General features: G+C 50.6%; 52 protein-coding genes and 7 pseudogenes (2 of these 59 running past the window's edge). 29 read left to right on the forward strand and 30 right to left on the reverse strand.

Annotated elements, in window-relative coordinates; all coding sequences use genetic code 11:
- The 3 genes from C0557_RS01755 to C0557_RS27260 form a co-directional block, all read left to right on the forward strand.
- On the forward strand, positions 1-242 hold the final stretch of the coding sequence (locus C0557_RS01755) for a fimbria/pilus outer membrane usher protein (RefSeq protein ID WP_208657278.1). Its footprint begins 2173 nt before the window's first position; only the last 242 of its 2415 coding nucleotides appear in the window; the start codon falls outside the window, past its left edge; the stop codon is at positions 240-242.
- A gap of 129 nt (positions 243-371) precedes the next feature.
- Positions 372-869 (forward strand): outer membrane usher CS3-2 domain protein, encoded by a 498-nt coding sequence (locus tag C0557_RS01760; protein WP_208657279.1) that lies wholly within the window; start codon positions 372-374, stop codon positions 867-869.
- Between the two features lie 26 nt (positions 870-895).
- Positions 896-1402, forward strand: a complete 507-nt coding sequence (locus C0557_RS27260; protein ID WP_217273281.1) for a hypothetical protein — start codon at positions 896-898, stop codon at positions 1400-1402.
- Positions 1403-1538: 136 nt separating this feature from the next.
- Here C0557_RS27260 and C0557_RS27570 read toward each other — a convergent pair.
- Positions 1539-2285 (reverse strand): annotated as a pseudogene (locus C0557_RS27570) (integrase core domain-containing protein).
- 98 nt (positions 2286-2383) lie between these two features.
- On the opposite strand from C0557_RS27570, the pseudogene C0557_RS01775 reads away from it, so the two are divergent.
- A pseudogene (locus C0557_RS01775) lies at positions 2384-2683 on the forward strand (integrase core domain-containing protein); the annotation flags it as partial.
- Positions 2684-2795: 112 nt separating this feature from the next.
- On the opposite strand, the gene C0557_RS01780 reads toward C0557_RS01775, so the two are convergent.
- Positions 2796-3605, reverse strand: a complete 810-nt coding sequence (locus C0557_RS01780; RefSeq protein WP_208657280.1) for a helix-turn-helix transcriptional regulator — start codon at positions 3603-3605, stop codon at positions 2796-2798.
- Positions 3606-3895: 290 nt separating this feature from the next.
- Here C0557_RS01780 and C0557_RS27550 point away from each other — a divergent pair, with 290 nt between their 5' ends.
- Both C0557_RS27550 and C0557_RS01785 read left to right on the forward strand, forming a co-directional pair.
- Positions 3896-4027 (forward strand): hypothetical protein, encoded by a 132-nt coding sequence (locus C0557_RS27550; protein ID WP_256371248.1) that lies wholly within the window; start codon positions 3896-3898, stop codon positions 4025-4027.
- Between the two features lie 61 nt (positions 4028-4088).
- Positions 4089-4830: pseudogene (locus C0557_RS01785) on the forward strand (integrase core domain-containing protein).
- A gap of 31 nt (positions 4831-4861) precedes the next feature.
- Here C0557_RS01785 and C0557_RS01790 read toward each other — a convergent pair.
- A pseudogene (locus C0557_RS01790) lies at positions 4862-5150 on the reverse strand (IS3 family transposase); the annotation flags it as partial.
- 452 nt (positions 5151-5602) lie between these two features.
- Here C0557_RS01790 and C0557_RS01795 point away from each other — a divergent pair.
- Together C0557_RS01795 and C0557_RS01800 are read left to right on the forward strand one after the other, a co-directional pair.
- The gene (locus C0557_RS01795; protein WP_208657281.1) at positions 5603-6838 is read left to right on the forward strand and encodes an MFS transporter; all 1236 of its coding nucleotides are present in this window, start codon (positions 5603-5605) and stop codon (positions 6836-6838) included.
- Positions 6839-6939: 101 nt separating this feature from the next.
- The gene (locus C0557_RS01800; protein ID WP_208657282.1) at positions 6940-8175 is read left to right on the forward strand and encodes an acetyl-CoA carboxylase biotin carboxylase subunit family protein; all 1236 of its coding nucleotides are present in this window, start codon (positions 6940-6942) and stop codon (positions 8173-8175) included.
- Between the two features lie 199 nt (positions 8176-8374).
- On the opposite strand, the gene C0557_RS01805 is transcribed toward C0557_RS01800, so the two are convergent.
- Entirely contained in the window at positions 8375-9916 is a 1542-nt protein-coding gene (locus tag C0557_RS01805) for a methyl-accepting chemotaxis protein (RefSeq protein ID WP_208657283.1), read from the reverse strand.
- Between the two features lie 688 nt (positions 9917-10604).
- Complete coding sequence (locus C0557_RS01810) at positions 10605-11150, reverse strand: SDR family oxidoreductase (RefSeq protein WP_253073772.1); 546 nt, start codon at positions 11148-11150, stop codon at positions 10605-10607.
- A gap of 40 nt (positions 11151-11190) precedes the next feature.
- On the opposite strand from C0557_RS01810, the gene C0557_RS01820 reads away from it, so the two are divergent.
- Both C0557_RS01820 and C0557_RS27330 read left to right on the forward strand, forming a co-directional pair.
- Complete coding sequence (locus C0557_RS01820) at positions 11191-11580, forward strand: AraC family transcriptional regulator (RefSeq protein WP_253073773.1); 390 nt, start codon at positions 11191-11193, stop codon at positions 11578-11580.
- Positions 11531-11722 (forward strand): helix-turn-helix domain-containing protein, encoded by a 192-nt coding sequence (locus tag C0557_RS27330; RefSeq protein WP_253073823.1) that lies wholly within the window; start codon positions 11531-11533, stop codon positions 11720-11722. The genes C0557_RS01820 and C0557_RS27330 overlap by 50 nt, the downstream gene beginning before the upstream one ends.
- Positions 11723-11834: 112 nt before the next feature.
- On the opposite strand, the gene C0557_RS01825 is transcribed toward C0557_RS27330, so the two are convergent.
- The 6 genes from C0557_RS01825 to C0557_RS01850 all read right to left on the reverse strand — a co-directional run bounded on the left by C0557_RS01825 (position 11835) and on the right by C0557_RS01850 (position 16728).
- Positions 11835-13106: an alanine racemase gene (locus tag C0557_RS01825; protein WP_208657284.1), complete on the reverse strand. Its 1272-nt coding sequence runs from the start codon at positions 13104-13106 to the stop codon at positions 11835-11837.
- Positions 13107-13117: 11 nt separating this feature from the next.
- Positions 13118-13855 (reverse strand): amino acid ABC transporter ATP-binding protein, encoded by a 738-nt coding sequence (locus C0557_RS01830; RefSeq protein WP_208657285.1) that lies wholly within the window; start codon positions 13853-13855, stop codon positions 13118-13120.
- Positions 13852-14496: an amino acid ABC transporter permease gene (locus tag C0557_RS01835; RefSeq protein ID WP_074774436.1), complete on the reverse strand. Its 645-nt coding sequence runs from the start codon at positions 14494-14496 to the stop codon at positions 13852-13854. Before C0557_RS01835 ends, C0557_RS01830 begins: the two co-directional genes overlap by 4 nt.
- A complete protein-coding gene (locus C0557_RS01840) occupies positions 14493-15245 on the reverse strand; it encodes an amino acid ABC transporter permease (protein WP_208657286.1) in 753 nt (250 codons plus the stop codon). The genes C0557_RS01835 and C0557_RS01840 overlap by 4 nt, the downstream gene beginning before the upstream one ends.
- Positions 15246-15298: 53 nt before the next feature.
- On the reverse strand, positions 15299-16135 hold the full coding sequence (locus C0557_RS01845; protein ID WP_208657287.1) for a transporter substrate-binding domain-containing protein: 837 nt from the start codon (positions 16133-16135) through the stop codon (positions 15299-15301).
- A gap of 200 nt (positions 16136-16335) precedes the next feature.
- Positions 16336-16728, reverse strand: coding sequence for a RidA family protein (locus tag C0557_RS01850; RefSeq protein ID WP_208657288.1), 393 nt, complete (start codon positions 16726-16728; stop codon positions 16336-16338).
- A 404-nt stretch (positions 16729-17132) separates the two neighbouring features.
- Between C0557_RS01850 and C0557_RS01855 the strand changes: the two genes are divergently transcribed.
- Positions 17133-17885, forward strand: a complete 753-nt coding sequence (locus C0557_RS01855) for an IclR family transcriptional regulator (protein ID WP_131413520.1) — start codon at positions 17133-17135, stop codon at positions 17883-17885.
- 4 nt (positions 17886-17889) lie between these two features.
- Here C0557_RS01855 and C0557_RS27335 read toward each other — a convergent pair.
- Positions 17890-18075: pseudogene (locus tag C0557_RS27335) on the reverse strand (class I SAM-dependent methyltransferase); the annotation flags it as partial.
- 231 nt (positions 18076-18306) lie between these two features.
- On the opposite strand from C0557_RS27335, the gene mmuP reads away from it, so the two are divergent.
- The 4 genes from mmuP (at position 18307) to C0557_RS01875 (ending at position 21913) form a co-directional block, all read left to right on the forward strand.
- Positions 18307-19707 (forward strand): S-methylmethionine permease, encoded by a 1401-nt coding sequence (gene mmuP, locus C0557_RS01860; RefSeq protein WP_208657289.1) that lies wholly within the window; start codon positions 18307-18309, stop codon positions 19705-19707.
- Entirely contained in the window at positions 19694-20626 is a 933-nt protein-coding gene (gene mmuM / locus C0557_RS01865) for a homocysteine S-methyltransferase (protein ID WP_208657290.1), read from the forward strand. The genes mmuP and mmuM overlap by 14 nt, the downstream gene beginning before the upstream one ends.
- 180 nt (positions 20627-20806) lie before the next feature.
- Positions 20807-21376: a TetR/AcrR family transcriptional regulator gene (locus C0557_RS01870; protein ID WP_074774469.1), complete on the forward strand. Its 570-nt coding sequence runs from the start codon at positions 20807-20809 to the stop codon at positions 21374-21376.
- Between the two features lie 60 nt (positions 21377-21436).
- The gene (locus tag C0557_RS01875; protein WP_208657291.1) at positions 21437-21913 is read left to right on the forward strand and encodes a nuclear transport factor 2 family protein; all 477 of its coding nucleotides are present in this window, start codon (positions 21437-21439) and stop codon (positions 21911-21913) included.
- A 95-nt stretch (positions 21914-22008) separates the two neighbouring features.
- Here C0557_RS01875 and C0557_RS01880 read toward each other — a convergent pair whose 3' ends face one another.
- Complete coding sequence (locus C0557_RS01880; RefSeq protein ID WP_208657292.1) at positions 22009-22725, reverse strand: type 1 glutamine amidotransferase; 717 nt, start codon at positions 22723-22725, stop codon at positions 22009-22011.
- 115 nt (positions 22726-22840) lie between these two features.
- On the opposite strand from C0557_RS01880, the gene C0557_RS01885 reads away from it, so the two are divergent.
- Positions 22841-23608: a helix-turn-helix domain-containing protein gene (locus tag C0557_RS01885; protein ID WP_208657293.1), complete on the forward strand. Its 768-nt coding sequence runs from the start codon at positions 22841-22843 to the stop codon at positions 23606-23608.
- 16 nt (positions 23609-23624) lie between these two features.
- Here C0557_RS01885 and C0557_RS01890 read toward each other — a convergent pair whose 3' ends face one another.
- Positions 23625-24584, reverse strand: coding sequence for an AraC family transcriptional regulator (locus tag C0557_RS01890; RefSeq protein WP_208657294.1), 960 nt, complete (start codon positions 24582-24584; stop codon positions 23625-23627).
- 94 nt (positions 24585-24678) lie between these two features.
- Between C0557_RS01890 and C0557_RS01895 the strand changes: the two genes are divergently transcribed.
- The gene (locus C0557_RS01895) at positions 24679-25449 is read left to right on the forward strand and encodes an SDR family oxidoreductase (RefSeq protein WP_208657295.1); all 771 of its coding nucleotides are present in this window, start codon (positions 24679-24681) and stop codon (positions 25447-25449) included.
- Positions 25450-25531: 82 nt separating this feature from the next.
- Here the strand turns inward: C0557_RS01895 and C0557_RS01900 are convergent, their stop codons facing one another.
- The gene (locus C0557_RS01900; RefSeq protein ID WP_208657296.1) at positions 25532-26386 is read right to left on the reverse strand and encodes an MBL fold metallo-hydrolase; all 855 of its coding nucleotides are present in this window, start codon (positions 26384-26386) and stop codon (positions 25532-25534) included.
- A 179-nt stretch (positions 26387-26565) separates the two neighbouring features.
- Between C0557_RS01900 and C0557_RS01905 the strand changes: the two genes are divergently transcribed.
- Positions 26566-27477, forward strand: coding sequence for a LysR substrate-binding domain-containing protein (locus tag C0557_RS01905; RefSeq protein WP_208657297.1), 912 nt, complete (start codon positions 26566-26568; stop codon positions 27475-27477).
- A 100-nt stretch (positions 27478-27577) separates the two neighbouring features.
- Here the strand turns inward: C0557_RS01905 and C0557_RS01910 are convergent, their stop codons facing one another.
- The 6 genes from C0557_RS01910 to C0557_RS01935 are packed head-to-tail and all read right to left on the reverse strand — an operon-like array spanning position 27578 to position 35324.
- On the reverse strand, positions 27578-28759 hold the full coding sequence (locus tag C0557_RS01910; protein WP_208657298.1) for a type III PLP-dependent enzyme: 1182 nt from the start codon (positions 28757-28759) through the stop codon (positions 27578-27580).
- A complete protein-coding gene (locus C0557_RS01915) occupies positions 28756-30513 on the reverse strand; it encodes an IucA/IucC family siderophore biosynthesis protein (protein ID WP_208657299.1) in 1758 nt (585 codons plus the stop codon). The genes C0557_RS01910 and C0557_RS01915 overlap by 4 nt, the downstream gene beginning before the upstream one ends.
- Positions 30488-31645, reverse strand: a complete 1158-nt coding sequence (locus C0557_RS01920; protein ID WP_208657300.1) for an MFS transporter — start codon at positions 31643-31645, stop codon at positions 30488-30490. The genes C0557_RS01915 and C0557_RS01920 overlap by 26 nt, the downstream gene beginning before the upstream one ends.
- Complete coding sequence (locus C0557_RS01925; RefSeq protein ID WP_208657301.1) at positions 31645-33357, reverse strand: IucA/IucC family protein; 1713 nt, start codon at positions 33355-33357, stop codon at positions 31645-31647. Before C0557_RS01925 ends, C0557_RS01920 begins: the two co-directional genes overlap by 1 nt.
- On the reverse strand, positions 33357-34523 hold the full coding sequence (locus C0557_RS01930; protein ID WP_208657302.1) for a siderophore biosynthesis protein PvsA: 1167 nt from the start codon (positions 34521-34523) through the stop codon (positions 33357-33359). The genes C0557_RS01925 and C0557_RS01930 overlap by 1 nt, the downstream gene beginning before the upstream one ends.
- A gap of 33 nt (positions 34524-34556) precedes the next feature.
- The gene (locus tag C0557_RS01935) at positions 34557-35324 is read right to left on the reverse strand and encodes an HpcH/HpaI aldolase/citrate lyase family protein (protein WP_208657303.1); all 768 of its coding nucleotides are present in this window, start codon (positions 35322-35324) and stop codon (positions 34557-34559) included.
- 271 nt (positions 35325-35595) lie between these two features.
- Here C0557_RS01935 and C0557_RS01940 point away from each other — a divergent pair, with 271 nt between their 5' ends.
- Positions 35596-36714 (forward strand): ABC transporter substrate-binding protein, encoded by a 1119-nt coding sequence (locus tag C0557_RS01940; protein WP_371813258.1) that lies wholly within the window; start codon positions 35596-35598, stop codon positions 36712-36714.
- A gap of 40 nt (positions 36715-36754) precedes the next feature.
- Here the strand turns inward: C0557_RS01940 and C0557_RS01945 are convergent, their stop codons facing one another.
- Both C0557_RS01945 and C0557_RS01950 read right to left on the reverse strand, forming a co-directional pair.
- Positions 36755-38821, reverse strand: a complete 2067-nt coding sequence (locus C0557_RS01945) for a TonB-dependent siderophore receptor (protein WP_253073774.1) — start codon at positions 38819-38821, stop codon at positions 36755-36757.
- A 417-nt stretch (positions 38822-39238) separates the two neighbouring features.
- Positions 39239-39457 (reverse strand): annotated as a pseudogene (locus C0557_RS01950) (LysR substrate-binding domain-containing protein); the annotation flags it as partial.
- Positions 39458-39759: 302 nt separating this feature from the next.
- On the opposite strand from C0557_RS01950, the gene C0557_RS01955 reads away from it, so the two are divergent.
- Positions 39760-40365 (forward strand): glutathione S-transferase family protein, encoded by a 606-nt coding sequence (locus C0557_RS01955; protein ID WP_208657305.1) that lies wholly within the window; start codon positions 39760-39762, stop codon positions 40363-40365.
- Positions 40366-40457: 92 nt separating this feature from the next.
- On the opposite strand, the gene C0557_RS01960 is transcribed toward C0557_RS01955, so the two are convergent.
- Entirely contained in the window at positions 40458-41237 is a 780-nt protein-coding gene (locus C0557_RS01960; protein ID WP_208657306.1) for an SDR family oxidoreductase, read from the reverse strand.
- Positions 41237-41563, reverse strand: a complete 327-nt coding sequence (locus tag C0557_RS01965) for a nuclear transport factor 2 family protein (RefSeq protein ID WP_208657307.1) — start codon at positions 41561-41563, stop codon at positions 41237-41239. The genes C0557_RS01960 and C0557_RS01965 overlap by 1 nt, the downstream gene beginning before the upstream one ends.
- 90 nt (positions 41564-41653) lie before the next feature.
- Between C0557_RS01965 and C0557_RS01970 the strand changes: the two genes are divergently transcribed.
- Together C0557_RS01970 and C0557_RS01975 are read left to right on the forward strand one after the other, a co-directional pair.
- On the forward strand, positions 41654-41980 hold the full coding sequence (locus C0557_RS01970; protein WP_208657308.1) for a helix-turn-helix domain-containing protein: 327 nt from the start codon (positions 41654-41656) through the stop codon (positions 41978-41980).
- Positions 41981-42127: 147 nt separating this feature from the next.
- Positions 42128-43141 carry a methyl-accepting chemotaxis protein gene (locus tag C0557_RS01975; RefSeq protein WP_253073775.1) on the forward strand — a complete coding sequence of 338 codons (1014 nt, stop codon included), beginning with the start codon at positions 42128-42130 and terminating at the stop codon, positions 43139-43141.
- A 446-nt stretch (positions 43142-43587) separates the two neighbouring features.
- Here C0557_RS01975 and C0557_RS01980 read toward each other — a convergent pair whose 3' ends face one another.
- From C0557_RS01980 to C0557_RS02000, 5 genes are all read right to left on the reverse strand, one after another.
- Complete coding sequence (locus tag C0557_RS01980) at positions 43588-44295, reverse strand: molecular chaperone (RefSeq protein ID WP_371813227.1); 708 nt, start codon at positions 44293-44295, stop codon at positions 43588-43590.
- A complete protein-coding gene (locus tag C0557_RS01985; protein WP_208657309.1) occupies positions 44292-45632 on the reverse strand; it encodes a fimbrial protein in 1341 nt (446 codons plus the stop codon). Before C0557_RS01985 ends, C0557_RS01980 begins: the two co-directional genes overlap by 4 nt.
- A gap of 14 nt (positions 45633-45646) precedes the next feature.
- On the reverse strand, positions 45647-48169 hold the full coding sequence (locus C0557_RS01990) for a fimbria/pilus outer membrane usher protein (RefSeq protein ID WP_208657310.1): 2523 nt from the start codon (positions 48167-48169) through the stop codon (positions 45647-45649).
- 46 nt (positions 48170-48215) lie between these two features.
- Entirely contained in the window at positions 48216-48929 is a 714-nt protein-coding gene (locus C0557_RS01995; protein ID WP_371813228.1) for a molecular chaperone, read from the reverse strand.
- An 83-nt stretch (positions 48930-49012) separates the two neighbouring features.
- Positions 49013-49570 (reverse strand): fimbrial protein, encoded by a 558-nt coding sequence (locus C0557_RS02000; RefSeq protein WP_074774542.1) that lies wholly within the window; start codon positions 49568-49570, stop codon positions 49013-49015.
- An 859-nt stretch (positions 49571-50429) separates the two neighbouring features.
- Between C0557_RS02000 and C0557_RS02005 the strand changes: the two are divergent.
- From C0557_RS02005 to C0557_RS02035, 7 genes and pseudogenes are all read left to right on the forward strand, one after another.
- Positions 50430-53072 (forward strand): annotated as a pseudogene (locus tag C0557_RS02005) (filamentous hemagglutinin N-terminal domain-containing protein); the annotation flags it as partial.
- Positions 53073-53166: 94 nt separating this feature from the next.
- On the forward strand, positions 53167-54786 hold the full coding sequence (locus tag C0557_RS02010; RefSeq protein ID WP_208657312.1) for a ShlB/FhaC/HecB family hemolysin secretion/activation protein: 1620 nt from the start codon (positions 53167-53169) through the stop codon (positions 54784-54786).
- A gap of 18 nt (positions 54787-54804) precedes the next feature.
- The gene (gene acpS / locus C0557_RS02015) at positions 54805-55173 is read left to right on the forward strand and encodes a holo-ACP synthase (RefSeq protein ID WP_208657313.1); all 369 of its coding nucleotides are present in this window, start codon (positions 54805-54807) and stop codon (positions 55171-55173) included.
- Between the two features lie 14 nt (positions 55174-55187).
- Positions 55188-55937, forward strand: a complete 750-nt coding sequence (locus tag C0557_RS02020; protein ID WP_208657314.1) for an SDR family NAD(P)-dependent oxidoreductase — start codon at positions 55188-55190, stop codon at positions 55935-55937.
- 3 nt (positions 55938-55940) lie between these two features.
- Entirely contained in the window at positions 55941-56489 is a 549-nt protein-coding gene (locus tag C0557_RS02025; protein ID WP_208657315.1) for a 3-hydroxyacyl-ACP dehydratase FabZ family protein, read from the forward strand.
- 19 nt (positions 56490-56508) lie between these two features.
- Positions 56509-56790, forward strand: a complete 282-nt coding sequence (locus tag C0557_RS02030) for an acyl carrier protein (RefSeq protein WP_007372925.1) — start codon at positions 56509-56511, stop codon at positions 56788-56790.
- Between the two features lie 35 nt (positions 56791-56825).
- Positions 56826-57671 carry the 5' portion of an aminomethyltransferase family protein gene (locus C0557_RS02035; protein ID WP_208657316.1) on the forward strand. 315 nt of this gene lie beyond the right edge of the window, so 846 of the gene's 1161 nt are visible here — the first part of the coding sequence; it begins with the start codon at positions 56826-56828; its stop codon lies off the right edge, out of view.

Raw genomic sequence — 57671 nt, forward strand, 5'->3', positions numbered from 1 at the left:
TAAATAAAAGTAATGGGGATGAGATTCCTTTTGGCGCTATCGTAACGATGAGAGACAACAACCAAAATACAGCCATTGTTGGTGAACGTGGTCAGGTTTATCTCGATGCTTCACAGGATCGAGGCAGTCTTGAGGTTGTGTGGGGACGCGAAGAAAATAAAAAATGCATTGTTGATTATAAAGTTGTAAGCGATAAAAATATAGCAGGGGTTTATAAGGGAGTGGCAGGTGCATGCATGTAAGTGAAAATATCAAAAAGATATCATAACCCTCATCAAGCATTATATATCATAAATAAACATTGCTTAACAATGGTAGGCAATGTTTGTTTCAAATCATCAATCAGTTAACTTATAAAAAGAGGTATTCTAATGAAAAAATCAATCATAGCATTGGCTCTTTTAACGTTGAGTGCCAATTCTTTAGCTGCACAAGGTCCGACTAAAAACATGGAGCTTACAGCCACGTTAACGTCTCAACCAGAATTATCGATTGACTTTGAGCCTGCACAGGATATTTATCAGGGGTATCTTGTTGGTAGAACAATTGGGGTTTTAAGTTTTAAAACTTCAAGTCTTAGCGATATTACCATGCTTTCAGCTCGTAATGTTGTGGATGGCGCTCTCAGCGGTGCATTTACTTTTATGGATGCTAACGCTACTTGTAAAGTACAGACGAATCTGCAGAGCGCAGATGGCAATGATGTGGTCGTGTCAGATATTACAAAGGGTGTTACTTTAACCCCGGGTAATGGCGCTGCAACGCTTCCTGAAAATTTTTCTTTTAAAATGGTATCAACAATGAGCGCCACCAGTGCATGTGCGGGTGAGTATTATGTTGATGTTAACCTGACCAGTAACGTACTTTAATTTAATCAAGATTGGAACAACACATCATGAAGAACATTACTAAAACTATTCTGGGCATTTCCATTTCCGCTATTAGTGCTGTGGCTTTAGCTGCGACCGGGCCGACTACCACTAAACGACTTTCAGTTATGGTTAAGGCTCCTGCAGCGATTGATGCGGTTTGGCAGGCCCAACCAGATTTAGCACCGAAGGATGTTGCTGCTTCTGATACACTGGTCGGTATTCTTACTCTTTCAAACACAAGTATTGAAACGGCCACTATTACTAGTGCTGATGCTGACGATGCTTCAAAAACTGGCATCGTGACGTTTGCTAATCAAACGAGTCCTGACTCTAAATTCGCTACTAAAATTTCCTCCAACAATACCGATATCACGCTTGATAAAAATATCGGTAATACAACGGTCAGAACTACTGACGGGTCGTTGCTGCCAGACAACCTGCCGCTAAACTTTGTGACAGCCGAAGGAAATACTAGTGTTGCATCAGGTAACTACGTAGCAAATATTGCAATCACTACAACTATTAAATAATTATTTAAACTTCACTAGTTAGACGAGTTACATTAAGTAAATCTTCTGCCTGGAGTTAAATTTAGGGCTGAGTTTATCGTTCTACTATACTCAGCCCTTTTCTTTTTTCGATATACTATCTCAGGAATAACCGACTTCAGTCCGGCTGCATATTCTGGCAACTGGCAGACTGCCCAGCGAATTCGGATGGCGTCATCCAGCACAGCGCAGAATGAGGACGCCTCTGGTTATAGTGTATGCGTCACCTCGATTTTGTACCGCGCATCCTCCAGCGACACAAACCCGTTCTCGTTCAGGCACTCCTGGCGCAGCCTGCCGTTGAAGGATTCCACCGTGGCATTATCTGTCGGGGTTCCCGGCCGGGAAAAGTCAATGCGCATTCCACGCTCATACACCCACTTGCCCAGCATTTTTCCTGCAAATTCAGACCCATTATCAGTTTTCAGTAACTGTGGTAAAGGGCGTCTGAGCGCAGGTTCTGTCCCAAACAGATCCCCGGGCATGGTTCGGATACAGGCCTCAGGGGCTGAGGCTGGCGGCGCTGTGCTAATTTATTTCATTGGGAGCGTTTGAGCCGAAGGGACAGGTCCTGCTCACGGTTGAGACGATAAATGCGTTTATGGTTATCCCGCCAGCCCTTCCACCTGAGCAGAATGTGAACCCACCGGTAACTGTAATACAGGCGGGTTTCCGTGATCTCACGGATACGCAGGCGCATGTGCTTCCGCTCTGAGGGCGAGATACCGCCGTATTTCTTGCGACACGTATAGAATGTGGTATCGGAAATGCTCAGCTTACGGCAGACTTCCGGCACCGGCGTACCCAGTTCGGCCTGCTTCAGGGCAAAGACAATCTGCTCTTCGGTGAATCGTGATTTTTTCATCGGTACCACCACCATTCAGGGAAGTATGGATCATGCCGGAATTCTGTTTCTGAATGGCGCAGGATTTCTGGTCAGGGTTACGGGTGCTGGATAACGGTTTACCGGTATGTATTCAGACGGACAATGGCAGAGAGTTTATCCCGAAGAGTCTGGATAAAGGGGCATATGAAAACGGGGTGACAATGGACTTCTCTCGCTTGGGAAAGCCGACAGATAATCCGTTTATTGAATCATTTAGCGGTAGCCTGCGGGATGAATGCCTGAACATTCACTGGTTCCTGTCACTGGAAGATGCGCAAGGCAAACCCGACAACTGGCGCAGGGGATATAATCATGAGAGAACGCATTCATCATTAAATGGCATGGCTCCGACTGAATTTATCCGGAGTCTGCAAAAAAGACGAAGATCTCTGATTTGGGACCAAGGCCAAAAACCCGGAGATCTCAAAGGGTGCGTGGAAATAAAATGGGTGTGCTTACACCATGAACCTATTATGAGTTATAGCTAGTCTAACTCCTAAAATATATCATATATTGTTTGGGGGTGACGCCAAAATAACTTCTGAATAATTTTATAAAGTAAGAAGTACTCGAAAAACCAGTCAGTTTTGATATTTGATGTATCTGTTTCTCATTTTCTAAAAGTAATTGCATGGCTTTATTCATTCTTAAATCTAAAAGCAAATGATTAAAGGATGTATGCTCACATTCTAATCGTTTCCTTACAGTTATCTCTGATATATTGAATTTATCAGCAATAATACTTAACCTCCATTTTTTGGATAGATCTTCAGAAACAAGTCTTCTAACTTTGTCGGTAAAAGTTGAAGCTGCTGAAATATACAATGAATATATAAGGCTGTCTTTTATCGGCATTTTAGTTATCAGATAGGCTAATTTTATTGCTTGAATTCTTTTGTCAGATGTTTTGTTTATTTTATCCAAAAGGCTTACATAATCATCGCAGGTATTGACACCAATTATTTTATCACTGGTCTTTCTATTCAAAGTATTTTCATCTAATTTATATGCATATAAAGAATGCATTATATCTTTTAGTAAATGAAGCGTTTCACTATCAATGCTAGTGCATTGGAATGGCGGTCTATTCAAATTATATTTTTTTATGGCAATACGATACCGGATTCCACGCTCAATAAAAACTAACATGCCTTGCTTGAAAAACAAAGTTTCATCAGACCGATAGATTGTCATGTCACATTTGTCTGTATAAATTATCAAATGTTTATGAGTATAAGCGTTGTTTATTTTGATAGAAGCTGTCGTTTCTGCTTGTTTTTGATATGTTAAATTTTCCATATGTTAATATTTACATCATTACTATTGTTACAAATTATATTATCGAAATTTATTTTGTGTTATTGCCATCACACAGCTAGATAATTTTTTACAAAAAAACACTCTGTAACATTAAGTTTTTAATTTAACCATCTAATAACATCATCCCTCTCAGAAAAAGAATAGCGCTATCTATTATAGATCTTACCGCCATCGGCTCAGTTGGGTTAAACAAAATTATCATCGGGCTGAAACGCAGGTCAGCGCTAATGCCCAACTGGGCGATTATCAGTCCACGCTGGAACTGGCCTATGGCGGGTGAAACCGTCATCCTGCTGTGGCGGCTGTTTGACGAAGGTTTTCAAGCCGAGCGGGATCTCCGGCAGTCAGCGCGAGTATATTCAATGGCTGCTGAAGAGCAGTACTGTAAGTATCCCGCTTAAACGAACTATTCACTTTTAGAGATCTTCCGACATACTGATTATGTCCCCTGAGGAGATCACCATGCGTAAAGCCCGATTCACCGAACACCAGATCATTGCCGTTCTGAAGTGCGTCGAAGCCGGACGTACCGTCAAGGATGTCTGCCGCGAAGCCGGTATCTCGGAAGCCAGCTATTACAACTGGAAAGCGAAGTTTGACGGGATGGAAGCCTCTGATATCAAAAAGATGAAAGACCTGGAGGATGAAAACCGGCGCCTCAAACAGATGTTTGCTGATCTCAGCCCTGAATGCCGGGCACTTAAAGACGTCATCGAAAAAAAGCTTTAAAACCAGCGAAAAAGCGTGAGCTGGTCCATTGATTTTATGCTCGATGCGCTGGTCTGCGGCAGAGGCTCTCGCAATAGAAATCGATCTGAATATCCCGGCACAGCGGGTGGTCAGGGTGCTGGACAGGATCGTGGCAAACCGGGGCTAGCCGCTGAAATTGCGGATGGACAACGGGCCGGAACTGGTCTCGCTGACGCTGGCGCAGTGGGCTGAAGAGCATGGTGTGATGCTGGAATTTATCAAACCAGGGAAACCAACGCAGAATGCCTTTATTGAGCGTTTTAACCGGACGTACCGGACAGAAATACTGGATTTTTATTTATTCAGAACGCTGAATGAAGCACGGGAAATTACAGAGCGCTGGCTGGCTGAATATAACAGCGAACGGCCCCATGAATCTCTGAATAACCTGACGCCGGAAGAGTACCGGCTGATGACTGAAACTCCGGACATCTCAAAAAGTGCGTGGAACTAAAACGGGTGTGCTTACAATATCACCTTATCGATGTTGCCTGGTAGCCACGAAACAGCGCAATGCTGTCCAGTATCCGCGATACCTGATGGCCCGAAATTCCGTACGCAGCAGTGATCGTCAGGCACTCCTTTGTGAAGTCATCCACGCAAGTCAGGTACTTAATCCGGCGATCACTGGCGAGTGCATCCATGACAAAATCCAACGATCAGGCTCGGCGCATCCGGGCGTAGAAGTGCCGCTCTGTCGCCAGCCCTGCGTTTTAAACCCGTACCGTTGAGGTGATAAAGCCGGTAAACCCGCCTGTCATGTGGCTTATGAAGACATTACTGACATCGGAGTGTGCTAATTAACGGGGGGCAGGTCAGCTGGACTTTATAAAGTCAGGTTAGACAACGCAGAATGCCTTTCCCGAACGGTTCAACCGGAAATACCGAGCAGAAATGCCGGAAATTTCAAAAGTACGTGGAACTAAAGCTGGTCTATTTATACCAAGGAATAGAATATTTGTAATTCTTCCATATAGGGAAATAGGTATGCTCAGTAAAATAGAAAGAAATTGGCTATTTTGTGATGTTTCATTTTTATCTTAAAATAACTTGTGTATTTTATATGGAAAGAGCAATAACACTTAATCAACAGAATTCAGTACTAAAAAATAGAAATGTTAAGCGTGTCAGGGAAGCAATAATGAAGTATTTAAGTGGTGATTTTACTGCAGTTTTAATAAGTTATTTTTTGTATGATATGTATATCATATTGGGTTGATTGCATAATGAGAAAAGATATTTTTACTCTCTTTCGCTTTCGTATGCTTCCTGTAGAGATTCATGTGATGTTGGTCGGATCTCTATTCGCAAGGGGGGCGTATTTTATGGTGTGGCCTTTTTTAAGCGTTCTTCTTTACCGACAGTTTCACTATTCTGCTACTGCAATTGGCACATTGCTTTCTGCCGCTACTATTTGTGGAGCGATAAGTGGGGTTTATACTGGCTGGTTATCTGATCGCTTCGGACGAAAGCGTTTAATACTATGTGGTTCCACTTTGAGTGCTCTGGCTTTCTGCGTGCTTGGCTATGCCAAAGAGCCGATTGTGTTTGGCATCGGTATCACTGGGGTCAGTATAGGTTGCGTAATATTAGAGTCCAGTTGCAAAGCACTTATTGGCGATCGTATCACTGATACCATTTCACGTGAGCTTGCATTTTATTGCCGTTATTACGCTATTAATGTCGGGGCTGCGATTGGTTCATTAATTGGTATGACGCTAGGGATCAGTGAGCATGGTGTGACATTTTTTACCACCGCTACAATTTACTTCATTTATGGTGTGATATTATGGGGGCTCTTGTCAAGAATTACGCTTGCAAATGGTCATGTTAAGAAAAATACTCTGCAGACACCTGGCTTTATGACTGTTATCAAACAAATGGTCTGCCACCGTATTTTTACGCTACTATTACTATGTAATATGCTGGCAGCGCTTATTTATGCCAGTTTTGACTCCTCGTTAATTCAGTATTTGACCAGGAGTAATATTTCTGGAATCATGTCAACGATTGCGCTACTCGTGACGGTTAACTCCCTAACTATTATTGTTGCACAGTTTCCTTTATTAAGCATATTACAACATCACTCCATTACAGTCCGCTTGATGTTTGGTATCATGCTAATGTTAATAGCTCAGCTATTATTTGCATTTTCACCGCTAACACAATTCTATCTACTGGTATTAGCCACTGTAGCTCTCAGCCTTGGTGAGTTAGTCGTTTTCCCAACGTTCAGTATAGCGGTAGATAAATTAACGCCTGAGTCATTGCGAGGAAGTTATTATGGAGCGGCAAATATATATATGCTAGGTACTGCACTTGCCCCAATATATGGAGGGCTAATACTTGATCGCTGCAATCCAGAAGTGCTGTTCCTTAGTTTGTCTGTTTTTTGTCTGATAATTATATTGCTACAAACTGTCATTAATGCAACCAATCGAACACACAATAATATGTGTTAATGAACTTTTTGTAAATAATGATGAATTGAAATTCATTGGAATTTAGTTGGATTCGCGCAATACAAACGACCATAACCGACCCAAAAAAGGAATGAATCTAAATGAGACATGTTATTGTTGTTCATTATAGTTTGAGTTTCAACGCAGACTGGGAAACATTAATTAATATTGAGGGGGAGGGATGCATTTTTCATCTTATTACAGATGTTAAGATAAAGGGGAATATCCCCGGTAGTTATCTGTCATGTTTCTCCTCCATAAATTTTTTAAAAAATTTTGATTATATTCAGTGTCACTCTGCGGTACTGGATATTATAAAAATACACAGCATTCAGGATTTACGTCTTATTGCTAAAGATGAATATAGTTTGATGATTGCAGCCAAATTGAGGGAGGAACTCGGTCTTGAGGGAATAAAACCAAATGAGATATTACCATTTGTTAACAAGTTGGTGATGAAAGAAATAATAAAAAAGGCAGGGATTACTACTCACAAACACACCCGCTTTGATAATGAATATTATAGTAACTATCAAGAAAAATATATCGATGAGATAGAAATGAATTTTTCTTATCCACTATTTACAAAACCAGTCGATTCTACGGGCAGTGTTGGCACACGAAAAATAGATAATCGAGAAGAATTTATTTTATGGTGCAAAGAACATGTAGAGTGCAGTAATTATGAAATAGATGAATATATTTCTGGCACCCTATATCACATCGATACTATTATTCAAAAAGGAAAAAGAGTTTTTAGTTTTACCGGGAAATACAATCGACCTAATGCCGAGCTTTTATATGGTTTTCCGATGGGGAGTATTATTTTAAATGAGAGTGCTTATGAATACAAAAAACTTCAGGATTTTAATGCGGCTGTACTGAAATCCTTTTCTACATTGCCTGATGGCGCTTTTCATCATGAGGTCTTTGTTCGTCATGATGGCCAGATTATTTTCCTGGAAATTGCAGCGCGAGCTGCAGGTGGGTTTACACCTAAAATGTATGAAAAAGCATCCGGGATTAATATTGAGGAGATGCATTTTATGGCACAGTTGAATAAAATACCTTCAGATATTTCAGTGTCTATCAAAGATAGTGCCGCCTGGATTTTCTTTCCTCCTGTCAAAGGAGTCATTAAAAAATGTATAAACCCAATCGATATACAAGGAAGCTATGAGTTATTCTGGAGGAACACAACTAATGATAAAATTGAAAATCCCGTAAGTTGTGGCGACCGAGTTCTGGGGATTCTGCTATGGAGTGAACATCAATATGAAGTTGAGAAAGATTTTTATCAACTTGAGAAAAATTACACACCCTTTGAACTATATTAAGTAGTTTCTTAATAGGGGTTCTGTGCCGGAACCCCCGGATATTTCCATTACGCTGGTTTCAGCCCTGCAAACGCTTTCTGCTGCGAGTCTGGCCTTCATTTTTCTGACACTTCACAACCTATACCGCCCCTGATCCCGCGCAACGCAGCAATACAAACTGTCGTTGCGCGGTTCAAGGCAAAGTTCTCGATCCCCTTTATCAAGCCGTGGTGAAGAAAGCCACGGTCTGCGTGAGCCGCCGGGTTTGTTTTTCCAGCGCATTCGCTGCAATGACCGCCTGCTGAACCAGTTGCGCGTTCTGATGGGTGACAGAATCGATTTGTACGATGGCTTCGTTGACCTGGCTAATCCCGATGCTCTGCTCATCAGTCGCGACGGAGATTTCCGACATAATGTCCGAAACACGCTGCACGGCTTCAATCATCTCGTCGATATTATTTCCGGCGATTTTTATCTGCGACGAGCCACTGTTGACGCGGCTGACGGACTCCTCAATCAACTCTTTAATCTCCTGGGCTGCCTGAGAACTGCGTAAGGATAAGTTGCGCACCTCGCTGGCCACCACGGCAAAGCCTTTCCCTTGTTCTCCGGCCCTGGCCGCCTCAACTGCCGCATTCAGCGCGAGAATATTGGTTTGAAACGCAATACTGTTTACCACGTCGATGATATTGGCAATTTTACCGGCGCTTTCAGAAATGCCGTTCATGGTGTCATTGACATTCTGCATCATCACACCCCCGCGCGAGGCAATATCCACCGCGCCGCGCGCCAGTTCACGCGCCTGTCCTGCGTTTTCAGCATTTTGTTTTACGGCCGCAGTAATCTCTTCCATGCTGGAGGAGGTTCTTTCCAGAGATACCGCCTGCTGATCGGTGTGCCCGGCGATTTCCTGATTGCCGGCGACGATATCCTGGGTATTGGTGTTGATCCTCTCAGCACCATCGCGGATCTCTTCAATAACGGAAGTCAGTTGCTCGCGCATCACCCCCATCTCATGTAACAGGCTGGCGTTATCACTGGCTTTTTTATTCACTGACTGCGATAAATCCCCGGCAGCGATTCGCGACACGACCTCAGCCGCATAACGCGGTTCTCCGCCCAGGGTTTTCAATGTGCTGCGGTTAATCAGATAAACCAGCACCGAGAGCAGAATGCTGATAGCGATAAATTGCGCGATATTCTGATAAAGAGAACTGAGAAAGACTTCCTGAATATCATCAACATAAAGACCCGTCGTAATAATCCATCCCCAGGGGGACCACGGAATGTTATAGGCAATTTTGGGCTTCGGAACGGTGTCTCCCGGCCGCGGAAAATCATAGGCGGTAAAACCATCGTGGCCATCCTTCGTCACCGTGACCATATCTCTGAAAATATAGACGCCATTCGCATCGGCAATATCCGGCCCCTTGCCAATTAACGCAGCATTAATGGGATGCATAATGACCTGCGCCTGGTTATTCAGAATAGTAAAATATCCTGTGTCGCCATAGCGTAAGTCTTTAATGATCAGGATTGCACGTTGTTGTGCTTCCTCTTTTGATATCAGTCCCTTATCAACAAGTGCCGCCTGCGTTTTCACCACGTTAAGCGCTAACTGGGAAACATACATTAATTCCTTTTTTCGTAGCGCTAGCTGGTCATCTTTAATTTTTACTGAGCCAAAGAATAATGAACCGGCAAGGCTTAGCAGTGCGACAGCAAGTGGAAGCCACAGTTTATGCGCAAAGGATAATTTCATAGCATGCTAACCTGTTGTTGTTGTATAGGGCAGGTATTGCGCAGGTCTGCGGGTATCAGACTGCGCTTAATTTCTTTATCGGAAGAGGTAAGGGGAATAATTAATCGATAATATTGATATATGTGAAATTATATATTTCACTTTTATTATAAAGAAGCTAACATTATGATGAATATAGAGTTATTCTCCGGAGAAATCATTGGTGTGTTAAATTTTAGCGAACAGATGAAGTATTCGCGTTTATCATTTTTGCCGTAAGAAAGAAATGCTCAAGGCCGCCTAACATGAATTAGCGCAAAGCGGTGTGATGGTTTTCACATTATTCCGGGCTGGCGTGGTGGCATCGCTCTCGTTTATCATCACGCCCGATATAATACCCGCATAAACTATGCCGGAAAATAAAGCGCGGTTTGGCTGAACGAAATATATCTAATAATCAAAAGTGCGCTAATTATCGCGCCCGTACTGATGCAATAAGCATAATGTTGTGAGATTTTTATTTATTCTGTAAGCAGGCGAAGAAATCCATATCCTCTTTTTCGCAGGAAAGCGATGTTCATGAAACGCCTGCCTGGCTGAACATTTCCAGGATCAATAACATACCGGTTGGCCCAGGGGTATTTAGTCATTTCAGATGAAAAGGCAGGGTTTCAAAACGATAAAAGAGAGGCGGCTTTGTCCGTTATCACTAGGGCCAACTGTTATTCTCGTAATCGAGGAAGAGATGGCTTCTGGCGTTGCGGTGTTGCTCAATCACACTGACCATACCGTTGACGCTGGTTCTCACATCGATCTCGGCATTTACTGTACCGTCCAGCGTGCCCATCGCTGTCGCCGCCCAGCCGGGATGAATGGACAGAACTGTTTGTGCTCCCTGGCTGATATCCATATAAATGCAGCGAGCGAGCATATTCAGCGCTGCTTTACTTGCGCGGTACAGCTCAAGACCTATCCCCGGTTCGGTATTGGCGGCAATACTGCCCCGATGCGACGACATAAAAACCAGGCTTCCATCAGGCTTAAGCATCGGCAGAAGGTGCTGGGCCAGACGGGCAGGGCCAAAAGCATTGGTCATCATGCTGTCCCATTTTTCAACGGAGGTTTCAGTCGCGAGTTTATTCAGGGCCTTGCCTGCATTGTTGATGAGAATATCCACACTGCCGAATTCTGCCTGCGCGAGAGCGACCGCGCTGATGACTTCCTCTTCCTGGCTGACATCGCAACGTTGTGTCACCACCTGATTACGCTGTGCCAGCGCATGGACCGCCGGTTTGATGGGCGGACAAGAATTTACCTACGATCCCGCGCACTATCTGGTTGTCTCGGCGCCTCTGCCGTTCACCAGCCAGACAACGGCCAGCCAGCAAGAACCTCTGCTGGCGATGTCTGTATCGCTTGATGTCGCCACTATTGCCGAATTACTGATTGAAATGGGAGAAGGCGACGGAAGAGGAAATGAGAAGGCGGGGATTCTGTTTTCCACCCCGCTGGGAGAAGAACTGGCCGATACGGTTTATCGCCTGCTGGTGGCGCTCTCTGATGAAGAAAAAAGCAGAATTCTGGGGTCGGGCATTCACCGGTACAACGCCAAAACAGTATCTGATTTCCATCAGGCTGCATCAGGCGCGTTTTTTAATGGTGAAGCGCAATGTTACTGCCAGTGAGGCCTCTTTTCGGGTTGGCTACGTCAGCCCGACACAATTCAGCCGAGAATTTAGCCGGTTCTTTGGATGCCCGCCGCAAAAGGAAGCTCACCGTTTACGCCATTTATTAAAAGTTAAAGCTGAATCGTACTGGCCGGAATAATCCCTTTTCGGCCTCGACGTTGTGGCATTGAAAGAACGGATGGGCGCATTTCATATAGGGTAGCCGTTCTAAAACAGCGCGATCCATCGCGCCGTTACGAACCCATGTTCACTCAGAATGCGGTTTCCAGCGAATCGGTGACGCAATAATCATCATCCACCAGGGGCAAATACCGCCATTTATCGAATGCGGTACAGGGGTGTGAAATACCGCAGCCCACCCAGTCGCCGGGTTTTAACGCATCCTCTTCCGGTAGCAACAGATATGCATGCTGATCGTTTACCTCGCTGATGCGCATGCCAGAAGCCGCTCGCGGGGCGCTGCCATCGACATTTCGCACCCACAGCGGATTCGGCAGATCTTGATCGAACGGCACATCACGGCGGCCGAAATCAATAAACGCCAGGCCAGGCTCGGGGCGCGACAACACCCGTCCCCAGATCTCCAGCGCGGCGGTGAAATGATGCGTGGCGCCGGGCTGCGCGAAAGGCGCGATACGCGCATACAGCCCGCTGTCGTGCGCCATGTAGGCGCCGGATCGAATCAGCGGCGTCATCGGCAGCGGCAGGTTCGCGGCCGTGAAACAGGCCGAGACCACGTCAAACCACGCGCCGCCGCCAGCACTGAGGATAATATGCTGGCTGGCAAACAGTTGGCGTTCGGCCAGCAGCGCTGCCGTGGCGATCAGCATCTGGCAGTAATCTTTTACCCGCTGAACGCCCGCGGCATCGCGTCCGGCACCGAGCGCGCCTTCATAACCCGCCACGCCCACCAGTTGCAGGGCCGGGCTGGCGGCAATCGCGGCGGCAATCTCCAGCGCTTCAGAGGATGAGCGGCAGCCGGTACGCCCGCCGCTGACCGACATCTCCAGCAGTACCGCAATGCGGCTGTCACCGAGATGTTGCTCCAGCAAACGAACACCCTGCAGCGAATCGACATAGCAAAGGAAGCCATGATCGGGATGCTGTTTTTGCCATTCGCCGATCCAGCGAATGCCGCCGGGATCGACCAGTTCGTTGGCGAGGAAGACGTTACGAATGCCGAACTGGCGCAACGCGCGAACCTGCGCAGGCGTCGCGGCGCTCAATCCCCAGGCACCGCCTTCCGTGACAGCGCGGCGCAGGATCGCCGGAGACATTGACGTCTTGCCGTGTGCCGCCAGCATCACGCCTTGTTCACGGCAAAAATCCGCCAGTTGACGCAGATTATTCTCCAGTGCTGATTGCTTCATCAGCATCAGCGGGGAAAACACCTCAGCGCTGCTAAAGATCGGCGTACCGTTAGCCAGCGGTTGATTGCCGGAACCGGCGACCGATTTAAAACGCGGTGCAGGCTGCTGCGCATCCAGCGCGCCGTCCGCCTGCAATGGAAAGTGAATCGACATCATGCCTCCTGTTAGTGCTCAAGCACGCGTGATAAGAATTGCTGGGTGCGCGGGTTCTGCGGATTAACGAAAATCTGCTCCGGCGAACCCTGCTCGGCTATCACGCCCTGATCCATAAACACCACGCGGTCTGCGGTTTTACGCGCAAAACCCATCTCGTGGGTGACCACCACCATGGTCATCCCTTCACGCGCCAGGCTGCGCATCACCTCCATCACTTCGCCGACCAGTTCGGGATCGAGCGCTGACGTCGCTTCATCAAAAAACATAATTTTCGGCTCCACCGCCAGCGCGCGAGCAATCGCCACACGCTGCTGCTGACCGCCGGACAACTGGGCCGGATAGTGATGCGCGCGCTCGGCCAGCCCGACACGCGCCAGAGCCGCGAGGCCGCGTTTATTGGCTTCGGCCTCGGACAGTTTCTGCGCTTTAAGCAACGCCAGCGTCACGTTACCGAGCGCGGTTTTATGGGGAAACAGATTGAACTGCTGAAACACCATGCCGACGTGGCCGCAGATTTCGCTGCTGCGTTTGCGGTCGTGCAGCGGCACTTCGTTAACCCAAATTTCCCCGCCATCGGCGGTTTCCAGCCCGCTCATGATGCGTAACACGGTACTTTTGCCTGAGCCGGATGCGCCAATCAGCACCAGCACTTCGCCGGGCGAAACATCCAGGCTGATCTCTTTCAGCACCTGGGTTGAGCCAAAGGATTTGGTAATCCGGCTCAGCGTAATGGCGGATTTGCTCATGATAACTGGCTCCTGGTTTGATGATGTTGAACCCAACGGGAAAGCGGAAAGCAGACAACGAAGTAGAGCAGGGCGACGAGGCCGTAAATTACCACCGGCTGGCCGATGCGATCGACAATCGCCTGGCCCTGGTGCATCAACTCCGACATGCCGATCATGCTGACAATCGACGTATCTTTAATCAGCGACAGATACTGGCCTACCAGCGGCGGCAGCACGATGCCGCGTGTCTGAGGCAGAATCACGCTAAGAAACGTCTGGCGCTTCGACAGGCCGAGGATCCACGACACTTCCCACTGGCCTTTAGGCACGGCTTCAATACCGGCGCGGAAGACTTCGGCGATATAAGCGCCCTGATAAATGCTCAGGCCGAGGATACCGGCTGCGAACAGATTGATTTCATAGCCAAAGTAAGCCACACCGAAGTAGATAAACATCAGCGTGATCAGGACCGGCGTGCCGCGAAACAGCTCGGTATAGAACACGGCGATCTGTTTGGCGACCGGCAAACGGCTGGTGCGTAACACTGCTGCCAGTAAACCGAGCAGCGTGCTGCCGACGATAGCGGCGATGGAGAGCAGTAAAGTGACGACCAGGCCTTTTAGCAGGATTGGCAGCGAGCCGATGATAAGTTCGCTCATAGCGCATTCTCCCGTTTCACTGGGTTAATCCATTTTCTTGCCCACCGCCAGCCGGGCTTTTTTACCGATGTCACCAGCGGCGGATGGAACATCCGGCGTCCTGCCATGTTGCCGAGCCACGAGAACAGGTTGCTCAGCACCAGATAAACCAGCGCGACAACGCTGAAGGTCTGGATGTACAGCAGGGTGCGCGCATTGATCACCGTTGCGGTGCCGGTCAGCTCCGGCAGCGCGATGGCGGAGAGCAGCGACGTGCCGAGCAGTAGCTGAATCAGGTTGTTGATAATAGCGGGCCACACTGCGCGCGCGGCCTGCGGCAGCACCACGCTGAGGAAGATTTGCCGGCGCGGAATACCGAGGATATACGCCGCTTCCAGTTGGCCCTTCGCGACCGACTGAATGCCCGCGCGGAAGGTTTCCGCCAGGTAAGCGCCCACGTTAATCCCCAGCGCCAGTACGCCTGCGGCAAAGGCGCTCATGGTGATACCCAGCGACGGCAGGCCAAAAAAGATGATGAAGATTTGCAAAAGCACCGGCGTGTTGCGGATGAACTCAACGTAGCAGTGGCTGAGCCAGCGTAGCGGCGCCAGCGGCGAGGATTTCGCCAGCGGCGAGGATTTCGCCAGCGCGGCCAGCAGGCCGAGCGCCACCGCCAGGACAAACGCCAGCAGCGTGACCTGTAGCGTTAGCCACGCGGCCTCCAGAAAAGTGTCGGCGTAGCGCCACAGGGTTAGCCATTGATAACTCATGGTGTGACTCCTTCAGGCGGCGCAGCATCAGCGGCTGCGCCGTGGGCGAACAATCAGTATTGCGGATTCAGCGGGTAGCGCGGTTTACTGCCGAACCATTTCTCATACAGCTGGGCGTTCTCGCCGGAAGCATTGATTTCAAAAAGGAATTCGTTCAGATAGTTGGTCCATACCTGGTCGCCCTGTTTCACACCGAAGGCGTTGTACTCCAGCGGCACCAGCGCTTCGTTGGTGACGGTCAGCGACGGATCGAGTTTCGCCTGATAGGCGAGGAAGTTGTTATCTTCGATCATGGCATCCGCCTGGCCCTGTTTCACCGCCAGGATTGCCGCCTGAGATGAATCGTACTCCTGAATTTTCACGTCGATGCCGAGATTGCGCACTTCATCGCCGTTGGTGGAGCCTTTCACGGTGGCAATGGTTTTTCCGGCCATATCATGCGCGGATTGAATACCGCTGTTTTTGCGCACCAGCATCGCTTCGCTCGCCACGACATAGGGGTTGGTGAAACCGATCTCTTTGGCGCGTTCCAGATTGCGGGTGAAGTTACAGAACACCACGTCAACTTTATTGGTTTGCAGGTTAGGGATGCGGTTGGCGCTGGTGGTGTTGACCATTTCCAGTTTGACGCCCATCTCTTTCGCCAGCGCTTTGGCCAGATCGACGTCATAACCATCCGGATTGCCGTCTTTATCGTAAAAACCAAACGGGGCAAAGCTCAGGCAGTCACCCACGCGCAGCGTGCCGCGTTGCAGGACGGTTTGCAGCGCAGACTGCGGCGCAGCACCCGCCTCTTTTTTCTCTTCGGTCGGCGTACAGCCCGCAACAGCCAGCATTACCAGCGCGCCCGCCAGTGCTTTGGCACTTAATTTCAGCGATGTTGCATTCATTTTTATGCTCTCTTTTAATGTTTAACGAGACGGCGTAATACCGTGTCATCCGTTATAAGTCAGACGATCACCGGCACAGCGGCAGCGCTGATTATTTCGGGATATTTTAATGAAAAAGCAAAAGCATCAATTAATAACAGGCTGTCCTGGTGTTGGCGAAGAAAGAAATAGAAACGCTCAGCCTGTTTTAACGGTTTTAATTATTTACGGTCGGCGCGGAAACATTTCATATCCACTTCCACTTTGCAGTCGACCACTAAATCCTGCACGCTACAAATACGCGCGGGTGGATTCTCACTAAATATCTCTCTGAATACTTTATTAAATGAACTGAAATAACGCGCGTCGGTTAATACCGCCGTCACGTGCACCACATCCTCCACGCGGTAACCTGCTTCCCGCATGATGGTGAGACAGTTGTCGAACGCCAGTTGCGTCTGTTCGATGATACCGCCTTCCACAACTTCGCCCGCGCGCATCGGTGTCTGGCCCGAGATATAGAGCCAGCCATCGGCCTCCACGGCCCGCGCGAACGGCAGTTTCTGCCCACCTGTACCGGTGCCGCCTTCAATGCCATAACGCTTAATCGTCATGCAACGCTGCTCCTTTTGGTTCTGAGATTACCCATTCGTACCGAGTGATAGCTGTCTGATATACCAGACTACTATCTGCAATATCGGATAGAGCAAGATTTGCACAGGTTTTTTATTTTTGCAATATATCGCGAGGAATTTAATTTCTCGTGATGTCGTCGCGATCGCAAAATAAAAAAGGAATGCCGAAATTTTCTGCCTGGAAATGTTATCGCTGTCGTGGTTTAAAAAAATAACCTGCATGCAGTGCGCTAAAATGAGGCCCCAAAATAGAACAAAGAAATATAAACTCTGGCAATGAAATTTTAATTAACGGGGATGGGTTAACGACGATGCTCGGTGTATGATGCTTTTCTTTTTTACTGTCTGGCGCGACCGCCCGACTGCATCAGGAGAATTTGCTTATGCCGGACGAGAAGCCATCGCGGGCGCGCGGTGTTGACCGTGTTATCGACATTTTTCGCCAGTTGCATATCGCTCGCCAGCCTATGGCGATGCGCGATCTGATCGACGCCACCGGCGCGCCGCGCTCCAGCGTCTATGAACTCGTCAACCTGCTGAGTGAGGCCGGGCTGGTTGAACTGGATGCCGACGGCGCCGTGTTCTTTGGCCGTGAAATGCACTATTACGGTGCGGACTATATGGCACATAACGACCTTATCCGCCGCTCGCATCAGTTAATGGTGGAGATAGTGGCCCGTCATGGCGAGACGGTGCAGCTCTGTATGCTGGAAGGGAATAAGTACACCGTCGTGCTGTCGGAAAGTAATGCTCACCCGTTCAAAATCACTTCTGATATCGGGGTGCGGGTACCGATTACCTGGACGGCCACTGGCCGTTTGCTGCTCAGTAATTGGTCGGACAGCGCCATTCTCGATCTCATCCCCGAAGAGGATTACCGTCTGGCGAACGGGCAAGTCCTCGACAAGCAGGCATTCCTCGAAGATATTCATCGTGCCGGGCAGCAGGGATATTGCCTGACCGAAGGTTTGTCAGAGAGTTTTACCTGCTGTATGGCGGCGCCGATTCGTTCCCGTAGCGGGCAGGCGGTTGCCGCTATCTGCTTTATGGTGAGTCGGGATACGCCGGAGGAGCGCCGTCAGATGCTGCTGAAAGAGTTGATCGTTTCCGGGCAAAAATTATCGGATTTCACCTGAGCCGCTATGCCATGTGACTGGCATCCTTTGAGGATGAATTCACCGAACAAACCAGTGTGGCGTGATCCCACCACGCGTTGTGATTCACGCTCGCCGCCAGCACATTTAACTGCGCTTGCTGGATCTCATGAATGAGGTCCGGAAGCGGTTTCAACGTGCGCCAGGGTTGCCCCTCTTTCAATAAATGGTGCCAAAGGAGGGGAACGGCTGCGCAACGTAGTCTGCTTTTCGCTTAAAAAAGAAAAATTACAGCCGCTGTAATTGACCTATAGCCACAGATATTGCCTGCTCTTTGCATATTTCTTGCTCATTCCCTTCTCAGACCGTGCAGACGCCCGCCTAATGCTGGCCTTTTGTTAACAATAAAGATATAAATAACCCGAACATGGACATTTAGACATCTATACGTTTAGAAGGTGATATGCACGAGCAACAAGAGAATGGGGAGCTTAAGCGCACCATGAAAACCCGCCATTTGATTATGCTTTCATTAGGCGGCGTCATTGGCACAGGGTTATTTTTTAATACCGGATACATCATCTCTACCACCGGCGCGGCGGGCACACTGCTGGCGTATTTGATTGGAGCGCTGGTCGTCTGGCTGGTTATGCAGTGCCTTGGTGAGCTTTCCGTGGCGATGCCCGTCACTGGCGCTTTTCATGTCTACGCGGCACGCTATATTGGCCCGGCAACGGGGTATACCGTGGCATGGCTGTACTGGCTTACCTGGACAGTTGCTCTGGGGTCAAGCTTTACCGCCGCCGGGTTCTGTATGCAGTACTGGTTCCCGCACGTTCCGGTCTGGATATGGAGCGCCCTGTTTTGTGTGGTGATTTTTTGTCTTAATGCGATTTCAACGCGCTTCTTTGCCGAAGGGGAGTTCTGGTTCTCGCTCATTAAAGTCGCGACTATCCTCGTCTTTATCATCCTCGGCTGCGGGGTGATTTTCGGGTTTATCCCGATGAAAGATGGTTCACCTTCGCCGGGGCTTTCTAACCTCACCAGCGAGGGCTGGTTCCCGCACGGCGGTCTGCCCATTCTGATGACTATGGTGGCGGTCAATTTTGCTTTTTCCGGTACGGAGCTTATCGGTATCGCGGCGGGCGAAACGGAAAATCCGCATCACGCTATTCCGGTCGCGATCCGCGCCACTATTGCCCGGCTAATCCTGTTTTTTATCGGCACCGTTTTTGTCCTTGCCGCGCTGATCCCGGCGAATGTGGCGGGGGTTGAGAAGAGCCCGTTTGTGCTGGTCTTCGAAAAAATAGGCATTCCGTATGCGGCGGATATTTTTAACTTCGTCATCCTGACCGCTATTCTTTCTGCGGCGAATTCCGGGCTTTATGCTTCGGGCCGCATGCTCTGGTCGCTGGCAAACGAAAAAACGTTGCCGGGCTGTTTTGCCCGCGTCAATAAGCATGGCGTGCCGTTGATCGCCCTTTCTGTCTCGATGCTCGGCGGCCTGCTGGCGCTGTTATCCAGCGTGATTGCTCCTGATACGGTGTTCGTTGCGCTTAGCGCCATTTCTGGCTTTGCCGTCGTGGCGGTATGGCTCAGCATCTGCGCGGCCCACTTTGTCTTTCGTCGCCGCCACTTACAGTCGGGCAAGCCCTCTGCGGCGTTGCAATACCGCGCACCCTGGTATCCGCTGGTTCCCGTACTTGGATTCGTGCTGTGTCTGATGGCCTGCATCGGTTTGGCGTTCGATCCGGACCAGCGCATTGCGCTCTATTGCGGTCTGCCGTTTGTCGCCCTTTGCTATGGTGCTTATTTTGTTACCCACAAAACCAAATTGAAGGAGGCGGACTATGCCGCAGATTAACTCCCTTGCCGCGCTGCTTGAACGTCATCCCTTTGTCGTGCTTGATGGCGCACTGGCCACCGAGCTTGAAGCGCGCGGGTGCAGCCTTGCCGATAATCTCTGGTCCGCCAAAGTATTAATGGAAAATCCACAACGCATTCGGGACGTGCATCTGGATTACTTCCGCGCGGGCGCGCAGATAGCGATTACCGCCAGTTACCAGGCCACGCCCGCAGGTTTTGCGGCACGCGGGCTGACGGAGGCGCAGTCAAAAGCGCTGATTGAACAGAGTATGAAGCTGGCAAAAGAGGCGAGTGACATTTATCGCGCAGAAAACCCCAACGCCGGTCCGCTGCTGGTGGCTGGTTCTGTTGGGCCATACGGCGCTTATCTGGCCGATGGCTCAGAGTATCGCGGCGACTATGTGCGTAGCCACGAAGCGTTTCAGGCATTTCATCGCCCGCGAATTGACGCGTTGCTCAATGCCGGCGCCGATCTGCTGGCCTGCGAAACGTTACCTTCCTTCGCTGAAATAAAAGCACTGGCTGATCTGCTGGCCGAATATCCGCATGCGCAGGCGTGGTTCTCATTTACCTTACGTGACGACAAGCACTTGAGCGATGGCACGCCGCTGGTTGAGGTGGTGAATGCGCTGTCTGCATGCCCCCAAATCGTCGCGCTGGGGATTAACTGTATTGCGCTGAGCAAAACAACCGCCGCACTCAAACATCTGCACAGCCTCAGTGCGCTACCGCTGGTGGTCTATCCTAACTCCGGGGAAACTTACGACGCCGTCACCAAGGCGTGGCATGCGCACGGCGATACCTGCGGATCCTTAGCGGCACATTTGCCCCAGTGGTTAGAGGCTGGCGCGAGACTGATTGGCGGATGCTGCCGGACGACGCCACAGGATATTGCCGCATTGAGTGAACGCCGCTGACGGCAGTTTCATCGCCACAACTCATCTCAGGCTTTCTTCGGCCGTGCCGCTTCGTGCCAGCCCCCTCGTTCCATTTATAAAAAGGCAGTCCGTTATACAGACGGGCTGCCTTTTTCATTTTTGACAATTCTTTTTGAGATAATAGTTGACCAGGGAGAACGATCGTTCTACCTTTATCACATGAACAAGAAAACGACCGATACCCGAGAAAAAATCCTGACTACTGCCGAGCAATTGATCTATCGGAATGGAATTCATGCCACAGGCATGGACCTTCTGGTCAAGACCTCAGGCGTAGCAAGGAAAAGTATTTATCGCTATTTCGCGACCAAAGATGACGTGGCCGCCGCCGCGTTGAATGAGCGTGACGAACGCTGGATGCAGTGGTTCAGAACGGAATCTGATAAAGGCGAAACGCCCCAGGATCGCATTCTGAATATGTTCACGGTGCTCAGAGGCTGGTTTGAGTCAGAAGGCTTTCGGGGTTGTGCATTTATCAACACCGCCGGAGAAGTGGGAGACCCGACAGACCCCGTTCGCCAGATAGCAAAACTGCATAAACAAAAATTGCTCGATTACACGCTGGAACTCACTGAGCAATTAAACATTGAGCAACCGGCCGCGCTGGCCAGACAACTGCTGATTCTGATCGAGGGTGCTATCACCATGTCCTATGTGATGGGGGATTGCAGCGCCGCCGACAGTGCCAGGGACGTTGCGAAACTCTTGCTGGAACAGGCCTCTTCTTAAGGTCTGAGTATCAAAAAAACGGTTTCTACTGATAAATCCATTTTTACAGGAGGCTTCACCATGCCTGATACACAAGTTCGCCCACCACTTCCCCCTTTCACTCGTGAGTCGGCGATTGAGAAAGTCCGGCTCGCTGAAGATGGCTGGAACAGCCGCGATGCCGAAAAAGTATCCCTGGCGTACTCACTGGATACCAAATGGCGTAACCGCGCCGAGTTCGCCAATAATCGTGAAGAAGCTAAAGCCTTCCTCGAACGTAAGTGGAAAAAAGAGCTGGAATACCGTCTTATCAAGGAGTTGTGGGCGTTCGATGGTGACCGCATCGCTGTGCGGTACGCTTATGAGTGGCGCGATGACTCCGGTAACTGGTTCCGTTCTTACGGCAACGAAAACTGGGAATTTGGTGAAGATGGGCTGATGCATCACCGCTACGCGTGTATCAATGACATGCCGATTAAAGAAAGCGAACGCAAGTTCCACTGGCCGCTGGGACGTCGTCCGGATGATCATCCGGGTCTGTCGGCGCTGGGTCTGTAAATTTGTCGGTTATCTCGTGAAAAGCCACCGACTGCTGTCTTAGCCGGGGGCTTTTTCTCAACTCAACTTAATTAAGGCTAATGAAGTAAGAGCTTTCACTGGCAGTAGCGTGATGCAAGTTTGTCGAGAAAAGTGAATAACATTCTGTTCATTTCACGGTAATCATTCGCCCGTAATTCGTCGGGTGACTGGACAAAACGAAAGTCTGCGGCCCGATGCAACTCCTTTTCGGAATGGGCAATTAATAGTTCGACCACCTCCGGTGTCAGTTCCATGTGGCACTGAAACCCGTAAACCCGTTCAGAATAAGCCACTATCTGGCGTGGGCATCCTTCGCTCCAGGCGATAATTTCCGCCTCCGGCGTCAGCCCCGGCATATCGTTATGCCAGTGACCAACGTCAAGCGTATTGCCGAAGTGAGAGAACATTTCGCTCATCGCACCCTTGTCGGTCATAAAAATGGGAAACTTACCTATCTCTTTTTCCGGACTGTGAGCAAAGGGGGCACCCAATGCTTCGCCGATCAGTTGAGCGCCCAGGCAGACACCGATGATGGCTTTACCTGCACACACCGCGGAGGCAATAAGAGCCTGCTCAGCTTTGGCATCAAAATGAGCGCACTCCTCCACGGTGACGGAAGGATCCTGCGGGCCGCCCATGATGATCAGCAGATCGATGTCCCGTGCATCTTCGGGGAGTTTTTGGCCCGCATAAACACGGGAAAAGGTTACCTCATGGCCGCGACTTGTGGCCCAGCTTTCGTAAGCGCCGGGCGCTTCGAAACTTTCATGCACAATAAAATGTACTCGCATAGGCGTATGCTCCTGTAATGCTTGTCACAAACTAATTAAGCGCACGTTACCCCGCCGAAATGGTCGCCCGGGTAACGTCAGCCGAATCATGGTAAACAAGGGGTTCTCATCTGAAATGCCAGTAAGCATTGATAAAGCGCCAAGACATGATGAAGCGACGGGGTGGTCGGTAACGGCAATTTCTTACCGGCGGGGGGAGGTGGATCTGCCTCATTACCATCTGGAAGGGCAGTTATTGTTTGCTACCAAAGGCGTTATGCTGGTTGAAACCGCTGACAGACAGTGGGTTATTCCCCCGCAGCGCGCCCTCTGGATCCCACCGTTGATGATTCACTCTTACAGCATTCTGTCCTGTACGGAATTACGTGCGGTTTACGTCAGCCGCAGCCTTATTGCAGAGTGTACAAACTTCAGCAGGAACAACCAGGTTCATATCATTAACGCGACTCCGCTGGTGAAGGCGTTAATAAATGGCCTTTTTACCGCTGAACATAACGGTTCGATAAAGCGAAAAATGGCGCTTTTGCTGCTGGACATTCTCAGCGAGTCACCTTCCGAAGGCGCAGAACTTCCCATGCCGCGTGATGAGCGTTTACTCCGCGCAGCAAGGGAGCTGATGATCAGCCATCGCTGGGAAGCCTCTCTCATTGACATGGCTGACATTGCTAACATGTCGGAACGGACTTTTTCGCGCCAGTTTTTACGTGACACAGGATTCAGCTTCAGGACATGGAAACAGCGAGCCAGGATATACGCCTCGCTGGATCTGCTCTCTGATAACGTGCCCGTTAAACAGATTGCCTATCAACTCGGCTTTTCATCTCCTGCTGCGTTTTCCGCTGCCTTTCGTTCAGTGATGGGCGCAACACCCGGTGAATTTTGACCTGACGGCGGGTGAGCTACATAACGCCTTTCAGCGTGAATGTCGGCTCCTCGTTCAACGCAGGCGCATGCGTTTGAGAGGCTCCATTCTGACGCCTGAAAACGCCCGGTGGAACGCCCACGTATTGCGTGAAGGCCACGTTAAAGGCGCTCGCTGACTGATATCCGATGTGAAAGGCAATCTGCTCGATTTTCTCTGTGCTGCTCACCAGCGCTTTTTTCGCTAACGACATGCGCCAGAAGAGAAGATATTGCCCTGGCGGCATGCCGACAGTCTCATTGAACGCGGCGAAAAAAGCGGAGCGGGACATCGCGGCGTGACGGGCGAGCTGCGCGATTTGCCACTCATTGCCCGGTTTTTCATGTATGAGATGCAGCGCGACAGCGATCTTTTCATGTTGCAGCCCCTTCAGGATGCCCGCCGCTTTCGGCAGTTCAGGATTACTGCGTAACGATTCTACTAACAGCAGCTGTAAAAGATGCATTAACACCACGTCACGCCCGGGGCGTCTGGCCCGGCTTTCCTCACGCAGAAGTTCAAGCAAGGTGACGAAACGTCGTTGTCCTTTAATCAGGATCTCGTTTGGCAGTAAAGAGACGATGAGTTGTTTATCCGGGGTATCGAATTCACAATGGCCGACATGCATGACCAGATCGGCGGGCCCGCTTGCTGCGCCAATTCTCACATGCCCTTCGCTGATCATTGTTGGCATCGTGATTTCAGTTGGGCTGGGTCTGCCCGCGTTGGTGTTCTCGAAAGAGTAAGCGGCGGGTATCAGAATAAAATCACCGGCAACCAGTAACTTTGGGCCTTGCCCGTTCACATTGATCAAGCATTCGCCTTCCAGCACGGCGCAGTAAAAGGCCTCTCCGCCAGATTCCCGAACAATACGCCACTCTCCGCGCCCCTCAACGAGTTTTGCATGCGAAGGTTTGGGATTGAGCAGGGCAACGATATCGGTCAACGGATCTGACATTGGACGCTCTCTAAAGTTTGCGGGACTTTTGATTATATATTGTCCGGATAGCGGCGGCTATGATCACCGCTCTTGCCATGAAAGAGGATCAAATATGCCTACTGTACTGATTACCGGTTGTTCTTCAGGCTTTGGCCTTGCCGCCGCAAAACTTTTTTTACACCACGGCTGGGACGTGATTGCCACGATGAGAACGCCTGACCCGACCTGTTTGCCGGAAAGCGACAAGCTGACGATTTTGCCGCTCGATATCACTTCCGCGCAGAGTATCAGCCATGTAGTGAAAGAGGCTGGCGCGATTGATGTGCTGGTGAATAATGCAGGGTTTGGCGCGCCTGTACCGGTCGAACTCACCTCTTTTGCCACCGCGCAGCAATTAATGAACACCAATGTCCTGGGGACATTGTCCTTAACGCAGGCATTTCTGCCGCTGATGAGAGAGGCAAAATCAGGCGTCATTATCAATGTTTCTTCATCCGTGACGACCAGAGCGATGCCGCTGATTGGCCTTTATCGCGCCAGTAAAGCGGCGTTGAATGCATGGAGCGAGTCCTTGTCCATTGAAGTCAGGCCTTTCGGTATTCGTGTTCATATCGTGTTACCGGGGCGCTCCCCGGAAACGAAGTTTGGCGAGAATGCGCGCGCGCATTTTGCCGGGATGGACGATCCCGCCTACGGGCAAATGGTAAAGGAGTTTATCCAGAGCGTGGGCGACAGCAACTCACCCGTGACGCATGCTGATGATGTCGCGAATGCCATTTTCGCCGTTGCTCAGAATCCAGATGCGCCGCTATACACTGCCGCGGGTGAAGATGCCGAACTGTGGCTGAAAGAGGCGCAGCAGCATTCACCCTTCTCTTACTGATGACGCTGAACGAAGAGCATGCGGGGGATTTCCTACCCGGCATTCGCCGCATGGTGCAGGAGATTGCTCCTGCGCCATGCGATTAAAGCTGAACGGAATCCTCAGAGCAGGAAAGGCGGTATCCCGTACCGGCGCGGGAAACGGTCGCAAACCCAGCCTGCCCCAGGTGCATGCCCGCAATAAGCAGTTTTTCCCGGACGGCTTGCGCCAGAATTTTTTTGCGGGTCTCTTCGGCCAACGCGGGATCGGCATCAAACAAAATGCTCACCGCCGGTTGTGCCGTCTGAATATGCGGGTAATGGACGATATCTCCCCAGATAAGTAAGCTTTTTTCCTCCGCATCAATGCGAAACCCGCTATGCCCTGGCGTGTGGCCCGGCAGCGATACCGCAGAAATGCCTTCTGTTATGTTGCCCTCGCTAAAAAAACGGACGTTCCGTGCATAAGCCTCCAGCGTCTGGCGCGCCAGCAAGAAATTACGCTGGCCGCGTTCGCTGGCTATTTTTCGTTTTTCATCATCCCGCCAGTAGTCCGCTTCGCGATGATGCAGAAGAAGTTCTGCATGTTGAAAGACCGGTTGTTTTTCCGCATCAAGCAGGCCGCCAATATGGTCCGGATGGCAGTGCGTTACTAACACGGTGTCTACGTCGTTGTGGCTGATGCCGAGGGCGGCGAGGTTGGCTTTGAGCTGCCCGCCCGCGTTGTTCAGCCCTCCTGTACCGGCGTCAACCAGAATGGTTCGCCCCCGCCCGCGAATGAGATAGCCGTTGATATGGATATTACCGGGTTCAGCGATTCCGGCGCGATGCTGAATGAAGGCAGCATCCTCTGTGGCAATACCTGACAGTAGCTCTAGGCTGGCGGACATATTGCCGTCACTCACCGCCGTGACCTGAAAATCGCCAATCTGGCGTGATGGAAAAGTGAGAGGGTGCATAAATACCTCAGGATGAGTTTTTGGCGTACGGGGACGGGGCTGGAGATTCAAAGCAGCGAAGTGCTTAATGACTTTTGATCATGCTATAAGGTCTATACCGGCCTGGAAATCGATAATATTTCATTGTTCAGTGATATTAACTCACTGAGTGGCGTCACCAGCACAGAGGAAGGCCCTTTATGCGCAGAAAAATACCCAGTAGCACTTCCCTGCAGGCTTTTGATGCCGCCGCAAGGCACGGCAGCTTTGCCCGGGCTGCAGAGGAGCTATCCCTGACGGAAGGAGCTATTAGTCGTCAGATTGCCCGCCTTGAATCGTTGCTGAACTGCAAACTGTTTGACCGCACGGGAAGCCGCGTAAAGCTTAACCCCGCTGGCGCACGCTATGCGCGTCATGTCCACGAAACGCTGGCGCGGCTCGAAAGGGATACCCAATACATCATGGGTTTGCCAGAGGGGAATAAGAGCCTGGATATTGCCGTGCTGCCGACCTTTTCCAGCCGCTGGCTGATCCCGCGCCTGGGCGGCTTCAGGTCATTGCATCCGGACATAACGGTAAATATTGCGGCCAGTACCGACCCTTTTATTCTGAGCGGAAGTGGCTTTGACGCCGTGATCCATTTTGAACATCCCGCATGGACCGGCATGCGCATGCAGTTTCTGTTTCAGGAAACGCTGGTTCCGGTGTGCCACCCTGCGTTGTTATCGCAAGGTGACGTTGATGAACAGTTAAACGTGCTTCCGCGGATTCACCGACGGCAGAATCCGGACGCGTGGCATCGCTATGCCCGCGAAAGTAACATCAACCTGGATAATCCAGGGCTGGGGGTGCGCTACGACCTGCATGAAATGGCCATCGCAGCCGTTATGGCGGGACAAGGCGTGGCGCTGGTGCCGCGCATGTATATCGAAAATGAATTGAGGCGCGGTCTGCTTGTTTCCCCCTGGCCGGAATCCGCAAGCCTGAGCAAAACATTCTGTTTAATCAAACCGACGGAAACCGGAATGAATGAAGCGGCGTTAGAGGATTTTGAACGCTGGCTGCTGGCTGAAATCAATCCCGCTGCTGGAGCATTGCAGCAAGAGGCTTAACGTTCATCATCGCCCTCTCAACACTGCCATCGCTAAAATAAGGGCGGCCTGACTCTTTTTCAGAGGGCCGCCTGTCGTGCCAGAAGGTAAACCGTTTTCTTCAGTTTTCGAGCCAAATAAACTCAGGTGGAGAATGCATCAGGAAGTTCTGGTGCGATATGTTCCAGGCGTAAGCGCCCGCCAGGCTGAACACCAGCCAGTCACCCGGCGCCAGCGCGGCAACGGGCTGCTGGCGCGCCAGCACATCTTTTGGCGTACAGAGTTGCCCAACCAGCGTCACACGTTCATCTTTTATCCATTCAGCGTTTTGTTTGCGCCGCAATATGCTGAACGGGTGGTTATGGCTTTGCGCTGCAGGGGTGCGAAAATGGTGCGTTCCCCCGCGACCAATCGCAAACCATTCGCCGAGATTCTTTTTGATGTCCAGCACTTCCATGACGTAATAGCCGCAGGCTGCGGCAATGTAACGACCACACTCAAAGCGCAGCGTCCAGCCTTGCGCCTGGCTGAATTGCGTCACGTCTGGCAGGCGCTGGCAAAAAGACGTCCAGTCAAAGTGATGTTGCGGTTCAAGGTAGTTAATACCGATACCGCCGCCGACGTTAATCAAGTCAATGTCCAGCGACCAGCGATCGCACCAGGTACGAACCTTGTCCAGATACAGACGGATCAACGCCAGATGGTTATCCACATCCAGTTGGTGAGACATCAGATGGAAGTGAAAACCGCGCAGATTGATGTGCGGAGAACGGGCGATTTCGCGTAATGCCGCGGGCAGATCATGCTCATCGAGACCAAAAGGCGTCGGTTTGCCTCCCATCATCAGACGCGTACCGCCGAGCCCCTCCAGCGCAATGTTCATCCGCAACAGTACGGAGACCGTTCGATTCTCCTCAAGCGCGATAGCCTGTAAACGACGCAGCTCGGTTAAACTCTCCACGTGTACAACTTCCACGCCGAACTGCACCGCCTGGTGCAGTTCACTCTGCAGCTTGCCGGGGCCGCCGAAAATCAGCGGTTTGCCAGCCACCTGCTCACGTAACCAGTTGAGTTCGCCACCGGATGCCGCTTCAAAGCCATCGACGTACTCGCATAATGTACGGAGTATGGGGGCTTCAGGATTAGCTTTTGCGGCGTAAAACAGTTCACAACCCGCTGGCAATGCATGACGCATGCTGCGGATATGCTGGCGCAGTGCAACGAGATCATACACATAAGCGCAAAACGGCTCTGAGCGCTGTTGCTGCAACTGTTGCAGCGCCTCTCTGACTTTCGGCGTCATTGCGCGCTCCTCATCGGATGTTGCAGCAGGGTGTAATCCGCGTGTTTATCCGCTTTGCGTAGCAGGCGGGTTTTCAGATTGTTTTTTGACGGGATAGCGCCGCCCTCGAGGATCGCAGCGATTTCCGGCTGATGCCGCCAACGGCCAAGTTGCGCCGCCAGTAAATCCCACAATTGCTGTTCCAGTACCTGATCGTCATCGGCCAGGCGGAACAGCACTTCCGACAGGTGATTGATCAGGAGGCAATAGGCCACGCGACGCCAGCCCTGTTCACGGCTGTACCAGACGGACTGTCTGGCACGTTCGGACATCATCGCCAAATCGGAGGCTGACCAGCGCTCGGTGGTGAGTTTTGTGCCTTCCAGATCGCGTACCCATAGCTGAGCCGGCAGGTGATTTTCAATGGAAACCAGAACGTTTTGCAGATGTGGCTCAAACACCATTCCTTCCGTGAAGAACGCGTCCAGCACACCAGGAAGTAGTACCGACAGATACTTGTCGAGCCACAGCACATTCGCCTGCTGTAGGGAGAGCCCCTGCGCTGCACTCAACTGTTGAATTTGCAGGTGAAGAGGACTGTGGCCCTGATGGTCGAGCGCAAACAGCGATGCTGCCAGCCAGGGCTGTTGATCGGCGAGGTTCTCCCGGTAAAGAATGCCGAAGCACTCTTGTAAATGGCGCACCTCTTCGGCTTCGTCTGCTTGCGCCAGCGCGGAGAAATCGAGGCTGCTGGCGGCTGGCTCGCGCATGATGTGGAAGCCAGGCACCGTGCTTTCCAGACGCGCAAAACGGTGTTCAAGTAGCGTATTCAGCGCAACTGCGCTTTCCAGTTCATACCAGGCATTCTTGCGGACACAGTTGGTGAGCCGCACATGAATGGAGCATTTAAGGTAATAGGGCAGATCGGCGCGATACAACGTACGCACCGACGATGTCGCCGCGAATTCTGCGCCTGTGAGTCCCAGCGGCGTGATGAGCCCGCAGCTAACGGCACGCGCATAAAGCGGCGACTGCGTGATGTGGCGAACCTCCCATGGATGGCAAGGATAGCAGTGCTCGCCATGGAGTTTATCCAGCATTGCCGTAACGGGCGCACTGCCCCGAACCTGTAACAGCGAGGGATGAATGCGGAACCAGAACAGCGGGAAGCGTGCGGCGACTTCGGGCGAGCAAGCCAGTAGCGCCTCTGGCGTCACACCCTGACGGCTTTTCGGGCTAGGATGCATCGGATGACCCCAAAGCAGACGCTCTTCGCTTTGGATGTAGCTATGCTCGCTTGCCTGCTTTGGCAGATGCTGCAGAAAAGAGGCCGTCACCTGGACGCTGTTTTCAATCTGATCCAGCAGTTCTACATCGGGTAATTGTCCGGTCTGACGCACCATATCATTGACCAGCAACGCCATTGCTTCGCTACAACGGACGGCCCGCCACGGGCGACCAAACTCTTTTATAAACGGGGTGCCGATAAAGTCGCCGCGATCCAATAAACTCCAGCGGATAGCCCGGATGGCGAGTAACGTGCGGCCATCCTCTCCCATTTGCAGCAAAATCACTTTGCCCGAGACCATCCGGCTGGCTAACGACAACGGAATATTGCCCTGGCGTACCTGTTTAACGCGTCCCGCCGGGCGGGCAAATTCGCGAATATAGCAGTTCAGCAGTGCTGTCAGCCCGGCAAATTCCGCCTGCTCCCTTTCCGGGGGGACTTTTACTGCCAGCAGTGGATTTTCACGAACGGCGAGTGATACGGACATAACCTGATCCTCGTAAAGGGGAAATAACAAAGAGTAAGACGGCGCCTGAAGCCGCCGCCGCTGAAGCCAGGAAAGGAGCCTGTAATGACACATGCGAAACCAACCAGCCCGCACCAATACCGGCAGCCACGCCAGCCCACTTGCCGGCGGCATCGATCTGTCCGAACTGCTTCCCGGCGCTGTGTTGGCGAATGGTGTCGCTCAGCATTTGATTGGCGCCGCTGTAAGCCAGCAGCATGCCGCAACCAAACAGCGTGCGAGCCGCCAGCAGCGATGACGCCCCGACTAACTGGCTGTGCCACAGTGCCGCCACCGCAATCAGCGCCATGCCTGGCACAAAATACAGGCTGCGTCCTGCCAGGCGGTGCCAAAGTGGCAAAAGCAGCAGATAGATCAGATGTGGCCAGCTATAGAACACACCGATCAGCACCTCCGTACGGAGCCAATGTGCGGCATAGGGCAGGAAGTAGGGGAATGTCACCACCATGGCGAAGTTGAACAGGAACTGCATCGCCCACAGATAATGAAACGTGGATTTGATGCCGTTGTTCTGCACTGCACGATATGTCGGATCAATGGCTGGATCGGCGGGCAGCCGCAGGCTGAGCAGCAAGCCACACAGCGATAATATTGCCAGCCCCAGCCACAGACGCTGGCCAATATCGGGTAGCCACATCAGGACTCCGCCTATTAGCGGTGGCGCGCTCAGCAGCGCTAACCGGGCGGAAGATTGCGTCCAGTTAAGGGCTTTCGCCAGTTGTTCACCGCGCAGATGCGAGGAAAGATAGCCATTCGCCGCAGCCAGGGTTCCTCCCGCAACTCCCTGCAATGCGAGTGCGACGATCAACCATGGCAACGAGGGCGATACGCCGGCCAGTAAAAATGCGCATGTCAGCCCGCACAATGCCCGTTGCAGCGACAACCGCCGCCCGTAGCGATCGGCAAACCGTCCCCACCACGCGGCAGAGAGCGCTGTCATCACTGAAGGCAGGCTGAACAGAACGCCCGCCCACAGGCTGCGTTCAGCGATGCCAAATGAAACCAGCAGCCGTGGCAGATAGAGCGGTACGCCAAGTACGGTAAACGCGGCCAGGAAGTGGCAGGCCAGAACCACCGGCAACGTACTGCGCATTAGCGTTTTTCCCGCAGCAGGAAATTCGGCCCACTCTGGCCGTAGAACTTGTTGATATCTGCGGCACCGGACGCCTGTTTGCTTAACAGACTGCCGCTCAGCAAAAGGTATTTCACTGGCTGCGTGGGGGAGGCAAACAACTGCTGTCGTGCAAAGACTGTATCGACGCCTTCACTCTCCAGACGCGCCAGACTCTGCTCAAGCGCATGCCGCAACGTTTGATAACCTGCTTCGCGATCGATCAGTGCGCCTGCGGTCAGACTTTCCAGTACCGCCGCCAGGCAGAGTTGCAGGGTGATGGTGATAAACATCTGTGCCAGAGCGGTTTCATCAGACACACAAATGCGCGGATCGCGCAGTGTGTCGAGGCGCTCTGCCAGTTGCGGGCAGGCGGTTTTGAAACGCTCAGGCAGAATGCGCGCCGCATCGTTGTCTTTCATCACCAGTGTCAGGGATTCATTTGGCGTAAGACTCAGCACGGCATTCTGCTGATTGGATTCGAGGGCAATGCCGTAGCGTAACCACAGCGTCAGGTGAACATCCGCCATCAACTGGCAGTAATCACGCCACCAGTCCGCGACGTCTGGCATACCGGGTTGTTCAAGCAGAGAAGCGAGATAATAGCGACCGTCAGGCAGTTTGCTGCCAAGCGACGCAACCGGTAACAGCGTTTCACCGGTGCGTGGTGCTGCGTAGCGCCGCAACAGAAAGGCCAACTGTTTATTCTCCGCAACATGGCCACAAAAACGCTCATCGACATGGCGATATTTGCCGCGTAGCAGGCGGTCCTGTTCACCCAGCATGGTCAGCACTTCAGCAAACCACTGGCCGTCATACAGTGTCGAGGGTTTGATCAGGCGGATGTTTTTCTGTCCCAGTGTGCGCATGCTGAGTGGCACTTTGAGATGTTGATCCGGGTAGTCCGCTAACTGCACAGTACGTACTGATAAGGTGGGGTAGACATCGAGCCAGGCATCAGGCGCGATGACCGTGCCCTCTGGAAGATCATGCAGTTGGCTCAACGTAAGAGGATGCACAGGGATCAATTCATGCCGGGCGAAGTGTTGTGGATCCAGACCTACCTGTGACGGCGATGGCCACCAGTCCGGTCTGGCTTGCGGTGCCGTAAGGGTCAATTGCTGGTGGGGTAAAGCCAGCCAGCGCAGACGAAACGGCTGACAAAACTCAGGCGCGTACTGGCGCAGGTCGGCTTCGCTAAAACCAAATTTAGCGCGCGCCGTAGGGTAGTAAGGATGATCAAGGAAGCTCGCCAGTTGATCGGCATGGCGCAGGCGCTCGCCCCAGTTCATCTCTTTCGGTGAACGTAACAGTGATGCGCGCTGTTGTGTAAACGCGATGGCACAGAGTTCGCCTTGTGCCACGGCGCTGTCGGCTTCCTCTTTATAGGTAGCAAAGCGCTCTCGCGTTTCCGGTTGCTGATCCGGCATTAACGCCGCCAGCCAGTCAGCATAGCCAGACTGCGAGTGCCATCCTTGCGCGGTCTTAATCTGCCATTCAGGGGATACTGCCCGCCATGGCTGCATGTAATCACAGGCATCCACCTTCAGGCGCAATGTCTGACTGGCCGACTGCCAGGTAAGCCACTGGTGCTGAGAATCCTGTGTAATCTGCCCCTGGCTTATCAAACCACTGACGTTTTCGCGCAGGCAGGCGTTTATGATACGCAGCGTAATGTAGTCATGCTGATTCATCAGACAATCTCCCACTTTAGCGCGGCGAGGGTGCGGTTCGTGAGCTGTTTTAGCTGCGAGTCATCGCTGGCTTCAAGGTACAACACGCCGAGGTAATCTTTATTTGAGTGGGTTAGCTCGATGCGATCGCCAGTGGATTTGAGCGGGCGGTAGTGCAGGCCTGGAGCGCTGGGCGGTTGAGGCGCGGTCTGCAATGTGCCACTGCGATCGGCGACGAGATAATGGATCAGCGCTTCACCCTGTTCCGCTTTTACCGGCGGCAGCGGTTCGCCAAGATGCAGGCGCAGGATCGGCGTGAACCACCCCTGCGGTAGCAGGCGGTCCAGCAGAAATTCGCGGCCATCGCCAATACTGCGATAATTGATTTCAACTAATACGGGGCCATTATCGGTAACGATAAATTCGCTGTGGCACGCGCCAAACCCCACGCCAAACTCACGCAACTGTGCCAGCGCCTGCTGCTTCCAGCGTGTGCTATGCTCACCGGCCCAACGCGCACTCATCTCCACAAAGTGCGGTGGTGCGGAGAGTTCGACATCGAAACCGCCAATTGCCACCAGTTCATTGCCGTCGCCGAGGGTTTCCAGCGTGAATAGCGGCCCTTGCATGAACGCTTCAACCAGCAATGTCTGGCGGACGGGCAGGGAGTCAAGATAGTGCTGGCAATGCGTGAGATCCTCAATAAGCCGCACATCCATAGACGCCACACCCTGGCCAGGCTTGATCACCACGGGCCACGGCCAGTCAGCGGCGGGTGATGCATCAGGAAGGAGTTGAGAAGACCATACTGAAGGTTGCCCCAGTGCTTTCAGGCGCTGGCGCATGCGCCACTTCTCTTTCGCGGCGTAGCAAATTTGCCAGTTCTTGGCGGGCAGACCAAGTGCAGTGGCGGCAATAGCGGTTGCAGTTTGCAAGTGATCGCTATTGGAGAACAGCGCAGCAGGCGTGATACCCCATTCGGTGAGCGTGTCGAGGATCGACAGTGGGTTAAATACTTCGCATTCGATCACCGTAACGCTGTCATCCACCTTGCTGTTATGCGCCATCGCGTGATCGGTAAGCAGGATCACCGAATAGCCCAGGCGTTGCGCTGCGGGAATAAAACCTTCTGTCACGGCCGCGTTAACAACGTGACTGATGATCACATAGGGTTTTTGGTTGAACATGTGTATACCTGTTTGGGTGTTGAGTAGGAAAGGTTAAAGAGACCGAACGTCAGTAAGCCGTTGCTTTAGCGCCCGAAACAAAAATCCGCGATCTTCGCCGCACAGCCAGCTGTCCACGCCCTGGCGTTGCCAGTATTGCTGCTGCTCTGCGGTACGGGGGTTGGCGCAAAAAGATTTCCCTGCGGCCGCACAGCGTGCAGCCAGTTGGCGAATAAGCGCTTCAACCTCAGGATGTGTCGGCCGCGGGCCAAGTTGCATGCTCATTGCCAGGTCAAGCGCACCTTCCATAACCATCGTGACCTGCGAGATAAGCAATATGGCGTCAATAGCCTCAATGCCGGCCGGCGTTTCAATCATGGGTACCAGCCATAACTTCTCATTGGCCTGACGGATATAATCCTCAAGGGACAAAGTACCAAAGCCGGTTACGCTGCCGCCGGTGATACCTCGTGTTCCAATGGGGGGAAAGAACATCGCATTTTTCAGGGCGTTAACCTGTTCCGCACTTTCAGCCCGCGATAGCACAATCCCGCCGGCTCCCATATCGAGCAGGCGTCCGGCGCGCGGAATATCGTCACAGGTGAGACGTATCAATGGGGTGCAATGGTTGAGCTGCGCCAGTTGAATACAGTGGCTAAGAAGCGTTTCGTTATGGGGAAGGTGTTCCAGATCGAGTATCACGAAGTCATACCCGGCAATGGCAATCATCTCAACAAGAGTAGGGTGGGGAACGGAGTTCAGGATGCCAAATAGCCCATTGCTGGACCTGCGGCGTTCCGCTGGCAGTGCAAGCGAGATCATATAACTAGTCCATGTTGGTAATGCTTATCATTTACATTATCATTACTAATGAACTCGCGCTTTTCAAAAGATTTAAACAAGATTGTTAAATAAATTCACTAAGTGATAGTTGCCACATCGAAGTAGTCTGATTGCTATTGTTGATTAAACTTATGATATATATCTACTATTTTGTAAGAGATTGTTTGCGGTTGCCATGTTGATGGCAGAAAAAATTAAAACCACTTATGTGTGGTTTAGTCAGCGGAAGCTCAGTAAGGAAATCGCCAAAATGAAAGGCCAGTGGCTTATTATGATATTTACCGCTTTAGTGTGGCCGTGGGCGGCACAGGCACAATCGGTTACGGTGACCGATCTTGCCGGTCGTCAGGTCACGCTTAACGCCCCCGCAACACGCATCATTCTCGCTGACAGCCGGATGTTGTTACCGATGAGCCTGCTGCATCCCGGCAATGCGCTCAAAGGGATTGTCGGATGGGATGATTCACTGCAAACCCGGGCACCGGATATGGGGCGTTATTTTACCCGGCATTATCCAGCACTGCCTTCCATACCGGTATTTATTAACCCTTACCGTAGCAGCTTTAACGTTGAACAAGCCACGATGCTTAAACCGGATCTGATTGTTTTCGATACGGGGATCCTGAAGAAGCTCGAAAGTGAAGGGACGCTGGCATTACTGGAGAAAAGCGGTATTCCGGTGGTGTTTATCGATTTTCGCCAGCAACCCTTAACCCATACACCGATGAGTATGCGGCTATTGGGGGAGGTGACAGCCGAACAGCAGAATGCCGGGCGCTTCATTCAGCGTTGGAATCAATTATTGGATCGTACACGGCAGCGTGTGGCAACAATCCCCAGCGAAGCGTGGCCTGGCGTTGTGTTTGAAAACCATGCCGGTATGACGGGCATGAACTGTTGTACCGTATTTGGTCGCGACAGTTTTGGTCAGTTCATTCCTGAAGCCGGTGGCCGTAATCTGATGGCGGACAAAGTCCCCCCTCAGGGAGCCGATATTAGCGCCGAATTGTTGATTGCGGTGCGCCCCGACGTCTATTTAATGAGTGGCGCCGACTGGAGCCAGCGCGGAGGGGCTTCGCTGGCAGTGCCGCTGGGATATGACGCTAGCCGCGCCAGTACCTTACCGAAGCTGCAGAAACTGATGCAGCGAGAAGGGGTGAGTGTATTGCCCGTGGCGAAGGGCAAGCAGGTAATGGCCATCTATCACCAATTCTACGACAGCCCTTTCAACGTAGTAGCACTGGAAGCCATGGCTAAACTTTTCCATCCTCAGCAGTTTGATGATGTCGATCCGCAGGCCGATTTAGCCGCGTTATACCGCGACTTTGTCGGCATTCCTTACAGCGGGTTGTTTTACGTCCAGCCTTAATGAAAGAAGCCCGTTCAACGTGACGGGCTTCTTTTGGCTATCAGAACTTCAGGCTAACGCCCGCAGTGACTGAACGTCCCGGCGCTGGCTGACGTCCCCACGGGCTGGTATCAATACCGCGGAACCAGTAGTCACGATTAAAGATATTGTTAATTCCGACATAGCCGTTCAGCACGGTACTGCCTGACTTAAACAGATCGCGGCTCACTTGAGCATTCCATACCCAGTAAGACGGCATTTGACCAACGGAACCGGTGCTGTTCTCGGAAACGGTATTCGCTGCATCCGAATAGGATTTACTGAAGTAGTAGCCTGCCAGCGAGAAGGTGGTTTCACGCCAGTCATAGCTTCCATCCAGCGTCAGCTGCGTGCGCGAGGCATACGGCACTTCTTTACCACGGTTCACGCCGTTACGCTGTTCCGCCTGCAGGTAAGCATATCCTGCATGCAATTTGAGGCCTTCAATGGCTTGCGGGCTCCAGAACCCTTCCAGCTCAACGCCCTGATGGCGGGTGCGTCCGATGTTGAGATAGCTATCGGATACACTGTCGTAGGAGATCTGATCTTTATAATCAATGCGATACAGACCGGCATGAAGGCTGACATTCTCGGTTGGTTTGTAACGTACGCCACTCTCGTAGTTCCACGCCAGCTCAGAGCTGACGTCGCCGCCTTTGACGATTTGCGTAGCCTGTGCCGGACGCAGGCTTTTCTGCATGTCCGCATACAGGAACCACTGCGATGTAAGCTGGTAACCCACCGTCAGGCCGGGTAGCCACTGCGTGTCCGGCGTGGAGGTTTGCTGGCCCGTTTTTTTATCGGTGTATTTTTCGCTGATGTTCTCATAGCGCATACCCGGCGTAATGGTCAGCGTGTCATTGAACAGTTTGACGGCATTGCTGATATAACCTGCCCAGGCATTATTATCAAAGTCCCAGTCACGTGTTACCGCTGTCACGCCTGTTGCCAGGGTGCGCTGACGTACCTGGTAATCGATTTTTTCACTGACAAAGCGCCCACCCACAATCCATTGCTGGTTCACATTATCGCCGTTGATATCCATGCTGATACGCGGTTCAGTTCCCCAGACTTTGAAATTTCGCGGCGAGTTTTGCACGATATCGGCAGGTAAGGCCGGGTTGAAGTTTTGCCCGGCGACTTTACTCATGCCGACATGGAAATCACGATCCGACTCATGACCAAAGAACATCCAGTTAAATTCTGCGTTATCAATAAAGCCCAGTGAACCGAGTTGCTGATTATAGACTGCGCTATAGCGCTTGGTGTGACCGTCGTAATCATCCCAGGGACGGGTGCTTTGACGGCGATCGCGATTATAGTCTGCGGTCGAAAGGGCACCCGCCAGATCGGCGTGTGCATCGTAGTATTGGTAGGAGAGATTTAACGTGGTGTCTTCGTTGATGTTCCACAGACCGCGTATGCGGAAGTTCTGAACTTTGCTGTCGCTATGCTCACGGAACGAGCTACCTTTCACCTGGTTAGCTTCGACCTGCAGCCCGAAGTCATCATTCAGCATGCCGCCGGTGCGCAGATAGGTATCCCAAAGATTGTGTCCCTTACCGTAAAACGTGGCGCGCTCGGCAATCTCATTTTCCCATTTCAGCGGAATGGGTTTACTGATCAGATTGATGACGTCGCCAACGTTATTCGGGCCATATTGTACTGCTGCGCCACCGCGAACCACGTCAATGCGATCAATAGTCGAAAATGTTACAGGAAACAGCGACATTCCTTCCTGACCGTAAGGTGCCAGCACCAGCGGAATACCGTCCTCAAGGATTTGAGCGCGGCCGCTGCGGCTGTCGTACAAGCCACGGACCGCAATTTGCGGAAGTACGCCTGTACCGGTTTCATCCTGAATCTTGACCCCTGGCACACGCTGTAACGCATCATCCAGGGTGCGATTAGCCCCTTTTTCCAATTGATCGTTGCTGATAACGGTGCGGCTCCCGGCCCAGGTTTTCACTTCTTCTGCGCGTGAATCGCCAAGAATGTTCCCTGACACCGTTATTGTTTGTTCTGCTGCATAACTGCATTTACCGGCCATGAGCATGGCCACTGCTGCGGCAATTTTTGTGCGTCTCATCGTCAACCCTGAATATTGGTAATTTATGGTAATGATTCTGATAAATATTATCATTATCAAATAAAACTTAATATTCCTGAATTGAACGTAAACCTATGTCAAGACAATAATATTGGTGTTTTTCCGGCATAAAACCCGAGAAGGCCGGTACGAAGGAGTGTGGAAACCCAGAGAAGGCGCTGGCTGCAAGAGGGTGAAAGTCACAGGAATTGATGTCTGGCGTTAAAGTTCGAATTTTATGATGTTCATGTTTAATATTTTTGAATTAGTGGCTGTATCAACGTGGCGTTTATTATCACTACCACGATAGAAGGGGTGAGCCATCCTGCTGTCAATAAGGTATTCCCATTTCCAGAAGTACAGGGTGCCAGGAATAGCGCGGTTATTTATGTTTCTCGCTCACAGCCTCCGGTGAGATCATGACTGCCTCTGTTTATTCCCGACGATGATTTCCTCCTCCAGCCAGGCAATAAAAAGAGCGACTTCCGGCTTTTTTTCTGCCAACGGAGATATCACCAGCCAGTAGTGCCATGGATAAGGCGCGGTGACCGGGGTGATTTGTACCAGCTCTCCCCGTGAGATAGCCTCTTCAACCAGAGAACGACGCTCCAGAGCAATGCCGGTTCCCCGTCGTACCAGGGCATTTTTCTTAACGTTGTTTAATACGTTAACGTTACTACCCTATAAACATTTTTTAAATCTGGATTTAATGACGGGATAAAATAACTTAATGATTTAAAATGGATTAATTTTCATTCTTATCTTTCCATCCTGCGAAAGTGGAATGACATGTTAGAAATACTAACACCAGAAGTAAGGAATCCATGATATTCGACCCTGCAGATTTACGCTAACGTGTGCCTGCCTGCTTTGCCGAATCACCTGATACTGACAGGTAATCGATTAACGACAGTGATGTAGCACGAACAGGAATAACGATGAAACTCATTGGTATGATGGATTCGCCTTACGTAAGGCGTGTTGCGATCTCTCTGGAACTCTATGGCATTGAATTCAACAGTATGCCGCTCTCGGTATTTAGCACATTTGAAGAGTTTTCACGCATTAACCCGGTAGTCAAAGCCCCGACGGTCATTCTGGAGAGCGGTGTGCAGTTAATGGATTCAACGCTCATTCTTGATTATTTTGAGGCGCTGTCCGGAGCAAATCACAAACTTTTACCCGACAATGCTGACGCTCTGGCAAAAGATCTGCAGATTTTGGGCGTTATTCTCGCCGCCTGCGAAAAAGCGGTGCAAAATATTTATGAGCACAAACTCAGACCAGAAGAAAAACAACATCAGCCGTGGGTTGAGCGCATTACCCGGCAACTGCTCGCCGCATGCCATGAATGGGATACTCTGCTTGAAGGCCGCGCTATAGCGCCTCGTCCTGACCAGGTCGCGGTAACCAGTACGGTGGTTTGGTCATTTATTCAGTTCATGATCCCAGGGGTTGTTGCGGCAGATAATTTTAAAAACATTCAGTCGTTTGCTGAATCATGTGAAGCGCTGCCAGCGTTTAAAAAATATCCCTTATCTTAAAAGCTTGCTAATGAGCGGCGGCGACTGTTACCCGGTTTCCAGAAATGAGCGATCGCAATCGGCGCAAATTATGCGCCAATTGAGATACCAGGTCACACCGTCGGGATGGTGCCGCCATCGATGACATATTCGGTACCGGTGATGGCGGCGGCATGAGATGAGGCGAGAAAGGCGATGAGATTCGCCACCTCAATGGGCTTTGACGGACGCCCCAGCGGAATACCCCCGAGCGCATTCATGATGATCTGCTTACCGCCTTCATAATCCGTTCCCGCCTGCTGCGCCAGTCGCTCCGCCAGCGCCACCGCCGCTTCGGTTTCGATCCAGCCGGGCGCAACGCGCACTACCCGAACCCCCTTCGGCGAAACCTCTTTCGACAGGCTTTTGCTGTATGCCGACAGCGCCGCTTTGGCCGCCGCATAGCCGGTGGTTGATTCCGGTAGCGGCAGTTCACGCTGGATAGAAGTGACGTGAATGATCACGCCGCTACCCTGTGCTAGCATCCCAGGCAACAGTGCACGATCCAGGCGTACCGCTGGCAACAGATTAAGGTTGAGTTCCCGCTGCCACTCCTCTTCGCCCAGCACCGCAAAACCACCGGCGGGAGCGGTAGAACCGCCCACCACATGGATGATGGCGTCGACACCGCCCAGGTGGGTCTGAACGGCTTGCGCTACTGAGGTACACCCTTCGACAGTGGTCAGGTCTGCCGCTACGAAGACGTCGGCGAGACATTCCGCAGGAGCGTGGCGCGCCGTAGTTAACACCCTGGCGCCCAGCTGTTTTAATAGCCCGACGACCGCTTTACCCACGCCTTTGGTACCCGCCGTCACCAGCACGCGCGTGCCCTGAAAATCAAGACCCCACGACATCAGACAATCTCCAGCGTGTTGATCTTGTCGCCGACCAGGCCGAAAGTATGCTTCAGTACTACCGGGCTGCCGGGAAAGTTACCGACGACGTTCGACGTGACCGTCACCCGGTCGCCGTCAGTGAGAATTTGAAGCGGCTCAACGCTGTAGTCAAACGCGGCCTGCGCAGCACGTTGCCACGCCTCGATCGCCGCATGTCCCTGATGGGTTTTACCTTCGTCGAACACAACGGCGTCCGCAGTAAAACAGTGTTTAACGTTGGCGATATCGGCGCCATTGCTGATGGCGAAATAGGTAGAAATAGCGTGCGGTAGTGATAATGGCATGGCTTTATACTCCCGTAATTTACAGTACGGGAATTTTCAACATAGACTGTGAAATTAACAAGTACGCACGAAAAAGTGAGTGACTATATTATGAGTAAGTTATATAGCCCGGAATCTGCCGCAAGCGGCGTGGAACAAGTCCTGCAATTGCTGGAAGGCCGCTGGAAATTAATTATTCTTTTTCATCTCTTCGACGGAAAGGTGCAGCGCTATTCCGATTTCGAAAAACTGATCCCCGCTATTTCGCAGAAGATGCTGGCGCAGCAATTGCGACAGCTTGAAGCCGACGGAATCGTGTCGCGAACGGTATATCCCCAGGTGCCGCCGAAAGTGGAATATCGGCTCACCGAGTGGGGGCAAGCGCTGTGTCCTGCTCTTGATGCAATGCTGAAGTGGGCGGAAAAACGCGAGGCTTAAATATTAGCGGAGCTTTTTAATTGCTGAGCGAAAATCACGGATGCCTGCTTTTCGCTCCTTGCTGGCACGATGAATGTTGTCGATGGTGCGTGCTGAAAAAAGTTTGAGGCATGTTCCGGCAGGGGAAATAAAGACGCCATTGAAAGGATGGATCAAAAAGCCATTACTGGCCTGGACTTTACCTGGGACAGCGATGCCCGAGTTTTGTTTGATGAATTGCGCAGCTCGATTCCTGATTATGCCAACCACCGCGACACGTTCGTTAAACTGGAACAAGTGACTGTTGAGAAAGCGCAGGGATTGACCTCCTCCGATCTGAAAAACCTGCTGGAAAAATTCAGTACCCGCTTAGAGCAGCAAGAAAATACGCCAAAAGATGAAATCATGTTGCTCAATAACCTCAATGATATCTGGGTAGCCGCTTATGAAATCCAGTCATCTACGGGTAAGAAGGGGATAGATGTTTTTAAAGCACAATCCGATGCCGCGTCGAAGATCGTCCATTCAGAAAACCTGAGCCTTAATGCGGAAGACAAAGCGATGGCGCAGGCATTTCTTAACGGGATGCTGGATAACGTTGTCTCCTATATTAATGCTCTGCAGGAATCGCAGAAAGCCGCGACAGATCTCACCGGCGTCGCAGAAAAAATCAATACCATTACTGCCGATTTGGTGACCGGCCAGACGCAGAAAAATATCGATATTATTCAGCGGGTCATGATCATTATGGGCATCGTTGCCATTTGCGCCGTGCTGACAGGGTTACTGGTCGCCTGGCTGCTTACCCGGCAGATGACGCGCCAGATAAAACACAACTTGACGCTGGCAGAACGTATTGCCGGTGGTGACCTGACCGCCATCATTGAGCCGCAGTCAGGCGATGAACTGGGCCGCCTGACGCTGGCAATGGGCATGATGAACGACAGGCTTCGCGACATGATCACCCAAATTAAGGAATCGGTAATTCATGTGGCGAATGCCTCGTCGGACATTTCGGCAGGCAATATTGACCTGGCTTCCCGCACGGAAGAACAGTCTGCTGCGGTGGTTGAAACGGCGGCAAGCATGGAAGAGTTGACCTCAACTGGTTTCCGTGTTCAAGCTGAGCTCAGAAACCGCGAAGCCGAAACTCGCACCCGCAGCGGCTCGCGGCAAGGTTAGCCTGCGGCCCGCAACGTCAACAAGCAATGGGGCTGACTGGGAATCGTTCTGATACGTTCCCCATCAAAAAAGTGCCCTCCTGATGAGTGAGGGCACGGCTTAAAGCGCAAAGCTATGCTTTACCGAATAGCGAAACGGAGTAATAACTCACATGCGCCTCTGTAGCGCATGTTTTTTTATCACTGTTCGTCCTGCGGCTTATTGAAAGCCTGATTAATCACAGCGTAATTTTCCTCGCTGGCGTTGAATGTGTTTTTTTATTTCACCTGTTAATGCCGTTTCAGGAGGCGTACCGCAAAGATGTTTTCCGTCAAGCCGGAATCTATGAAACCTCGTTTTACAACTCACGGCTCGCTAAATAACCCATAAATAAAATGAAGTTATATTTAAATCGTTGGGTGATTTCGCTGAATTTTAATATCCCTTGCCAGTAAAACGCAGATGATTTATTTCATAAACCGGTGCTTCAATATTTCCCCACTATCATTTATCCAGCCCGCTTCCACGTTTATTGCTTCGTTGCCGATATTACGCTCCAGCAAATAACGCCGCTGGCTGAAGGGCTTAATCATCATATCGTCCTGCTGGTGCGCTTTAGTCTGCCCGGTGCGGCCCGTCACGCTGAGTGTGGTAAAAGAAATGCCCAGCGGCGTTGGGTTGTTGAATTCGAGCCAGGACTTTTCACCTTCCGCATACAGGCGAAAGGTCAGTTTGCCGATCGCTTCCTCGGGTGTCAGGGTGAGCGTTTGCGGGCGGTAAAAGATCTTTAGCTGGGTGTTCATTGCCAGCTTCAGAAACGACTTGTCCAGGCCTGCGCTGTCCGGCGGCACTTCATACAGATTGAGCCAGAAAACCGATTCCCGATCCGTCGGCAGCGGATCGTGGTTATAAATGATGCGTAACCCCTGCGTGCTTCCGGGGGCCAGGCGAAAGACCGGCGGCAGAATGACAAAGGGCGCAGTGCCGTTATCCGGCGAGCCTTCGCCGTTGTCTGCCCAGGTTTGCACAATCACCGGCCAGGCATTGGTGTTCACCAGCATCAGCGTTTTTTCACGCGCGTTCGGTGGATAAATCACCCGTGTCATGGCAGGCATTACGCCAGCCAACGTCGCCGGTACGAACAGGACGAACAGCAGAATGAAAAACCGGCTCATTGCATTTTCACAATCACGTACGCGGTGGCATGAACGCGGCCTGCGGTGACCGTCATTCCAGGCAGTTTTTGCAGGCTGGCGATAAAGGAGAGGCTGTAATTGCGAAAGCCGGGGTATGAACTGCCGTTCGACGTTGCGCCAGCGAGTACCGGATACCAGCCAGCGTTATTGCCCGCGGGCGTGAGCGAAAGCGGGACATTGGTGGACTGGCCGAGAAACGTCATTGGCTGGCCCGGACTGACGCTGTTGGCAATGGTTATACCCACGCCTTTTGCCATCTCCGGCGCATTATAGTTATCAGAAACCAGCGCCCTGACGCCGCCGCTGGCGTTGACCAGATTCAGGCTCTGCGCCGCGCTGTAAGCGCCTTCGGAAACCTGAAAACCCAGCGCAACCTGGGTATCATTCAGCCCGGAAACGACCGTGTTGCTGCATTCCAGTTGTACATTGAAATTTGCGCTGCTTGTCATGCCAGCGTCCAGATCTCTCACGCTGATGGTGGGTAACAACACCAGCGGCGTGGTGTTGCGCACCGCGCAGGTGGGATTGTTATAAAGTTTGTTCGCCATACGCATGCCATAACCAAAGCCATTGTCAGCAAGCCAAAAGTCTGAGTTTGTGGCGCTATCCTCACCGGCTTCATCATGGCCAAAAGTCATAATAGCGGCAGAACCTGAAAGCTGGATATAAGCATTAGGCTGCGTGCAGGTATACATCTCGCCCGATGGGGTAGCAAAGACAATACCTGAAAGGTTGTTATTGTTGTTGCCGCAATAGCTGGTGATTGCGCCCAGACCGGGTAACGTACTGACCCGGTAAAGTTCAGACTGCAACGGCGGAATATCCTGTAAGCGGATCTGAATTTTTGAGCCGACGGTGGCGTAAGTCGTCACGGGGATTTTTTGCCAGTTGCGCGTCAACGTTATGCCCGACATTGACTGCTTGATGCCAACGTAGGCGAACCATGTGGCGTAGACATTAGTCAAATTATCGTTTGCGCCGATGTCATAATAGCCGCCCACCCGATCGTCACCATTGGTCGCCACCAAAAAATAGATACTGGCCAGGTCGGCCCGATCGCATTCCCACAATATCGATGCGCCCGAAGCGCCGCCGGTGGTGTAGTTGGTTGGCGGCGTTACCGTGGTGGCAATTAATGTTCCGACCGGGGCGAAGTAGGTATCAATCAGGTTAACCTTGCCGAACTTGATCTGCGCGGAGTTGAAATCTTCGGTCTGGCTAACCATGGTTTTGGTACATAGGGCCCACGCCGACGCGTGCAGCAGTGCCAACAACGCGAGCAGGAGTTTCAGGAACAAAATAGCGTGCTTTGTCATGCCGGTTTCTCCCTTTACTGGCAAATTGCATTCAGGCGGATTAAAGGGCTCGCGGTATCTTTTCCGGAGAAGTCGTACGAGAGACGGCAGCGATCCTGCGGCTCATTTCCCCAATGCAGCGTTAACCGCCCTTTGGGTCGATCGGTGCGCAAGTAAATTTGCCCGTTTTGCCCGGCGATGCCGATCAGCGTGTTGTTCTCATCAAGTACATCCGCGCCTGCTGGCGGCTCAGAGCCATCCGGCAGCGTCGATTTGATCAATACTGCTTTCCCGTTGCGGGTACGGAAGATGACTTTGGCTGAAGCCCCGGCAATCGGCGCTATCTGTTTTTCGTTGTCGATCAGTTCTGCATCACCCTCCATACCTTGCGGATCGAGGGTGATGCGGTTGTAACGGTAGGGGGTAATGGCCGGGAGCAGCGCATAACCGCTGTCGTTGATCTCAAGGTGTTCGGAATTGAACACTTTTGCCCCGGCAGCGCCTTTGGCTTCGACCAGCGCAAAGGTGTCGCCGAGATACGGGCCGAATGTGATGCCGCCGGAGTGCGCTACCACCGCGCCCTGGACATTACCGGCAGCCTGCCAGTAGTCATTCCCGCGCGAGGCGTTCACGCCGACGGTGGCTTGAGAGAACCGTTTTTGCACACCGCCACTGAGCGTTGTCTGGTGATATTGCTGGTCGCGCATCACATCCAGGTTGTAGCTTGCGGTCTGCCCGGTATCGAGCATGCCGGAAAGCGAGCTCTGGTATTGATCGCTGCCGTCCGTTGAGTGCATCCAGGAATTACTCAGGCTGGGTACGCGCGGACCGCTCCCACCGAGCGGAAAAGAGAGGGAGAACGAGGTGAACGTCTGCATATCCCCGGCATTCTGATAGCCGCCGGTGTGCTGCCGGCCAACGGAAAGGTTTATTGAGATCCCGTAGCGGAAACTGTTGCTGTAACCCAGCTGGAGTTGTGTGTCGCGGCTTTTTCCGCCGCGATAATTCTGCGTAGAGCCGGAGATAAAAACGTTGCCAAACTCGGCCAGGCTCTGGTTCATGGTCAGTTCAAAGCGCGATTGTTGGCGCCAGCTATCTGATTCCCACAACTGATTATTACGCTGTGCCTCTCGCGCGCCCAGCACGTCCATCAGATCATGATAACCGCGGGTGGAATAGCGATATCCCGCCATAGAAACCGTGGTGTTGGTCGGCTGGAAGGTTTTACTCCAGCGAAGTTGCGACATCCAGCCGTCGGTATAGCCGGTATCAGGCAGCCGCGCGTGTGACCAGGTGAGATCCGCGCCGATGGCGCCGAAAGCGCTGGCATATACGCCGCCGAGCATCAGCGCCTGATAACCGTCGGCAACGCGCGCCGCAGTGTTGAAGGTGACGGCATTGGTGAGGCCGTGCTGCCAGGTCACATCGCTGAAAAACGAATCATCGCCGCTGTCCTGGGTTTTGCCCATTTCGAGATTGAAGCGGGAAATCCCCGGCCGCATCGATTCCGGAACCGCAGAAAAGGGCACGCTGAAGCGGCTCACGGAGCCGTTGGCTTCGGTTACCGAGACATCAAGATCGCCACTAAAACTGGTGGGGTAGAGATCGGTAATTTCAAATGGCCCAGGCGCGACGGTGGTCTGATAAATTTCATTGCCATTCTGCATGACGGAGACGCGGGCATTGGTCGTCGCCACGCCGCGAATAACGGGCGCATAGCCGCGCATCGAATCCGGCAACATTCGTTCGTCGGTGGCGATGCTGGTACCACGGTAGTTTAGTCCGGAGAAAAAACGCCCTTTTGTGATGAGTTGGCCGAACATCAGCTGGCTATTCAGGACAGGGATCGGGTGCTGGACGTAACTGCGGATATTGTTCCAGCGGTTACCGTTCTGGTTATCCCAGGTGAAATTGGATAATTGCCGGTATTGCCAGGAGCCGAGATTCATCCCGCCGCTTAATGACATCCACAGCGAGCGCTGATTCGGGGTTGCTGGCACTGAATAGGAGACGTTGTAGTAATTCGCGAGGTAATTGATAAATGCCATCGATGCGCCATTATCGAGTTCATCCGGGTCAACGTATCCGCGCGGTTGAATGCGCATCTGGCTTTGCGGCACGGTGATATCCAGCCGCAGTTGCGGTAAGTTTGTCCGGCTGGTGCCGCCCGGCGCAGCCTCCTGAATTAATACGCAATTATCTTCAGGCGAGGCGGAAGCGGGGCTTTTGGCGTTTTTAATGTGCGCGGACTCAAGGACCTCCGGGCTCAGACAAGGTTGGCTTGTGCCGTCAGCAAAGCCTTTAAAATAGACATCATAGGTACCCGTCAATTTATTATTGGTGTACACATCCATCTTGTAATTGCCCGGAACAATCGACTGCGGCGTGGCAAGCCGCGTTAATGAATCCTGACTGAAACGGCTGCCACGAAAGAGTTGTGGATCAAAGGTGTAATGGTCTTCGCTGGAGCCGAGGGTTGCAGCTATTTCTTTACCCCATGCAGGCAATAAAATAAAAAAAAAGGCGCTAGCCGAAAGTAAAACAGCGAATTTATTCATCGAAGATTGCCCATACCGAAAAGTCCTGCCTTAGCACAAGCAAACGTTATAAGGGGTGTCTGGAATCCACATTTACGCCGTAATCATTCACCGTCACCAGCGCGATGGATGCATTCTGGGTGTTTACCTTATTGGCGTGCAAAGGCCATTCGACTTTGCTTTTAGGGGGAACCATGACCGCATCGGCAAGGGGGTATTTTGTGCCGTTAGCAATAAGCTCGGCGCGGCGAATAACGGAGTAATAACCGGTAGGATTCGTTACCTCAATGCCATGTGGCTTTACCTGGAATGACAGCTTTTCTACCGTTTCATACGAATTACCGGGAATAGTGTGCGGACGATAGAAAATTTTGAGGCGATTAGTCAGCGCCAGTACTAATTGATTACGAACATTATCTTTATTCTTCAGATAAGGTAATTGACTAAAACTGAAGTAAAAAATCGATTCACGATCCTGGGGCAAATTGTCCCCTGTGAAGATCAATTTTACGGATTGCCCACTCTCTGGTTCCATTCTGAATATTTGCGGGGTGGTAATAAAAGGCGCTTCAGGATGTTTTGCTTTTTCAATACTGGAACCATCATCAACCTGAATGCTGACGATAAAAGGCTGTGAGCCAGTGTTTCTTAATTGAATTGTTTTTTCTTTGATATCATCGGGGTAGATGATTCGCGTCCCGGTCATGATTACGTTTGCGGCTGTGTTCACAGAAATGGTGATGGAAAATAAAAATACAGTAAAAGCCATTAACCTGTTCATTTTCACATTATCCCTGCGCTGGTTATTTATTGCGTAATATTGAATAGATTTCTGGCTGACGTCGTCACGCAGCCAGTTGTGATTTAGAGATAGCTCAGCGAATATTCGGCAATGGCGGTAATTTTACCAGGGACGGCAGCGGTACTATCGGTGACATAGTAGCGTGCGCCATAATCATAACTGGCTTCTGTCTGGTTGGCTGGAAGGCTCAACCCTGGCACGGAGGTGACACCGGAAAGCCGGATCTCTGTACCCCCGGAACCCGCGTCCATCAACTGAATGCCGAAACCTGCCGCTGCGTTTGTACCCGAATAGCCGTTGCCAAGTACGCCCATTGCATCAACGTTATAACCGAGGAAATTGGTGCTGATATTTGTCACGGTGGATGTAGCCAGGCAACCACTGATTGAAACGGTGAACGGGGTTTGGCCGTAAAATTGGCCGTTGGCTAATGGGGCACCGAAGTCGGTCATAGACACGGTAGGTAATAAGACGACGGAATCTGTGCGACCATTGATCTGTATGTCGCAGGTCTGGCCCGAGACTTCGCCCTGAAAGGTTACCGTCGGGGCGGCAAAAAGTGGTAACGGTAATGTCATAACGCCCAGTAACGGTAACGTTTTTTTAATTCCGGTTAGCATATATATATCCTTATTTTTTTACAACCCATTTAGAAATAATGATATGGCAAATAATATTTGCCGATGGCAGTTTTTGTCATTCCATCATTAATATCATTGCTTAGGAATTTTATTACATATTATTTAAAATAAAGACCATAGGCAATATGTTTTCTTTAATTATGGGATTATTCAGAAATGGCAATTATATTATTTGTTTTGTCTTATTTTTTTATAAATTAATACATGAAATATATAAAAAGAGATAGCCATTAAGGAGGGTGAAAATGTGATCTGTATCTCAGGTGTGTTCTTGTAAAATAAGTGATTTGCAACCTTTATATTGAAAAATCCTGGTTGGTTGTGAAATGAAAGTAGCAAGGAGTGATGAGATTTTATGAGGACGGAGCAGGCAGTCGTATAAAAGGTTACATTGTGATAATCAGCGTTTTTGTTCGCGATTTGCCGCGCTGAGTTCTGCGAATCATTATTGAATTTTATTTCTAATTATTTGACGTCAGCTTCATCAATATAATTAGTTTGTTTGTTTTTCTATTTTTAATTGCGTTGAAAAATCCGATTTGGGTTTTAATATATTGTTTTACCTTTCGTCTCCTGTTAAGTTTTTTCGACCTTAAATAAGGTTCGCAGTATCTGACTGTTGCATCACTCAATAATATGAAATTCTTATTTTAATAAGTCATGAAATTAACAGGGCTTACGATAAGATGCTTTTCTATTCATTGAATCTTCTCCGATATAATAGATTTGTAAGGTTAATTGTTATTTCTGGAAGATACGTTGCGATATTCAATTCAAAGAATACAGCAAAAAAATATATATATTCAATTTTCAAACCAGGTAAAAGGAATTCAATAACATGAGTGCATTGGATAAAAAAGTTCAACGGTTTGTCAGGTCAAAACTCGGGCCGCTAACGGTTGCGATGATTTGCGCATTGCCGGCAGTAGCAAATTCAGCCGGGTTAGTCATGAAAAATGGTACCGTCTATAACACCAATGGGGTGCCGGTCGTTGATATTAATACGCCAAATTCAAGCGGCCTGTCGCACAACTTCTGGGATGATTTGAACGTTGATAAAAACGGCGTCATTTTCAATAACGGTACTTCGGCCTCGGATACCGTTCTGGCTGGTCAGATTCAAGGGAACAGTAATCTGGTTGGCGGCCCGGCCAAAGTGATATTAAACGAAGTAGTTTCGAGAAATGCCTCCGTTATCAATGGCATGATGGAAGTTGCGGGCAATAAGGCGGATTTAATTATCGCCAACCCGAATGGTATTACGGTGAATGGCGGTGGCTCTATCAACACCGGCAAATTAACGCTGACCACCGGTAAAGCGCAACTGACGGATGGCGAACTGGCGGGATACAACGTCAATGGCGGCACCATTACCGTTGGTAAACTGAGCAATGCCAGCCCGACAGAGATCCTGTCACGCAATGTTGTCATCAATGGAAAAGTCACCGCCGATGAACTGAACATCGTCGCGGGAAATAACTATGTTAATGCGCGCGGTGAGGTTGCGGGTACGGTTGCGGCATCCGGGCTGCGCAACTATTACAGCGTTGACGTTTCTGCGCTGGGCGGGATGTATGCCAACAAGATTAACCTGGTCAGTACCGAAGCCGGTGTCGGCGTGCGTAACCAGGGCACAATTGCTGGCGGCGTAAACGGCATCAAAATTGATACCAAAGGCGTCCTGCTGAACAGTAATGCGAAAATCCAGTCTGCCGGGCTTATCGATATCAAAACCAATGGCCGACTTGATAATACGACCGGCGAAATCTCTTCCATTGATACTATTTCCATCAATACTAACAAGGGCGAGATTGTAAACAGCCGCGCAGGTCGCATTGCGACTAACGGTAGCATCAATATTAACAGCGGCGCGCTGACTAACAGTAATGGCAAAATCGCTGCTGCCGGTATGCTGGCCGTCGATACCAACAACTATGCGCTGACCAACACGGGTAAAGGTAAAACCGTGGGTATTGAAGCGGGTATCGTCGCGTTAAAAACCGGCAATCTGAACAGCCGCGACGGGCAGATTAGCGGTGGTTATGTCGGTATTGAAGCGGTGTCAATCGATAACTCTGGCGGCAACTTGCAGTCCGCTGGCGATATTGACATCTTAAGCGCAGGTAATATCAACAATAACAAAGGGTTGATTCGCGCAGCTAATGGCCATCTCACGCTGGGTTCTGGCGGTACGATCAGCAATGAAACGACCAAAACGGCAGATACCAACAGCTCTGACTCTCTGGGGATCATTTCACAGAAAGCGCTCAACATCGGTGCCAAAAGGATCGTTAACCGTGGCGGCCAGATCGCGTCGAACGATGTTGTCACTGTTAAGAGCACCGGTGATATCGATAACTACACCGGCAAGATCGTCTCTAGCGTTCAAGTATTAGCCCGCGGTACCTCGTTGAATAATGACCGGGGCGGTCTGAGTGCGGACCATGGCGTAGATGTTGCTGTCAGTGGTACGGTGAGTAACAACATCGGTGTTATCAGCTCGAACAAAAGTGATGTGGAGCTGAATGCTGGCGATATCGATAACGTTGGCGGTTTGATGCTGGGGGAAAATATTACCCTGAATGCTAAAAACAACGTCAATAATGATACCGCGCTGGTGGTGGCTAAAAAATTACTGAAAGTGAATGTATTAGGGACTATTTCTAATAACAACGGTAACGATTTTGGTGACAGATACGGCGAATATTTCGGCATCCCTCAGCAAATCGGCGGCATGATTGGTAAAGAAGGCGTCTCTTTTTCTGCCCGAAATATCAACAGCACCAATAGCCGTATTATTTCTGACTTCGGTGGTATGAAACTCGAAGCTGCCAGTACGCTGAACAATACGCGTGGTTTGCTGTACAGTGCGGGTGATATGGCAATTGATGTCGGTTATATGTTCTACAATAACTATGCGACAACCGCCAGCGCTGGCGACATGAATATCAGCACCGTTTATCTGCAAAACTACAGTAATGGTTCCATTATTGATAATGATGCTACCGGGATTATTTCTTCTGATAAGAATGCCACTCTGAATGTGGATAATAGTTTCACGAACTACGGCTTTATCAATGCAGAAGGCAATCTGAAATTTAACGTGAGCAAAGGTATTCTGTATAACTCGAATACAATTGCTGCGGGTAAAAATCTAGCTATTGATGCGCTGAATGGTATTGATAACAACGGCGACATTGCTGGCGGTGAAATTGTGTCGCTGAAAACTAAAGGCAGTGTAACCAACCGTACCAATCGCAATATTGTTGGTCAGCAGGTGAACATTTCTGCTGGTCAAAATATTGTGAACCATGGCAATATCGTCAGTGATAATTATATGGATGTCACCGCTAATGGCACCGTCTATAACTATCTCAATATGCTGAGCTATGGTTCAGCAAAAATAACGGCCAATACTGTCACTAATAGCGGCAGAGATGCATTGTTAGGTGCGTATGAAGATTTCTCTCAGGATGTGAAGAAATTGAATAACACCGGCACTGTTCTTGGTATGTAAGGTGTAAAAAAAGGCAGTAGCAGACTGCTGCTGCCTTTACTTCTTTCAGAGTGAATTCATGAAATTGCGATTTACAGCTTTTTGTATGCTCATGATTATGGGCGCTCAGGTATCAGCAAAGGATAATGTTGATAACCTGATAAAACAGCAAAAAAATGCAGATGCCAGCGTGCTGCATGAACAACAGTTTGAGAAAAAAGATGTTTTCTCAAATGCCGATCGGAAAGTATTTACTCTGCAAGATCTTCCAAAGGAAGAAAATTGTTTCACTGTCAAGAATGTTCTTCTTGAAAATGATTTTCTAAAAGCTAAAATCACGCAATCTATCAATGAGATTATTGCCGGGCGCTGTATCGGTGTTGCAGGTATTAATACAATCGCATCCGCGTTGCAGGATTATTATATTGATGCGGGATATGTAACTACGCGGGTTATCATTCCGTCACAGAATATCTCTACCGGTGAACTCAAATTTACCGTTGAAGCAGGTAAAATTGAAAATGTCATTATTGCTGGTGATGATATTCGGGCATGGATGTTGCCTTTCAAAAATGAAGATATTCTGAACATCCGTGATATTGAGCAAGGGCTGGAAAACCTGCAATTTGTTCCCGGCGTGAATGTTAAAATCAATATAGAGCCGGGTAGCCAAAATGGTTACAGCAACGTCAGTATTAACACCAATCGCTTTAAAAAGTGGAGCGTAAGAGCAAGTTATAACAATTGGGGTGATGAAGCGACCGGTCAGTATTTAACCTCTGCGGTGGGCTATCTTTTCAATACGGCGAAATTAGGCGATCTCTTTTACCTGGCCGGCACCAGCAGCACCACCGGTAAGTATCAAAATATCAGTGGCTACTATTCCTTCCCGGTCGGCTACTGGAATTACACGTTTTTCTACAGCAAGAGTGATTCGCGACAAACGGTTCCGCTCTCATACTTTTCGCTGGATTATGCCGGTAACAGTGAGTACCTGAGCGCGAAAGCGGCAAGAACGGTCTATCGCGATAAAAGCAGGAAGATCGCGGCAAGTGCTGAGCTTATCCGCAGAACCTCCGGATATACCCTCGACGGCGAAGAGCTGGTATTACAGAGCCGCGACATGGGGAACGTGAAGTTCGGGCTTAATTATAAGCAGCAGTTTGCCGCTGCTTCTCTGGACGCCACCCTCTCATGGCAGCGTTTCTTAACATGGTTTGGCGGCGAACAAACGCCCGATATGCAGTATGGCGAAGTCAGCCCAATAAGCCAGCTGTTTAACTTTCAGGGAAATTATACCCAGCTATTTGCCAATGGTTACTACAACGGGATCTTCTCTGCGCAATATGCGCCGCGCCAGTTGACCTTACAGGATCAGATGACCGTGGGCGATCGGTGGAGCGTGCGTGGGTTTGAAAATAGCTATGGCCTGACAGGGAACAGCGGTTTTTATCTCCAAAATACATTCTACCGGCCCATCGGTACGACGAATGCCAGACTCTATTTCGGCATGGATTTGGGGCAGGTGAAAGAAGATGGTTACTATGGCGATGAAACGATTGTTGGCAGCGCTATGGGTATCGAAGGGAATATAAAGAGCCTGGGATATGATTTCTCCATCACTACGCCGCTGAAATATCCTGGTGATTTGGTAGTGAACAAGGCTAACTTTAATTTCAACTTCTCGTATCAGCTATAACTTTGAGTGTACAGTACGATGCGTATTGGTACGGATATTGTAGAAGTTGCACGCATAAGTCGGGCGATTGCCAACGGGAAAATGGATTTTATTGAGCGTGTTTATACTGAAAAGGAAATCATAAAGATTGATCCTTCCGATATAAATTATGAACGCGCATCCGGTTTCTGGGCGGCGAAAGAAGCGGTGGTAAAAGCGGTAGGCTGTGGTTTTCGCGATGGTATTCGCTTTCATGATATCGAAATTATTCATGACGAGTATGGTTGCCCGCAATTTATTTTTACCGGAAGACTGAAAGAAATTCTTGCAGAGAAAGGGATGGAGAATGTATCCCTGAGTATTTCGCATTGCCGGACTCACGCCGTGGCAACGGTCATTATTTATTAACTTAAATTATTATCATGAATATGTATAAGTACAACGATCTTAATGAAAACACCGTGCTGGTGACGGGCGCGAGCGGCGATATTGGGCTGGGCATTTGCGCAAAATATTTAGAGCAAAACTGTGTCGTTTATGCACTTTATAAATCGAATGCCACACAGCTCGACGCGCTGAAAGCGTCGCATCCAGCCGGTGATAAACTGCACATTATGCAGTGCGATTTGGCCGATCCGCAGAGCGTAGCGGCGCTATGCTCCCATCTCGCTGAAGTGGCCGGGAAGATTGATGTTCTGGTCAACAATGCGGGCATTGTCAAAGACAGCCTGTTTGCCTCAATGAGTTTTGAGGATTTCAGCCAGGTGATGGACACCAATATGCTTAGCGTCTTCCGGCTAATCAAAGCCGCGTTGACATTACTGCGTTCCGCGCAGAGCCCGGCCATTATCAATGTCGCCTCCATTGCTGCCATTATCCCGAGCGTCGGACAGTCCAACTACAGCGCCTCCAAAGGCGCCATGCTGGGCTTTACCCGCACGCTGGCGGCCGAACTGGCCCGCGTCAACGCGGTCGCACCGGGTATGATTGAATCGCGGATGGTGAAAAAAGTCTCGCGCACCGTTGTGCGCAGCGTGGTTAGCTCCATCCCGTTAAAACGGCTTGGTACGTGCGAAGAAGTGGCGAACGCCATTGTTTTCTTAAGTTCCTCAGCTTCCAGTTATATCGTCGGCCAAACTATCGTTATCGATGGTGGTCTGGTAATGCGGTGATTTATGTCTAAATACAGGATTCCCGCAAAGATCTTCCTTGAGATGGGCGGCTGGCGACAGCCCCTGATAATGGTCGACAAAATTGATGACTATAAATACGGTGAAAATGGCTTCGTGAAAGTCGTCAAACATGTCACCTATAACGATCCGTGGTTGTCCGGGCATTTTCCTGACGATCCGATTATGCCCGGCGTCATTATTTCAGAAATCTTTGGTCAGGCCAGCGAGTACTTTTCTTTCCTGACGGATATTTGCGACATTTATCGTGAGAAATATCATGTCGAACTCACTTCGTTACGTGATATCCATGCGCGGATAAATCAGCCTGAAATGCTGGATATTATTCGTACGCGGCGTGCGCAGGTACGTGGAGTACTTGCTGCGCAAAATCTGAAATTTAAAGAAATAGCCTACCCGGGTGATTCTATTGAGGTCGTAAGTAAATTATCATTTTCCGACGCTAATGGTTTTAAACACTATTCCGTTACGGCCCACGCAGGGAAACGGCTAATCAGCCACGGTACAATTATTAATTTTCGTGAATCTAAGTAATTAACATGGAGAGTTAGTTATGCTTACAATTAAAGACGATATTGAAAAGCGCAAAGATGTATTGCTGACCATCAAAACTGAAATTATTCAACGATTGAATATTCAAAGGGATGAATCTCAAATCGATGATGATACAGCGCTGTTTGGCAATGGTTTGAAGCTGGATTCTGTGGATGCCACAGAGATTGTTGTTTTGCTGGATAAAGTCTTCGACATTAAAGTCACGGAAAGCGACGATCCCTCATATATGAGAAGCATCAATAGCCTGGCGACATTTATCATTCAGAAGAAAAATTCGTAATCTGCATTTAAAAGGGAATTTAACAGGATACTTATATGACATCTCTTAATGATATTCATTTGAAAAATAATGCCATGATGGGCATTTATAACGATTATTCCATCCCCTTTGCCTATAACGAACCGATGGTCGAATATAAGGCGATGCGTGAAAATGCACTGCTGGTCGATTATTCTCACATGGCGATTGTCAGCGTAATGGGCGATGACGCATGGGCACTGGTTAACCATCTGGTTTCCGCCGATGTTTCGATTATTCGTGATGAGCAGGGTATTTACTCTCTGGTGTTGAATGACGATGGCACGATCCGTGGCGATGTGTATGTTCTCTGCTCTGCAGACGGTTATTACCTGCTTTCAGAAGATATTCCGGCTGGCGAACTGATTGAACGTCTGAACAAAAGTCTGCAAAAAGCAGATGAACTCGATATCCAGGAGATCCCGGAAATTCGCGCCATGCGTGAAGAGAACTGGGGAGCTATTCTGCTTGAAGGCCCATACGCCTGGGAAGTGATGGCTGAAATTCATGGCTTCGATATTATCGGTCTGCCGTATTATGAGTATATGAGTACCGATGATGAGCTGATGATTTTCCGCTGTGGCAAGCACGGTGAATTTGCTTACATGGCGATCGGTCAACAGTCTGCGCTGGCGGAACAGTGGCAGAAGCTTGTCGATATTGGCGACAAATATCAGTTGCAGACCGGCGGCCTTGATTATCAGATTATCGCGCGGGTAGAGAATCCAGGCTGGGATGGTCGCACCCTGGCGCACAGCACGCTGAATCCCGTTGAGCTGCAAATGCAATGGGCCGTGCAATACGACAAAGAAGATTTTGTCGGTAAAGAGGCTGTCGAAGCGCTGTCTCACGACACTCATCAA

Origin of the sequence: Kosakonia sp. MUSA4 (assembly GCF_013085925.1) — a bacterium.
Taxonomy (GTDB): domain Bacteria; phylum Pseudomonadota; class Gammaproteobacteria; order Enterobacterales; family Enterobacteriaceae; genus Kosakonia; species Kosakonia sacchari_B.

Excerpts from the sequence above, each read along its gene's own strand:
- C0557_RS01760 (WP_208657279.1), top strand. The coding sequence starts at position 372 with ATGAAAAAATCAATCATAGCATTGGCTCTTTTAACGTTGAGTGCCAAT.
- C0557_RS27260 (WP_217273281.1), top strand. The coding sequence starts at position 896 with ATGAAGAACATTACTAAAACTATTCTGGGCATTTCCATTTCCGCTATT.
- C0557_RS01780 (WP_208657280.1), bottom strand. The coding sequence starts at position 3,605 with ATGGAAAATTTAACATATCAAAAACAAGCAGAAACGACAGCTTCTATC.
- C0557_RS27550 (WP_256371248.1), top strand. The coding sequence starts at position 3,896 with ATGGCGGGTGAAACCGTCATCCTGCTGTGGCGGCTGTTTGACGAAGGT.
- C0557_RS01795 (WP_208657281.1), top strand. The coding sequence starts at position 5,603 with ATGAGAAAAGATATTTTTACTCTCTTTCGCTTTCGTATGCTTCCTGTA.
- C0557_RS01800 (WP_208657282.1), top strand. The coding sequence starts at position 6,940 with ATGAGACATGTTATTGTTGTTCATTATAGTTTGAGTTTCAACGCAGAC.
- C0557_RS01805 (WP_208657283.1), bottom strand. The coding sequence starts at position 9,916 with ATGAAATTATCCTTTGCGCATAAACTGTGGCTTCCACTTGCTGTCGCA.
- C0557_RS01820 (WP_253073773.1), top strand. The coding sequence starts at position 11,191 with ATGGGCGGACAAGAATTTACCTACGATCCCGCGCACTATCTGGTTGTC.
- C0557_RS01825 (WP_208657284.1), bottom strand. The coding sequence starts at position 13,106 with ATGTCGATTCACTTTCCATTGCAGGCGGACGGCGCGCTGGATGCGCAG.
- C0557_RS01830 (WP_208657285.1), bottom strand. The coding sequence starts at position 13,855 with ATGAGCAAATCCGCCATTACGCTGAGCCGGATTACCAAATCCTTTGGC.
- C0557_RS01835 (WP_074774436.1), bottom strand. The coding sequence starts at position 14,496 with ATGAGCGAACTTATCATCGGCTCGCTGCCAATCCTGCTAAAAGGCCTG.
- C0557_RS01840 (WP_208657286.1), bottom strand. The coding sequence starts at position 15,245 with ATGAGTTATCAATGGCTAACCCTGTGGCGCTACGCCGACACTTTTCTG.
- C0557_RS01845 (WP_208657287.1), bottom strand. The coding sequence starts at position 16,135 with ATGAATGCAACATCGCTGAAATTAAGTGCCAAAGCACTGGCGGGCGCG.
- C0557_RS01850 (WP_208657288.1), bottom strand. The coding sequence starts at position 16,728 with ATGACGATTAAGCGTTATGGCATTGAAGGCGGCACCGGTACAGGTGGG.
- C0557_RS01855 (WP_131413520.1), top strand. The coding sequence starts at position 17,133 with ATGCCGGACGAGAAGCCATCGCGGGCGCGCGGTGTTGACCGTGTTATC.
- mmuP (WP_208657289.1), top strand. The coding sequence starts at position 18,307 with ATGCACGAGCAACAAGAGAATGGGGAGCTTAAGCGCACCATGAAAACC.
- mmuM (WP_208657290.1), top strand. The coding sequence starts at position 19,694 with ATGCCGCAGATTAACTCCCTTGCCGCGCTGCTTGAACGTCATCCCTTT.
- C0557_RS01870 (WP_074774469.1), top strand. The coding sequence starts at position 20,807 with ATGAACAAGAAAACGACCGATACCCGAGAAAAAATCCTGACTACTGCC.
- C0557_RS01875 (WP_208657291.1), top strand. The coding sequence starts at position 21,437 with ATGCCTGATACACAAGTTCGCCCACCACTTCCCCCTTTCACTCGTGAG.
- C0557_RS01880 (WP_208657292.1), bottom strand. The coding sequence starts at position 22,725 with ATGCGAGTACATTTTATTGTGCATGAAAGTTTCGAAGCGCCCGGCGCT.
- C0557_RS01885 (WP_208657293.1), top strand. The coding sequence starts at position 22,841 with ATGCCAGTAAGCATTGATAAAGCGCCAAGACATGATGAAGCGACGGGG.
- C0557_RS01890 (WP_208657294.1), bottom strand. The coding sequence starts at position 24,584 with ATGTCAGATCCGTTGACCGATATCGTTGCCCTGCTCAATCCCAAACCT.
- C0557_RS01895 (WP_208657295.1), top strand. The coding sequence starts at position 24,679 with ATGCCTACTGTACTGATTACCGGTTGTTCTTCAGGCTTTGGCCTTGCC.
- C0557_RS01900 (WP_208657296.1), bottom strand. The coding sequence starts at position 26,386 with ATGCACCCTCTCACTTTTCCATCACGCCAGATTGGCGATTTTCAGGTC.
- C0557_RS01905 (WP_208657297.1), top strand. The coding sequence starts at position 26,566 with ATGCGCAGAAAAATACCCAGTAGCACTTCCCTGCAGGCTTTTGATGCC.
- C0557_RS01910 (WP_208657298.1), bottom strand. The coding sequence starts at position 28,759 with ATGACGCCGAAAGTCAGAGAGGCGCTGCAACAGTTGCAGCAACAGCGC.
- C0557_RS01915 (WP_208657299.1), bottom strand. The coding sequence starts at position 30,513 with ATGTCCGTATCACTCGCCGTTCGTGAAAATCCACTGCTGGCAGTAAAA.
- C0557_RS01920 (WP_208657300.1), bottom strand. The coding sequence starts at position 31,645 with ATGCGCAGTACGTTGCCGGTGGTTCTGGCCTGCCACTTCCTGGCCGCG.
- C0557_RS01925 (WP_208657301.1), bottom strand. The coding sequence starts at position 33,357 with ATGAATCAGCATGACTACATTACGCTGCGTATCATAAACGCCTGCCTG.
- C0557_RS01930 (WP_208657302.1), bottom strand. The coding sequence starts at position 34,523 with ATGTTCAACCAAAAACCCTATGTGATCATCAGTCACGTTGTTAACGCG.
- C0557_RS01935 (WP_208657303.1), bottom strand. The coding sequence starts at position 35,324 with ATGATCTCGCTTGCACTGCCAGCGGAACGCCGCAGGTCCAGCAATGGG.
- C0557_RS01940 (WP_371813258.1), top strand. The coding sequence starts at position 35,596 with ATGAAAGGCCAGTGGCTTATTATGATATTTACCGCTTTAGTGTGGCCG.
- C0557_RS01945 (WP_253073774.1), bottom strand. The coding sequence starts at position 38,821 with ATGAGACGCACAAAAATTGCCGCAGCAGTGGCCATGCTCATGGCCGGT.
- C0557_RS01955 (WP_208657305.1), top strand. The coding sequence starts at position 39,760 with ATGAAACTCATTGGTATGATGGATTCGCCTTACGTAAGGCGTGTTGCG.
- C0557_RS01960 (WP_208657306.1), bottom strand. The coding sequence starts at position 41,237 with ATGTCGTGGGGTCTTGATTTTCAGGGCACGCGCGTGCTGGTGACGGCG.
- C0557_RS01965 (WP_208657307.1), bottom strand. The coding sequence starts at position 41,563 with ATGCCATTATCACTACCGCACGCTATTTCTACCTATTTCGCCATCAGC.
- C0557_RS01970 (WP_208657308.1), top strand. The coding sequence starts at position 41,654 with ATGAGTAAGTTATATAGCCCGGAATCTGCCGCAAGCGGCGTGGAACAA.
- C0557_RS01975 (WP_253073775.1), top strand. The coding sequence starts at position 42,128 with ATGGATCAAAAAGCCATTACTGGCCTGGACTTTACCTGGGACAGCGAT.
- C0557_RS01980 (WP_371813227.1), bottom strand. The coding sequence starts at position 44,295 with ATGAGCCGGTTTTTCATTCTGCTGTTCGTCCTGTTCGTACCGGCGACG.
- C0557_RS01985 (WP_208657309.1), bottom strand. The coding sequence starts at position 45,632 with ATGACAAAGCACGCTATTTTGTTCCTGAAACTCCTGCTCGCGTTGTTG.
- C0557_RS01990 (WP_208657310.1), bottom strand. The coding sequence starts at position 48,169 with ATGAATAAATTCGCTGTTTTACTTTCGGCTAGCGCCTTTTTTTTTATT.
- C0557_RS01995 (WP_371813228.1), bottom strand. The coding sequence starts at position 48,929 with ATGAACAGGTTAATGGCTTTTACTGTATTTTTATTTTCCATCACCATT.
- C0557_RS02000 (WP_074774542.1), bottom strand. The coding sequence starts at position 49,570 with ATGCTAACCGGAATTAAAAAAACGTTACCGTTACTGGGCGTTATGACA.
- C0557_RS02010 (WP_208657312.1), top strand. The coding sequence starts at position 53,167 with ATGAAATTGCGATTTACAGCTTTTTGTATGCTCATGATTATGGGCGCT.
- acpS (WP_208657313.1), top strand. The coding sequence starts at position 54,805 with ATGCGTATTGGTACGGATATTGTAGAAGTTGCACGCATAAGTCGGGCG.
- C0557_RS02020 (WP_208657314.1), top strand. The coding sequence starts at position 55,188 with ATGAATATGTATAAGTACAACGATCTTAATGAAAACACCGTGCTGGTG.
- C0557_RS02025 (WP_208657315.1), top strand. The coding sequence starts at position 55,941 with ATGTCTAAATACAGGATTCCCGCAAAGATCTTCCTTGAGATGGGCGGC.
- C0557_RS02030 (WP_007372925.1), top strand. The coding sequence starts at position 56,509 with ATGCTTACAATTAAAGACGATATTGAAAAGCGCAAAGATGTATTGCTG.